This is a genomic window from Kribbella steppae (assembly GCF_004342025.1).
In the GTDB taxonomy this organism is placed as follows: Bacteria; Actinomycetota; Actinomycetes; order Propionibacteriales; family Kribbellaceae; genus Kribbella; species Kribbella steppae.
Genome location: NZ_SLWN01000016.1, coordinates 165,390 through 216,157, shown reverse-complemented (window position 1 = coordinate 216,157; position 50,768 = coordinate 165,390). Strand labels below are relative to the sequence as shown.

Annotated in this window: 46 protein-coding genes (1 of these 46 only partly in view); 22 read left to right on the top strand and 24 right to left on the bottom strand. The window is 68.9% G+C overall.

Translation table 11 applies throughout. The annotated features are described in order from the left end of the window. Nucleotides 1-91 precede the first annotated feature (91 nt). Both EV652_RS36805 and EV652_RS36800 read right to left on the bottom strand, forming a co-directional pair. Nucleotides 92-508 (bottom strand): HIT family protein, encoded by a 417-nt coding sequence (locus EV652_RS36805; RefSeq protein WP_132214232.1) that lies wholly within the window; start codon nucleotides 506-508, stop codon nucleotides 92-94. Then, entirely contained in the window at nucleotides 508-2,415 is a 1,908-nt protein-coding gene (locus tag EV652_RS36800) for a Na+/H+ antiporter (protein WP_132214230.1), read from the bottom strand. Before EV652_RS36800 ends, EV652_RS36805 begins: the two co-directional genes overlap by 1 nt. Nucleotides 2,416-2,547: 132 nt before the next feature. Between EV652_RS36800 and EV652_RS36795 the strand changes: the two genes are divergently transcribed. Continuing rightward, complete coding sequence (locus EV652_RS36795; RefSeq protein WP_132214228.1) at nucleotides 2,548-4,062, top strand: CocE/NonD family hydrolase; 1,515 nt, start codon at nucleotides 2,548-2,550, stop codon at nucleotides 4,060-4,062. Here EV652_RS36795 and EV652_RS36790 read toward each other — a convergent pair. Together EV652_RS36790 and EV652_RS36785 are read right to left on the bottom strand one after the other, a co-directional pair. Then, nucleotides 4,041-4,535, bottom strand: a complete 495-nt coding sequence (locus tag EV652_RS36790; protein WP_132214226.1) for a ribonuclease FAU-1 family protein — start codon at nucleotides 4,533-4,535, stop codon at nucleotides 4,041-4,043. The two genes, EV652_RS36795 and EV652_RS36790, sit on opposite strands and share 22 nt — an antisense overlap. Before the next feature lie 40 nt (nucleotides 4,536-4,575). Then, entirely contained in the window at nucleotides 4,576-5,082 is a 507-nt protein-coding gene (locus EV652_RS36785) for a DUF402 domain-containing protein (RefSeq protein WP_132214224.1), read from the bottom strand. Between the two features lie 147 nt (nucleotides 5,083-5,229). Between EV652_RS36785 and dxs the strand changes: the two genes are divergently transcribed. The 5 genes from dxs to EV652_RS36760 all read left to right on the top strand — a co-directional run bounded on the left by dxs (nucleotide 5,230) and on the right by EV652_RS36760 (nucleotide 12,846). Next, a complete protein-coding gene (gene dxs, locus EV652_RS36780) occupies nucleotides 5,230-7,122 on the top strand; it encodes a 1-deoxy-D-xylulose-5-phosphate synthase (RefSeq protein ID WP_132214222.1) in 1,893 nt (630 codons plus the stop codon). Nucleotides 7,123-7,131: 9 nt separating this feature from the next. Beyond that, nucleotides 7,132-8,475, top strand: a complete 1,344-nt coding sequence (locus EV652_RS36775) for a gluzincin family metallopeptidase (RefSeq protein WP_242002219.1) — start codon at nucleotides 7,132-7,134, stop codon at nucleotides 8,473-8,475. 150 nt (nucleotides 8,476-8,625) lie between these two features. Continuing rightward, a complete protein-coding gene (locus EV652_RS36770) occupies nucleotides 8,626-9,927 on the top strand; it encodes a gluzincin family metallopeptidase (RefSeq protein ID WP_242002218.1) in 1,302 nt (433 codons plus the stop codon). A 69-nt stretch (nucleotides 9,928-9,996) separates the two neighbouring features. After that, nucleotides 9,997-11,478: an amino acid permease gene (locus tag EV652_RS36765; protein WP_132214218.1), complete on the top strand. Its 1,482-nt coding sequence runs from the start codon at nucleotides 9,997-9,999 to the stop codon at nucleotides 11,476-11,478. Nucleotides 11,479-11,535: 57 nt separating this feature from the next. Further along, nucleotides 11,536-12,846 (top strand): peptidase MA family metallohydrolase, encoded by a 1,311-nt coding sequence (locus EV652_RS36760; RefSeq protein WP_132214216.1) that lies wholly within the window; start codon nucleotides 11,536-11,538, stop codon nucleotides 12,844-12,846. A gap of 41 nt (nucleotides 12,847-12,887) precedes the next feature. On the opposite strand, the gene EV652_RS36755 is transcribed toward EV652_RS36760, so the two are convergent. After that, nucleotides 12,888-13,745, bottom strand: coding sequence for a class I SAM-dependent methyltransferase (locus EV652_RS36755; protein ID WP_132214214.1), 858 nt, complete (start codon nucleotides 13,743-13,745; stop codon nucleotides 12,888-12,890). Between the two features lie 111 nt (nucleotides 13,746-13,856). Here EV652_RS36755 and EV652_RS36750 point away from each other — a divergent pair, with 111 nt between their 5' ends. Continuing rightward, nucleotides 13,857-14,534, top strand: coding sequence for a winged helix-turn-helix transcriptional regulator (locus tag EV652_RS36750; RefSeq protein WP_132214212.1), 678 nt, complete (start codon nucleotides 13,857-13,859; stop codon nucleotides 14,532-14,534). Nucleotides 14,535-14,614: 80 nt separating this feature from the next. Here the strand turns inward: EV652_RS36750 and EV652_RS36745 are convergent, their stop codons facing one another. Continuing rightward, nucleotides 14,615-16,726: a 3-hydroxyacyl-CoA dehydrogenase NAD-binding domain-containing protein gene (locus tag EV652_RS36745; protein ID WP_132214210.1), complete on the bottom strand. Its 2,112-nt coding sequence runs from the start codon at nucleotides 16,724-16,726 to the stop codon at nucleotides 14,615-14,617. Next, nucleotides 16,723-17,922, bottom strand: a complete 1,200-nt coding sequence (locus tag EV652_RS36740; RefSeq protein ID WP_132214208.1) for a thiolase family protein — start codon at nucleotides 17,920-17,922, stop codon at nucleotides 16,723-16,725. The genes EV652_RS36745 and EV652_RS36740 overlap by 4 nt, the downstream gene beginning before the upstream one ends. Nucleotides 17,923-18,110: 188 nt before the next feature. Here EV652_RS36740 and EV652_RS36735 point away from each other — a divergent pair, with 188 nt between their 5' ends. From EV652_RS36735 to EV652_RS36725, 3 genes are read left to right on the top strand one after another with little or no spacing between them, the layout of a single operon-like run. Continuing rightward, nucleotides 18,111-18,818 carry a hypothetical protein gene (locus tag EV652_RS36735; RefSeq protein WP_242002217.1) on the top strand — a complete coding sequence of 236 codons (708 nt, stop codon included), beginning with the start codon at nucleotides 18,111-18,113 and terminating at the stop codon, nucleotides 18,816-18,818. A 21-nt stretch (nucleotides 18,819-18,839) separates the two neighbouring features. Next, nucleotides 18,840-19,514, top strand: a complete 675-nt coding sequence (locus tag EV652_RS36730; protein ID WP_132214206.1) for a dienelactone hydrolase family protein — start codon at nucleotides 18,840-18,842, stop codon at nucleotides 19,512-19,514. Next, on the top strand, nucleotides 19,511-19,999 hold the full coding sequence (locus EV652_RS36725; protein WP_132214204.1) for a glutathione peroxidase: 489 nt from the start codon (nucleotides 19,511-19,513) through the stop codon (nucleotides 19,997-19,999). The genes EV652_RS36730 and EV652_RS36725 overlap by 4 nt, the downstream gene beginning before the upstream one ends. Here EV652_RS36725 and EV652_RS36720 read toward each other — a convergent pair. After that, complete coding sequence (locus tag EV652_RS36720) at nucleotides 19,996-21,258, bottom strand: ribonuclease D (RefSeq protein ID WP_132214202.1); 1,263 nt, start codon at nucleotides 21,256-21,258, stop codon at nucleotides 19,996-19,998. The genes EV652_RS36725 and EV652_RS36720 overlap by 4 nt on opposite strands. Beyond that, nucleotides 21,255-21,866: a DUF3000 domain-containing protein gene (locus tag EV652_RS36715; RefSeq protein ID WP_132214200.1), complete on the bottom strand. Its 612-nt coding sequence runs from the start codon at nucleotides 21,864-21,866 to the stop codon at nucleotides 21,255-21,257. Before EV652_RS36715 ends, EV652_RS36720 begins: the two co-directional genes overlap by 4 nt. A 133-nt stretch (nucleotides 21,867-21,999) precedes the next feature. Here EV652_RS36715 and hemE point away from each other — a divergent pair, with 133 nt between their 5' ends. From hemE to EV652_RS36690, 5 genes are read left to right on the top strand one after another with little or no spacing between them, the layout of a single operon-like run. Beyond that, a complete protein-coding gene (gene hemE, locus EV652_RS36710; RefSeq protein WP_132214198.1) occupies nucleotides 22,000-23,079 on the top strand; it encodes a uroporphyrinogen decarboxylase in 1,080 nt (359 codons plus the stop codon). Further along, a complete protein-coding gene (locus EV652_RS36705; protein WP_242002216.1) occupies nucleotides 23,066-23,560 on the top strand; it encodes a GNAT family N-acetyltransferase in 495 nt (164 codons plus the stop codon). Before hemE ends, EV652_RS36705 begins: the two co-directional genes overlap by 14 nt. After that, entirely contained in the window at nucleotides 23,557-24,966 is a 1,410-nt protein-coding gene (gene hemG / locus EV652_RS36700; RefSeq protein WP_132214196.1) for a protoporphyrinogen oxidase, read from the top strand. The genes EV652_RS36705 and hemG overlap by 4 nt, the downstream gene beginning before the upstream one ends. After that, nucleotides 24,963-25,658, top strand: a complete 696-nt coding sequence (gene hemQ / locus EV652_RS36695) for a hydrogen peroxide-dependent heme synthase (RefSeq protein WP_132214194.1) — start codon at nucleotides 24,963-24,965, stop codon at nucleotides 25,656-25,658. The genes hemG and hemQ overlap by 4 nt, the downstream gene beginning before the upstream one ends. A 5-nt stretch (nucleotides 25,659-25,663) precedes the next feature. Further along, nucleotides 25,664-26,041, top strand: coding sequence for a VOC family protein (locus EV652_RS36690; protein WP_132214192.1), 378 nt, complete (start codon nucleotides 25,664-25,666; stop codon nucleotides 26,039-26,041). Between the two features lie 31 nt (nucleotides 26,042-26,072). Here EV652_RS36690 and EV652_RS36685 read toward each other — a convergent pair whose 3' ends face one another. The 7 genes from EV652_RS36685 to EV652_RS36655 form a co-directional block, all read right to left on the bottom strand. Beyond that, complete coding sequence (locus tag EV652_RS36685) at nucleotides 26,073-28,169, bottom strand: AAA family ATPase (RefSeq protein WP_132214190.1); 2,097 nt, start codon at nucleotides 28,167-28,169, stop codon at nucleotides 26,073-26,075. 88 nt (nucleotides 28,170-28,257) lie between these two features. Continuing rightward, nucleotides 28,258-28,674, bottom strand: a complete 417-nt coding sequence (gene msrB / locus EV652_RS36680) for a peptide-methionine (R)-S-oxide reductase MsrB (protein WP_132214188.1) — start codon at nucleotides 28,672-28,674, stop codon at nucleotides 28,258-28,260. Nucleotides 28,675-28,741: 67 nt separating this feature from the next. Further along, nucleotides 28,742-29,563, bottom strand: coding sequence for a DUF427 domain-containing protein (locus EV652_RS36675; protein ID WP_132214186.1), 822 nt, complete (start codon nucleotides 29,561-29,563; stop codon nucleotides 28,742-28,744). Between the two features lie 4 nt (nucleotides 29,564-29,567). Continuing rightward, nucleotides 29,568-31,955, bottom strand: a complete 2,388-nt coding sequence (locus EV652_RS36670) for a DUF8508 domain-containing protein (RefSeq protein ID WP_132214184.1) — start codon at nucleotides 31,953-31,955, stop codon at nucleotides 29,568-29,570. An 81-nt stretch (nucleotides 31,956-32,036) separates the two neighbouring features. Continuing rightward, complete coding sequence (locus tag EV652_RS36665; protein ID WP_132214182.1) at nucleotides 32,037-33,416, bottom strand: adenylate/guanylate cyclase domain-containing protein; 1,380 nt, start codon at nucleotides 33,414-33,416, stop codon at nucleotides 32,037-32,039. Continuing rightward, the gene (locus EV652_RS36660; RefSeq protein WP_132214180.1) at nucleotides 33,409-35,133 is read right to left on the bottom strand and encodes an NAD(P)/FAD-dependent oxidoreductase; all 1,725 of its coding nucleotides are present in this window, start codon (nucleotides 35,131-35,133) and stop codon (nucleotides 33,409-33,411) included. The genes EV652_RS36665 and EV652_RS36660 overlap by 8 nt, the downstream gene beginning before the upstream one ends. 148 nt (nucleotides 35,134-35,281) lie before the next feature. Beyond that, nucleotides 35,282-36,877, bottom strand: a complete 1,596-nt coding sequence (locus tag EV652_RS36655; RefSeq protein ID WP_132214178.1) for a M4 family metallopeptidase — start codon at nucleotides 36,875-36,877, stop codon at nucleotides 35,282-35,284. Between the two features lie 160 nt (nucleotides 36,878-37,037). Here EV652_RS36655 and EV652_RS36650 point away from each other — a divergent pair, with 160 nt between their 5' ends. Then, nucleotides 37,038-38,126, top strand: coding sequence for a DNA polymerase domain-containing protein (locus EV652_RS36650; protein ID WP_132214176.1), 1,089 nt, complete (start codon nucleotides 37,038-37,040; stop codon nucleotides 38,124-38,126). 252 nt (nucleotides 38,127-38,378) lie between these two features. Here the strand turns inward: EV652_RS36650 and EV652_RS36645 are convergent, their stop codons facing one another. The 3 genes from EV652_RS36645 to EV652_RS36635 form a co-directional block, all read right to left on the bottom strand. Then, a complete protein-coding gene (locus tag EV652_RS36645; protein WP_242002215.1) occupies nucleotides 38,379-39,143 on the bottom strand; it encodes an SDR family oxidoreductase in 765 nt (254 codons plus the stop codon). Between the two features lie 61 nt (nucleotides 39,144-39,204). Next, the gene (locus tag EV652_RS36640) at nucleotides 39,205-41,049 is read right to left on the bottom strand and encodes a glycoside hydrolase family 15 protein (protein WP_242002214.1); all 1,845 of its coding nucleotides are present in this window, start codon (nucleotides 41,047-41,049) and stop codon (nucleotides 39,205-39,207) included. Next, nucleotides 40,976-41,767: an SURF1 family cytochrome oxidase biogenesis protein gene (locus tag EV652_RS36635; RefSeq protein WP_242002213.1), complete on the bottom strand. Its 792-nt coding sequence runs from the start codon at nucleotides 41,765-41,767 to the stop codon at nucleotides 40,976-40,978. The genes EV652_RS36640 and EV652_RS36635 overlap by 74 nt, the downstream gene beginning before the upstream one ends. Before the next feature lie 57 nt (nucleotides 41,768-41,824). On the opposite strand from EV652_RS36635, the gene moaA reads away from it, so the two are divergent. Further along, entirely contained in the window at nucleotides 41,825-42,844 is a 1,020-nt protein-coding gene (gene moaA / locus EV652_RS36630) for a GTP 3',8-cyclase MoaA (RefSeq protein WP_242002212.1), read from the top strand. A 52-nt stretch (nucleotides 42,845-42,896) separates the two neighbouring features. On the opposite strand, the gene EV652_RS36625 is transcribed toward moaA, so the two are convergent. Both EV652_RS36625 and EV652_RS36620 read right to left on the bottom strand, forming a co-directional pair. Further along, nucleotides 42,897-43,100 (bottom strand): hypothetical protein, encoded by a 204-nt coding sequence (locus tag EV652_RS36625; RefSeq protein WP_132214174.1) that lies wholly within the window; start codon nucleotides 43,098-43,100, stop codon nucleotides 42,897-42,899. A gap of 199 nt (nucleotides 43,101-43,299) precedes the next feature. Further along, on the bottom strand, nucleotides 43,300-43,659 hold the full coding sequence (locus EV652_RS36620; protein WP_132214172.1) for a DUF3099 domain-containing protein: 360 nt from the start codon (nucleotides 43,657-43,659) through the stop codon (nucleotides 43,300-43,302). 74 nt (nucleotides 43,660-43,733) lie between these two features. On the opposite strand from EV652_RS36620, the gene EV652_RS36615 reads away from it, so the two are divergent. From EV652_RS36615 to EV652_RS36595, 5 genes are all read left to right on the top strand, one after another. After that, nucleotides 43,734-43,946 carry a dodecin gene (locus EV652_RS36615; protein ID WP_132214170.1) on the top strand — a complete coding sequence of 71 codons (213 nt, stop codon included), beginning with the start codon at nucleotides 43,734-43,736 and terminating at the stop codon, nucleotides 43,944-43,946. 86 nt (nucleotides 43,947-44,032) lie between these two features. Then, nucleotides 44,033-44,737: a 3-oxoacyl-[acyl-carrier-protein] reductase gene (fabG, locus tag EV652_RS36610; protein WP_132214168.1), complete on the top strand. Its 705-nt coding sequence runs from the start codon at nucleotides 44,033-44,035 to the stop codon at nucleotides 44,735-44,737. 37 nt (nucleotides 44,738-44,774) lie between these two features. After that, on the top strand, nucleotides 44,775-45,545 hold the full coding sequence (gene fabI / locus EV652_RS36605) for an enoyl-ACP reductase FabI (RefSeq protein ID WP_132214166.1): 771 nt from the start codon (nucleotides 44,775-44,777) through the stop codon (nucleotides 45,543-45,545). Between the two features lie 3 nt (nucleotides 45,546-45,548). Next, on the top strand, nucleotides 45,549-47,234 hold the full coding sequence (locus tag EV652_RS36600; protein ID WP_132214164.1) for a Mur ligase family protein: 1,686 nt from the start codon (nucleotides 45,549-45,551) through the stop codon (nucleotides 47,232-47,234). A gap of 36 nt (nucleotides 47,235-47,270) precedes the next feature. Then, nucleotides 47,271-48,128 (top strand): hypothetical protein, encoded by an 858-nt coding sequence (locus tag EV652_RS36595; protein WP_132214162.1) that lies wholly within the window; start codon nucleotides 47,271-47,273, stop codon nucleotides 48,126-48,128. 44 nt (nucleotides 48,129-48,172) lie between these two features. On the opposite strand, the gene EV652_RS36590 is transcribed toward EV652_RS36595, so the two are convergent. The 3 genes in view from EV652_RS36590 to EV652_RS36580 are tightly spaced (at most 56 nt apart) and all read right to left on the bottom strand, a layout consistent with a single transcriptional unit that may run on beyond the window. After that, nucleotides 48,173-49,027, bottom strand: coding sequence for a hypothetical protein (locus tag EV652_RS36590; protein ID WP_132214160.1), 855 nt, complete (start codon nucleotides 49,025-49,027; stop codon nucleotides 48,173-48,175). Further along, nucleotides 49,024-49,554, bottom strand: coding sequence for a SigE family RNA polymerase sigma factor (locus EV652_RS36585; protein WP_132214158.1), 531 nt, complete (start codon nucleotides 49,552-49,554; stop codon nucleotides 49,024-49,026). The genes EV652_RS36590 and EV652_RS36585 overlap by 4 nt, the downstream gene beginning before the upstream one ends. A gap of 56 nt (nucleotides 49,555-49,610) precedes the next feature. Next, nucleotides 49,611-50,768, bottom strand: partial view of a Dyp-type peroxidase gene (locus EV652_RS36580; RefSeq protein WP_132214156.1) — the 3' portion only. Its footprint extends 15 nt past the window's final position; 1,158 of the gene's 1,173 nt are visible here — the last part of the coding sequence; its start codon lies beyond the right edge, outside the window — the gene reads right to left on this strand; its stop codon occupies nucleotides 49,611-49,613.

The window sequence follows — 50,768 nt, the reverse complement described above, 5'->3', positions numbered from 1 at the left end:
TCCTTCGTCGCGAGCCACGCCGAACGTTCACAACAAACGCCCGGCGTCACTCACACCTGCCCAAACTCAACCTTGACTCGCGGCGCGAAAGCTAGTCGGCCAGGGCCGCGCGCAGTTTGCCGGCGTACTCCGCTGCTTCGGCATCGTCGGCGTACTTGGTCCGGGGCCAGAAGAAGCCGCGCAGTCCGTCCCCCTTTGTCCGTGGCACCACGTGCACATGGAGATGGGGGACGGACTGCGACACCACGTTGTTGACGGCAACAAATGATCCCTGGGCGTCGAACGCCGTACGCACCGCCGCCGCGAGCGACCGGGCCGCACCGAACAGCGGCACGGACAACTCGTCCGGCAGTTCCACCAGCGTCGGCACATGCTCACGCGGCACCAGCAAGGTGTGCCCCTTGAACACCGGCCGTACGTCGAGGAATCCGACCACGTCAGGGGTCTCGAGGACGATCTGCGCCGGCGTCGTCCCGGCGATGATCGAGCAGAACAGACAGTCGGCCATCAGCCCAGCCTCTCGTCCACGAAACACCAGCGCCACGTCTCACCCGGCTCGAAACTCCGCATCACCGGGTGGTGGTCCGTGGCGAAGTGCTTGCTGGCGTGTTTCATCGGCGACGAATCACAGCAGCCGACGTGCCCGCAGCCGAGACAGAGCCGCAGGTGGACCCAGTTCCAGCCCCCCGCCAGGCACTCCTCGCAACCGTCCGGTGTGTTCGGGGTCAGCACCATCGGCGCGCTCTCGAGGTGCTCGCACGCACCACCCGCCTGAGGCGGGACGCGCAGATCCTCCGACTGCCCACCGACGTCGTCGGCCTCCTCGCGATCCAGCATCGACTCCTCGACGTCGAGCGCGATCTGGGCCCGCTGCAGCACCTCGTCGGCGACCAGGCCCGCGTCCCGGACCTTCAGGATGTGCGCACGCTCGGCCTCCAGCATGGCCATCCGCAACCGGCGGTAGGCCTCGCTCGGTGTCTCGTACTCGGTCTCCGGCCGGCCGAGTCGCTCCCAGGCGGCCTCGGCCCGCGCCTCACCACGCTGCCGGAGCACCCTGATCACATCCGGCGGATCATCCGGAGTCGAGATCTCTTCCAGTTTCTCCATCGCCGCCCGATGCGCACCTTGCAGTACGGCGGCCTCCTGCAGCGCATCCTCCGCCGGGTCCGGGCCGGGCAGCCGCAACCGTCGTACCAGCCAGGGAAGGGTCGATCCCTGCAGCAGCAGCGTGCCCGCGGTGACGGCCAGGGCGATGAAGACCAGTACCTCGCGATCCGGGGTGTCCTCGGGCAGGGTGAACACCGCCGCCAGCGTGACCACACCGCGCATTCCCGCCCACGACACGACGACCAGGCTCTGCCAGGACACCGGGCCCGGCCGCGACGGCCCGAGGATCCGCCGGGACAGGAACGTGGTCGGGATGAGCCAGATCGGCCGGAGCAGTACGACGGTCGCGAACACCGCCAGCGTCGCCGCAGCGATCAGCCAGCCGGGTAGCGGGCTCTCGGACAGGTCGTCGAGGATCCACCGGGTCTGCAGTCCGATCAGCAGGAAGACCGTGTTCTCCAGCAGGAACTGGAAGGTCCGCCAGTTGGTCCGCTCCGACAGCCGCGACTTGGCCGACTGGATGATCGGCGACTTGTGGCCGAGCAGCAGGCCGGTGACGACGACGGCCAGAACGCCGGACGCGTGCACGTAGTGGTTCTCCGCCGCGATGTAGGCGATGAACGGCGCGGCCAGGCTGAGAGTGGTGTCGAGCACCGGATCAGTGAACCGCCGGCGGATCTTGGCCAGCACGAAGGCGACGATCAGGCCGACCAGGACACCGCCGCCGGCCGCCCGGAGGAAGTCGAGGCCGACGTCGAGGACTGTCGGGGTGACGGCCGCGGCGGCGATCGCCGTCCGCAGACAGACCAGGGCGGTCGCGTCGTTGACCAGACTCTCGCCCTCGAGGATGGTGACCACCCGGCGGGGGAGACCGACCCGCTTGGCGATAGCGGTCGCGGCGACGGCGTCCGGGGGCGCGACCACGGCACCGATCGCGAAGGCGGCCCACAACGGCAGCGGCTCATAGCCCAGACCTTCGGCCACCGCACCGAGCAGCCACCAGGCGACCAGACCGACGCCGACCGTCGTGAACGCGACCAGGCCGACCGAGAGGAAGCCGATCGAGCGCCGGTGTTTGGTGAAGTCGACCAGGCTGGTCCTGATCGCGGCGGCGTACAGAAGTGGCGGCAGGAAGCCGACCAGGACGACCTCGGGCTCGAGTTCGACCCGGGGGACGAACGGGAGGTACGACGCGGCGATCCCGATGATGACGAGGAGCAGGGGAGCCGAGATCCCGAGCCGCCGGGCCAGTGCGGCCCCGGCCGCGACCACGGCGACGAGGGCCACGACCTCGATCGCGATATGCACGGAGCACAGTCTCGCAGCGTCGAGGCGGTTTGCGCGGCTCGGTTCGCCCTGAGCGGAGCCGGGATCTGGTCAGCGTGGTCGGTGTCGTCTAGCGTGTGCGCAGCGGAATCCCTCGATCACGGGGAGTGGCTGATGCATCGTCGTTTGGCTGCACTCGTTGGTGCCCTTGGTGTGCTCGGCTCCTCGTTGGTGGCGCTACCTGCTGCCGCCGCGGTCACGGACGGCTGTGTGGCCTCGGTGCCGGAACCTGGGACGACGACTCCCGTCCGGATCTGTTACTCCCTCTTCGAACCCGCGGGCGCCTCCGCGACGCACACCGTCCCGCTGATCCTGCACAGTCACGGCTGGGCCGGCAGCCGGACCAAGGATCCGGCCGCCTTCAAGTCCTGGCTCGACGCGGGCTTCGGCGTGCTGAGCTTCGACCAGCGCAGTTTCGGCGAGAGCACCGGCGTCGCACACGTGATGAACCCCGACTTCGAGGGCCGCGACGTGATCAAGCTCGTCGACCTCGTCGCCGGTCTGGACTGGGTGACTCGCCAAGGGCCCGGTGATCCGCTGATCGGCGCGATCGGCGGGTCGTACGGCGGTGGGTTCCAGTTCGCCGGCGCGTTCACCGAGTTGCGAGACAGCGGTCGGACCCGGTTCGACGCGCTCGCGCCTGAGGTCACCTGGTGGGACCTGAAGGGCAGCCTCGCTCCGGACGAGGCGGCCCGGACGATGTGGCTGTCCTTGCTGTACGCCGGCGGCGGTACGCACCTTCCACCGGCGGTCTCGGCGGCGTTCGTCGTACTGATTGCGACTGGAGCTTGGCCGCCAGGGAAGGCCGGGCGGGACCTGGACGCGTTCTTCGCGCGCAATGGGCCCGCTTGGCACGTGGCACAGGGGCGGAAGCTCGACATCCCGGTGTTGTTCGGTCAGGGCATCTCGGACAACCTGTTCAACCTCAACCAGGGTCTGGCGAACTTCGAGCGGGCGCTGACTCCGCGGGCGCGTGCTCGCTCGATCCTCGTCGGTTACAACGGCGGTCACACCTTGCCGAGTGTGCTGCCGCCCGGCTTTGCGACCCCGGGTGACCCGTGCTCGATCGCATTGGGTTCGTCCAGCTTCTCCGGTCTCGCCTTGCGGTTCATGTCGACCAAGCTGTTGGGCAAGGCAACGGGCTTGACCGGGTACGGCGACTATCACCTGGCGACCGCGGATGGTCGTTGCCTCACGCAACAGAGCCTGACTGCCAATGCTCGCTACAAGCTCGGCAAGATCCTCACCCCGACCGGGGCTGGATTGCCGCTGAGCGTGAAGGTCGCCGCCGGGCCGGTGACGGTGGCGGGCGTGCCGCGCGTCGACGCTCGCGTGTACACGTTGCTGCCGGACGCGGGTGCCTTCTTCGCTTTGAGCGTCGGGACGAATCCCTTGACTGCGAAGGTCGTGCAGAACAACACGATGCCGTTGCGTGAGGAGCGGGTGGTGAAGGGGGAGCGGCGTTCGATCGAGCTGCCTGCGATCGCGGTCGACGTACCGGCTGGGAAGAACCTCTACCTCACCGTCACCCCGGTCGCCGACATGTTCGCCGGCCAACGCGGACCGCTGCCGGGCGCGCTACTGCTGAAGGACTCGACGCTGACCGTTCACCGGACCCTGTCGAGGTAGGTCTTGTAGACGGTCAGGAACGGTTCCTCGGTCGCGACCGCGTCGGCCAACCAGTCGCAGGTGGTCCGGGCGGTCTCGATCACGTCGGCCGGGTAGCCGTACTTCACCTGGTGCTCGGCGAACTCGTCCTCGTCGTCGATGTAGATCGACCCGTCCCGCTTCTTCACCACGTCCAGGTCGAGATCCACCATCGTGAACACGTCCTCGCCGAACTCCACCGGCGTGGTGATGTCGCAGTAGATCTCCGTCGACCGCGGCTCGTCGTTGAAGATCGCGGTGAACCACTTGTCCCGCGGAAACAACTGCACATGCGCCTGCGAGTGCACCACTTCCGGCTCACTCCCACGCTGCGACACCGAATCCGCCGGCGCCCCCAACCAAACCCCGAACTCATCCTCCCCAAGCCACCGCATCCACTGATGCCAATGCAACTTCTCGTCGTACTTCCGATAAACCACCCGCACATCCCGCATAGCCTTCAACCTATCCCCGCCCAGGTGCACTCCAGCCGCTTCAGGAAGTCAGTGCGCGGGTGCGGTCCAGGTAGGGCTTGTAGGCGGTGGTGAAGGGTTCTGTGGTGGTTATGTGGGTGGCCAGCCAGGTGCAGGTGGCTTGGGCGGTGGCTACTACCTGGGGTGGGTAGTTGTACTTCACCTGGTGGGCGTGGAACTCGTCTTCGTCCATGACGCGGACGGTGCCGTCGCGCATCAGGCGGATGTCGAGGTCGAGGTCGACGGTGGTGACGGTGTCGACGCCGAACTCCGCGGGCATGGTGACGTCGCAGTAGATGCGGGTCTGGTGCGGGTCGTCGTTGAACAGGGCGCTCCACCACTGGCCGTGCGGGAAGAGGCGGACGCGGTGGTGGTCGATGGTGACCCAGCTGCCGTCGGCGCGCTGGCCCTGGGTGCCGGGGACCGAGCCGACCCACAGGCCGTGCTCGTCTTCGCCGAGCCGGACGGCTTCCACCAGGCGATGTGGCTGTCCGTCGTACTTCCGGAACAGCGTGGTCACCATTTCCATGCCGATTACTGTAGGTGAAGACCGAACTAACCAGTCCGAGTGGACGTCTTGGAGTGTGAGATTCCCCCGAGAGCCCTTGTGAGTTCGGAAACCGGGCACGGGGTGCATAGACTCAAGCATTCGAGGACGACCGGCGGGAGGAGCTCGATGCGCGTGCTGGAGACGGTCGGAGGGCCGGCGGACCTCAAGAAGCTGACCGGTCAGCAGCTCACCGATCTCGCGGCCGAGATCCGGGATGTGCTGGTCGAAACCGTGTCGCGGACCGGCGGCCACCTGGGTCCGAACCTGGGCATGGTCGAGATCACCATGGCGATGCACCGGGTGTTCGACTCGCCGACGGACCGCCTCGTCTACGACACCGGTCACCAGACCTACGTCCACAAGCTGCTCACCGGCAGGGCGCCCAAGTTCGACACGCTCCGTCAGCAGGGCGGCCTGAGCGGCTACCCGGACCGGGCAGAGTCCGAGCACGACATCGTCGAGAACAGTCACGCCTCGACCGCACTGTCGTACGCCGACGGCCTGGCCAAGGCGTACCGGCTGCGCAAAGAGGACCGGCACGTCGTCGCGCTGATCGGTGACGGCGGCCTCACTGGCGGAATGGCCTGGGAGGCGCTGAACAACATCGCCGCCGCCAAGGACCTCAAGCTCGTCATCATCGTCAACGACAACGGCCGCTCCTACAGCCCGACCGTCGGCGGCCTGGCCACGCACCTGACCAGCCTGCGCACCAACCCGCGGTACGAGAAGATCCTCGAACTGATCAAGAAGAACCTCGGGCGTACGCCGCTCGTCGGCCCGCCGATGTACGAGGTGCTGCACGGGGTGAAGAAGGGGCTGAAGGACATGCTCGCCCCGCAGGGCATGTTCGAGGATCTCGGCCTCAAGTACGTCGGTCCCATCAACGGGCATGACCGTCAGGCGATGGAGGACGCGCTCCGCAACGCGAAGGCGTTCGGCGGTCCGGTGATCGTGCACGCAGTGACCCAGAAGGGCTTCGGGTACGCCGCCGCCGAGCAGGACGAGGAGGACAACTTCCACCAGATCCGGCCGGCGAACAAGCCGCGCGGCTGGACCGACGTGTTGTCCGACGAGATGGTCCGGATCGGCCACCGCCGCCCGGACGTGGTCGCGATCACCGCGGCGATGCTGCACCCGACCGGCCTGGCGGCGTTCGCGAAGGAGTTCCCGGACCGGATCTTCGACGTCGGCATCGCCGAGCAGCACGCGGTGACGAGCGCGGCCGGTCTGGCGATGGGCGGTCTGCACCCGGTCGTCGGCCTCTACGCGACGTTCCTCAACCGGGCGTTCGACCAGCTGCTGCTCGACGTCGCGTTGCACAAGTGCGGCGTCACCTTCGTGCTCGACCGCGCGGGTGTCACCGGTGACGACGGCCCGAGCCACAACGGCATGTGGGACATGTCGATCCTGCAGCTCGTCCCAGGGCTCCGGCTCGCCGCGCCGCGCGACGGCAAGCGGCTCGAGGAGTTGCTCAACGAGGCGGTCGACGTGTCCGACGCCCCGACCGTACTGCGGTATGCCAAGGGCGAGGTGTTCCCGGACATCGAGGCGATCGAGCGGATCGGCGAGCTCGACGTCCTCGAGCGCGCCGGCACCGACGTCTTGCTCGTCGGCATCGGCGCGATGGCTGCCACGGCGATGGACGTGGCACACCGGCTGGAGGCGCAGGGCTTCGGCGTGACCGTCGTCGACCCGCGGTGGGTCAAGCCGGTCGACCCGAAGCTGGTCGAGCTGGCGGCGAAGTTCAAGTTCGTCGTCACCATCGAGGACAACGGCCGGGCCGGTGGCTGTGGGTCGATGATCGCGCAGGCGCTCCGCGACGCAGGGGTGACGACGCCGGTCCGCGACTTCGGCATCCCGCAGCGGTTCCTCGATCACGCCAAGCGTCCCGCTGTACTGCAGGAGATCGGGCTGACCGGCCAGGAGCTGGCCCGGGACATCACCGAGCTGATCGCACAGCACTCCGGTGATGCGATGCACGAGCCCGACCCGGCAAGCGGCCGGCCGGGCGGCGCCTGAGCCGGCCCCGTGACCGGGTCGGGGCGGCACTCGTCGCCCCCGAGAAGAAGGCACGCGGCGGCCAAAGGCACCCGGATCTGGCCGCTGCTGATCTCCCTGGTTCTCGTGGTCGTCGCGGTCGCCGGCGGTCTCGCTCTGCACCAGTCGAGCGACCGTGCCGCCGGCTCCGACAAGACAGCACCTAGTACGCCGGACATCGATCTGGCCGCTCGTGCCGCGGCCGTGAACCAGGTGCTCAGCAAGCGCGCCCAGGCTGTGCTCCAGGACAACCAGGCCGCGTTCCTCGCCGACGTGGACGCCGGGAACAAGAGCCTCGTCACCCGGCAGCGAAACCTGTTCGCGAACCTGCGCCAGTTCGGGTTCGCCCGGCTCGTCTACCAGCAGTTGGGCCAGCAGTACGACGAAGCCGTCACGCAGAAGTACGGCCCGTCGACGTACCTGGTCGCGATCGCGATGACGTATCAGATCCGCGGCATCGACGCCGTACCCGTCCGGGCGATGCTCGGCTACACCTTCACCGAGCGCCCGGACGGCGGCTGGATGCTGGTGTCGGACACCGACCTCGACAAGCGGCTGCCGCGCGGCTCGCACCAGGAGGCCTGGGACACCGGCGCGGTGCTGGTCAAACGCGCACCTCGGGTCCTCGTGGTCGTCGAGAACGGTCAGGACGCTCTCGCGAACAGCCTCCTCGGCAAGGCGAGCAGCGCGGTGAAGGCGGTGACGAGGAGTTGGCCGGGCGGCTGGAACGGCGCCGGCGTGGTGATCGCACTCGACGACAAGATCGTCCGCGGCGCCGACTACACCGCGCCGAAGAACGCCGAGGACGCGATCGCGATGGCGACCTGGGTGTACCGCACGCTGCCCGGTGAGGTCAACGGCGAGGGGCAGCGGGCGGACTCGTACGTCGTCATCAACCCGCGCAACCGCGCGAAGGTGGACGCCCGCACGCTCGCGCACGAGTTCACCCATGTCGCGACCGCCCCGTACGGCGCCCATGCCCCGCGCTGGCTGGTCGAGGGCGCGGCGACGTACGTCGAGTTCCTGCCGATGGATGGTGCGGACAACCTCGCGCTCGACAAGTACCGGCAGGAAGTCAGGACGAAGTACCTGGTCAAGGCGAAGAATCTGCCCGCCGACGCAGTGTTCTTCCAGCAGTCCGACAGCTCGTATCCGCTGTCCTGGCTGGCCGTCGACTATCTCTTCGAGCGCTTCGGCGGGACCGAGGTCGGCACGCTCTACCAGGAGATGGCGGCCCTCGGCTCGACCCAGCCCGAGCGGGACCGGATCATGCTCGAGCACGTCGGCATGACCGAAGCCGATCTCTTCAAGGTCCTCAAGGCGGCCGACGCTTAACGGCGTGTCGGTGGTGGAATCCGGGGAACCGAGTAGGGTAGCCGGGCTGTGACAGACGGGTACTCGGAGGAATGACCCGACGTGAGTGTGACCACCCCTAGCGCCGAACCGCCAGGCGCTCAGGATTCGCCCCATGGGCCTCGCCGGTGGGTGGGGCTGCTGGTGGCGGTCGCGCTCGTCTCGGGTGGCGTGGTCTACACCGTTGAAGACCGGGAACGGGATGCCCGGGCCAGGTCCACCGCGACGCAGACCGCGCCTGGCCCGACCCAGGCCACCAAACCGTCGAAGACTGCCGCCGCGATCGCCGCCCGCCGGGTCGCCATCGACACGATCCTGCTCCGCCGGGCCCAGGCCGTGCAGACCGTCAACGAGGCGTTGTTCCTGCAGGACATCGACCCGGCCGACCGGTCGCTCCGGGCCGAGCAGAAGGTGCTGTTCGCGAACCTGGTCGAGATCGGCTTCACCGAACTCGGCTACAGCCAGGCCGAGGAGCGATTCGACCCGGCCGTGGCCAAGTCTCACGGGCGGACGACGTACCTGGTCCGGATCCTGATGCGCTACCAGATCCCCAAGGTCGACCTGACGCCCGTCACCTCCGAGCTCGGCTACACCTTCATCAACGTGCGCGGCCGCTGGGTGCTCACGGATGACGACGACCTCGACAAGGACCTCGGGCCAGGTGCGCACCAGGAGGCCTGGGACCTCGGCCGGATCGAGGTACACCGGGCTCCGCGGGTGCTGGCGGTGGTGGAGCAGGGCGACACCAAGCGCGGCCGGTCGATCGTTGCCGAGGCGACCGAGGCGCTGAGCCAGGTGACTGCATACTGGCCGCGGAAGTGGCGTGGGTCGGTCTTCCTGATCGCGCTGGACGAGACCGACGTGCGCGATGCCCGGTTCGCCGACGAGGACATCGAGTCGGCCGCGAGCGCGGGATCGACGTTCTCCTCGCTGCCAGGTCAGGACACCGCCGACGGCACCGTGGCCGGCGCGTACATCGTGGTCAATCCGAACGAGCGCGACCGGGTCGACGAGATTCTGCTGTCGCACGAGATCACCCACGTGGCCACGGCCGACCTGGGCGGCTACGAGCCGCTGTGGCTGGCCGAGGGTGCGGCGGAGTACGTGTCGTGGCGGGGGATCGAGGCGATCAGCGGTCCGGGCGAGGTCGGCAAGTGGGAGCAGGAGGTCATCGACGACGCCTTACCGGCGCTGTCCTCGCTGCCGAGTGATGCGGGCTTCTACCAGAACAGCGCGGACGTGTACGGCGTCAGTTGGCTCGCCGTACGGTTCCTGGTCCGGCGGCTCGGACTCGAGAAGGTCGAGGAGCTGTACGAGGACATGGCGATGCACGGCATCGACCAGGCGTCCCGGGATCGGATCCTGTTCAGCCGCACCGGCCTCAACGAAGTGACGTTGTGGACATCACTCAAGACCTACCAGCCGCAACGCTGAGTGGCGGTTTGACCTCGCGGTGTCAGAGGGGCAATCTCGAATGATTCCGTCCATTGCGAGGAGGCGCAGATGAGTCTGTTGCGGAAGAAGACGATCGAGCAGTCGATCGCGGACACCGATGAGCCGGAGTACCAGCTCAAGAAACGCCTCACCGCCCTTGATCTGACGGTCTTCGGTATCGGCGTCATCATCGGTGCCGGCATCTTCACCCTCACCGGCCGGGCGGCGAAGACGTACGCCGGGCCGGGGATCGCGATCTCGTTCGTCCTCGCCGCCATCTGTTGTGCCCTGGCCGCGCTGTGCTACGCCGAGTTCTCCTCCACGGTGCCGGTGTCGGGATCGGCGTACACGTTCTCGTACTTCTCCCTCGGTGAGATCTTCGCCTGGATCATCGGCTGGGACCTGCTGCTCGAGTTGATGCTCGGCGCAAGCGTGGTGGCCCAGGGCTGGTCGACGTACGCCGCCTTGTTCCTCGAACAGATCGGATTGGGCTGGCCCGAGTCGATCGGGCCGGATAGCAGCGTGAACGTGCTGGCGATGCTGCTGGTCGTCGTCCTGGCGACGCTGGCGACGATCGGGATCAAGGAGTCGCTGCGGGTCAACCTGGTACTGGTCGCGATCAAGCTGTTCGTGGTGCTGTTCGTGATCATCGCCGGCCTGTTCTACGTCAAGGGCTCGAACCTGACGCCGTTCATCCCGCCGAGCGTGCCGACCGAGAGCGGTGAGGTCACGATCACCACACCGCTGTTCCAGGCGCTGTTCGGCATCGCGCCGTCGACGTTCGGTGTGATGGGCATCGTGTCCGGCGCTTCGCTGGTGTTCTTCGCGTTCATCGGGTTCGACGTGGTCGCGACCACCGCCGAGGAGGCGAAGAACCCGCAGCGCGATCTGCCCCGCGGCATCATCGGCTCGCTGGCGATCTGCACTGTGCTGTACGTGCTGGTCTGCATCGTGATCACCGGCATGATCCACTACTCCGACATCAACAGCGAGGCGGCGCTGGCCGAGGCGTTCCGGTCGGTCGGTCGGCCGGGCTTCGCGACGCTGATCTCCGCCGGTGCGGTGGCCGGTCTGACCACGGTGGTGCTGACGCTGATGATCGGCGCCGCCCGGGTCGTGTTCGCGATGAGCCGCGACCACCTGATGCCGCGTGAGCTCGGCAAGACGCATCGCAAGTGGGGTACGCCGTACCGCCTCACCATCGGGATCGGCATCCTGGTCGCGCTCGTGGCCGGGCTCACCCCGATCGGCAAACTCGAGGAGATGGTGAACATCGGCACGCTGGCCGCGTTCACCCTGGTCTCGATCGCCGTTCCGCTGCTGCGCAGGAGCCGGCCGGACATCAAGCGCTCGTTCCGGGTGCCGGGCAACCCGGTGATCCCGATCCTGGCCGCGCTGATCTGCGTCTACCTGATGCTGAACCTGTCGCTGGAGACCTGGCTGCGGTTCGCGATCTGGATGGCGCTCGGCTTCGTGGTCTACTTCGTCTACGGCTACCGCAGGAGCCGCGTCGGCGTGGAAGAACGCACCGGCGAAAGCACGCGGGCCTAGTCCACTCTGGGGTCGGCTGGCGGTACTATCCGTCAGCCGACCACTGGAGGGGATCTGATGAAGCACCCGCGACGTCTTTTCGCGGGTGCCGCCGCGTTGGTGCTGGCGGGCACGGCCGGAGTGGTCGCCGTACGCCTGCAGCAGGGTGGCTCGGCGGTCGGCAGCAGTGCGGCGGCGATCAAGGCCACTGCGACGCCGGGACAGCTGACCGACACGCAGCGGGCGGCCCGGAAGACCGCGGTCGACGCGGCGCTCGCGAAGCGCTCCACCGCGGTGCTGAAGGGTGATCTGAAGGGCTTCCTCGCGGTCGTCGACCCGAAGCAGCCGCGGCTGGTCGCGCGGCAGCGGATGCTGTTCACCAACCTGCGCAAGTTCGAGTTCACCGCGCTGAAGTACTTCGTCGCGGACGAGCGGCCGTCGAAGGTGCTGATCGCCAAGTACGGCGCGGAGACCTTCTCGACCCGGGTGATGATGCGGTACCAGCTCGCCGGCCTGGACCGGAAGCCGGTGCAGACCGATCTGGGCTACGCCTTCGTCCAGCGCGGCGGCGCGTGGGTCCTGGTCGACGACAGCGCGATCGAGGAGACGCTGAGTCCGGACGGACATCGGCAGCCGTGGGATTTCCAGGAGATCTCGGTGATCCGGAAGGGCAAGGTGCTCGTGGTCGTCGACAAGGGCGAGCCGGCTCTCGGCCAGAAGATCGCCAAGGTGTCCCAGGGCGCGGTCGACGGTGTGCAGCGGCACTGGCGGCGACCGTGGAGCGGCGCGGTGATGGTGGTCGCGATGTCCGAGCCGCGGGTGATGGCGACGGTCTGGACCGCGGGCAGCGGCTACGGCTGGACGATCGCGGCCAAGGCGGTCTCGCTGTACGACGGTGATCCGTGGGCGGAGAAGTCGGTACCACCGGTGAGCAGCCGGATCGTCGTCAACCCGGCCGTGCGGTCGAAGCTGGACCAGGATCTGCTGGTGCACGAGATGACGCATGTCGCGACGCTCCAGCTGGGGATCAAGACCCCGATCTGGTTGGTCGAGGGGATTGCGGAGTACGTCCGTTGTGCGTCGATCGAGGACGATCCGCACTGGACTGTCGACCCCTATCGCAAGACGGTCCGGACCAAGTACCTGTCGTCGATGAAGGTGCTCCCGACGCAGGCCGAGTTCGACGCCGCGGGGGATCGGTCGTACGGGCAGAGCTGGTGGGTCACGGCGTACCTGGTCGACGAACTGGGGGAGAAGGGGGTGGCGGCGCTCTACACGGACCTGGCCAGACACAGTACGAGCCAGAAGGCGTACGCCGCCATCCTCAAGAAGCACACCGGGAAGACGGCTCCCCAGTTGGTCGCTGCGGTCAAGAAGTTCAAGGGATAAAGGGATCCCCGCCCCCTCGCTTGGCTCGGGGGCGGGGATGCTCAGCGGGTGCCGGTGACTACGAGCATCTCGCAGGGGCCGGCGAAGCCGGTTGGGGCTTCGAACTGGGTCAGTTGGTCGGTGATCTCCTGCCAGGCTGCGGCCCGGCCGGCCTCGTCGAGGCTCGACAGCATCTGATGGAGGGCGCCGAAGGATTCGCGTTCGAAGCGGACGCAGTCGGCGGCGGTGGGCAGCCGGACCGGCGACGGCACGACGTCCACGGTGATGTCGTGGAACCCGGCCGTGGTGAAGGCCTGCTCGGCGACGCCCGGGCCCCCTAGGCTGAACGGACCAGGCTGGCCGGGTGCCGGCGGCGGGAGCTCGGCTCGGCGGCGGATGATGCCGACCGGGATCGAGAAGAAGCCGTTGCGGTCCGGGGTCGAGTAGACGACCGCGGAGAATCTCCCACCCGGTCGGAGCGCTCGGTGGATGCCGCCCAGAGCAGCCTGCTGGTCCGGGAAGTAGATCAGGCCGACGCGGGAGATGGCGGCGTCGAAGCTGCCCTCGTCGAGCCCGGACAGGTCCTCGCCGTCGGCCTCCAGCGTGTCCACCGTCGACACTCCGGCCTCGGCGGCGAGCCGGGCGGCGTACCCGAGGATGGCGGGCGAGATGTCGGTCGCGAGCACGTGCCCGCTGGGTCCGGCCAATCGTGCCGCGGCGACGGTCTGGCCGCCTGCGCCGGCGGCCACATCGAGGACGCGGTCCCCGGCGCCGATGCCGGCCGCGTCGAGCATGGCCGCAGTGGCGTCGCCGAGCCAGTCCTCGATGGTCGGGCCCCAGCGGTGCCAGGCCTCCGCGGCGTCCTCCCACTGCGCTCGCGTGGTCTGCTTGTAGACCTTCGGGTCGAAAGTGACGGTCATGGTTCCCCTCCTGTGGTGAGGGGTCCAGCGCACCAGCCGAGCCATGAAACCCACTAGTACTGGTTCTGGACTTAGCTGGTACACATCCTGGACCGCGGCGCACAATGAGCCATGCGAGACTACGGCCAGTACTGTCCCGTGGCCCTGGCCAGCGAGGTGCTGGCGGACCGCTGGACGCCCCTGATCGTGCGCGAACTCGTGCTCGGGAGCCGGCGGTTCAACGACATCGATCGCGGTTTGCCCGGCATCTCCCGCACACTGCTGAAGCAACGCCTGAACCACCTGGAACGCAAGGGCGTGCTGGAGCTGGTTCCGGTCGCCCGCGGCCACGAGTACCAGCTCACCCCGGCCGGTCGTGACCTCGAGGGCGTCATCATGGCGATCGGGGAATGGGCGGTGCGCTGGATGTTCAGCGAACCTCAGCCCCGCGAGGTCGATCCGGTCACGTTGACCTGGTGGATGTCGCGGCGGGTCGACTTCGAGAAGCTGCCCGGGCAGCGGGTCACCGTCGAGTTCGAGTACCGCGGCGACGACCCGACCCGGATCTGGCTGATCCTCGACCGGATGGAAGCCTCGGTGTGCACAGACCACCCCGGGTTCGACTCCGACGTCGTCCTCACCACCGCGCCGGTGGAACTGATGCGGGTCTTCTCGGGCATCCTCAGCCTGGCTCAAGCCACCGCGGACGGCACTGTCGCCCTAGCCGGCCCACCACGGCTCCTGAGGGCCCTGCCGACCTGGTTCCTCTGGAGCCCTTTCGCCCCCGCGGTCCGGGAACGTATCGGCTAGCCGACAGCGCGGTTTACTGGGACATGCTGCTGGGGGCCGGAGCGGGCTTCCGGCTCCGCACCGACCCCCAGCGGTCCTGGTCAGCTCAGGCTTGCGAGGCCTTTCGGCAGGAAGCGTGAGCCGTTGACCTTCTCCGAGAGACCCGACCGGTCCAGGTACGGCGTGATGCCGCCGAGGTGGAACGGCCAGCCGGCGCCGAGCAGCAGGCACAGGTCGATGTCCTGCGCCTCCGCGACGACGCCCTCGTCGAGCATGATTCGGATCTCCTCGGCCAGCGCGGTCAGCACACGGGTCCGCAGCTCCTCGGCCGTCGACGGCTTGTCGCCGACGCTCACCAGCGCCTCGACCTCCGGGTCGACGACCGGCTTGCCCTCCGGCCAGAGGTAGAACGAGCTCTTGCCCGCGGCAACCACCTTCGCCAGGTTCTCCGACACCGCGAACCGGTCCGGGTAGGCCCGGTTCATCGTCTCCGCCACGTGCAGCGCGACCGGCAGGCCGACCAGCTGCAGCAGCACGAACGGCGGCATCGGAAGGCCGAGGGCGGACAGCGCCTTGTCCGCCGCGGGGACCGGAGTGCCCTCGTCGACCGCCGCGCTGACCTCACCCAGGAAGCGGGTCAGCAGCCGGTTCACCACGAACGCCGGCGCGTCCTTGACCAGTACGCAGGACTTCTTCAGCGTCTTGCCGACCGCGAACGCGGTGGCCAGCGTCGCGTCGTTGGTCTGGTCCGCGCGGATGATCTCCAGCAGCGGCAGCACCGCGACCGGGTTGAAGAAGTGGAACCCGACCACCCGCTCCGGGTGCTCCAGGTCCGCGGCCATCTCGGTCACGGACAGGGACGAGGTGTTCGTCGCCAGCACCGCGTCCGGCCGGATGATCTTCTCCAGGTCGGCGAAGATCGTCTTCTTCAGCCGCAGCTCCTCGAACACGGCCTCGATCACGAAGTCCGCGTCCGCGAAGACTGCCCGGTCGACCGATCCGGTGACCAGCGCCTTGAGCTGGTTCGCCTTGTCCGGCCGGATCCGGCCCTTGCCGAGCAGCTTGTCGATCTCACCGTGCACGTACCCGACACCACGGTCCACCCGCTCCTGGTCCAGGTCCGTGAGTACGACGGGCACCTCGAGGCGCCGTACGAACAGCAGTGCCAGCTGACCCGCCATCAGACCGGCGCCGACGACACCGACCTTGCCGACCGGGCGGGCGAGCGACTTGTCCGGCGCGCCGGCCGGACGCTTGGCTCGCTTGTTCACCAGGTCGAACGCGTAGAGGCCGCTGCGCAGCTCCTCGCTCATGATCAGGTCGGCGAGCGCCTCGTCCTCGGCCGCGAAGCCGCGGTCGCGATCGTTGTCCTTCGCCGCCGCGATCAGTTCCAGGGCCCGGTACGGCGCCGGGGCCGCACCGCTCACCTTGACGTCGGCAAACCCCTTGCCACGGGCAACAGCCGCGTCCCAGGCGTCACCACGGTCGATCTCCGCCCGCAGAGGCGTGATGTCACCCTTGAGCACCTTGCTCGCCCACAGCAGCGACTGCTCGAGGAAGTCGGCCGAGTCGAGCAGGACGTCGCCGATGCCGAGCTTCACCGCCTCGGGGCCGCTGAGCATCTTGTTCTGGTTCAGGGCGTTCTCGACGACGACCTTGACCGCGTGGTCGGCGCCGATCAGGTTCGGCAGCAGGAAGTTGCCGCCCCAGCCAGGGATCAGGCCGAGGAACACCTCGGGGGTCGACAGCATCCCGGCCGCGACCGAGACCGTGCGGTAAGTGGCGTGCAGCGCGACCTCGAGGCCGCCGCCGAGCGCGACCCCGTTCACGAACGCGAAGGACGGCTTGCCGCCGTCGACCAGCTTGCGCATCACGCCATGCCCGATCCGGCCCAGGTTGAGCGCCTGCTCGCGGTCGGTCAGCTTCGGTACGCCGGTCAGGTCGGCGCCGGCGGCCAGGATGAACGGCTTGCCGGTCACGCCGATCGCGACGACCTCGTCGCGGGCCAGCGCGGCGTCGATCGCGGTGTTGAGCGACGCCAGCCCCTTCGGGCCGAACGTGTTCGGCTTGGTGTGGTCGTGCCCGTTGTCGAGCGTGATGAGGGCCATCGTGCCGGCCTTGCCCGGCAGGACGACGTCCCGCGAGTGTGCGAGCGTGACGACCTCGTCGGTCTCGATCGCGACCGCCTGGTCAATCAAGTCTTGGAGGCTCACGCGGCCGCCCCTTCCCAGTTGGGGTTCTCCCAGATCACGGTGCCGCCCATGCCGAGGCCGACGCACATGGTGGTCAGGCCGTAGCGGACCTCCGGGCGCTGCTCGAACTGCTTGGCCAGTTGGTTCATCAGCCGCACGCCGCTGGACGCCAGCGGGTGGCCGTAGGCGATCGCACCGCCGTACGGGTTGACCCGCGGGTCGTCGTCGGCGATGCCGTAGTGCTCCAGGAACGCCAGCACCTGGACGGCGAACGCCTCGTTCACCTCGAACGCGCCGATGTCCTCGATGGTCAGGCCGGCCAGCTTGAGCGCCTTCTCGGTTGCCGGGACTGGGCCGACCCCCATCACCTCGGGCTCGACGCCGGCGAAGCCGTACGAGACCAGCGTCATCTTCGGGGTCAGGCCGAGCTCCGCGGCCGCCTCGGCGGAGGCGAGCACGCAGGCGGTCGCGCCGTCGTTGATACCGGCCGAGTTGCCGGCCGTCACCCGGCCGTGCGGGCGGAACGGCGTCTTCAGGGCGGCCAGGTCCTCGACCGTCGTCCCCGGGCGCATCGGCTCGTCGATGCTTGCGTAGCCCCAGCCCTGCTCGGCCGACCGGGTCGCGATCGGCACGAGGTCGGGCTGGATCAGGTCGTTCGCGTAGGCCTTGGCCGCACGCTCCTGGGACGCAGCGGCGAACGCGTCGGCGCGCTGCTTGGTGATGGTCGGGAACCGGTCGTGCAGGTTCTCCGCGGTCGACCCCATCACCAGGGCAGAGGTGTCGACCAGCTTCTCGGAGATGATCCGCGGGTTCGGGTCGACACCCTCGCCCATCGGGTGGCGGCCCATGTGCTCGACACCGCCGGCCACGACCACGTCGTACGCACCGAAGGCGATCCCCGCGGCGGTGGTGGTGACGGCGGTCATCGCGCCGGCGCACATCCGGTCGATGGCGTAGCCGGGCGTGGTGTTCGGCAGGCCGGCCAGCAGGGCCGCGGTCCGGCCGATGGTCAGGCCCTGGTCGCCGATCTGGGTGGTGGCCGCGATCGCGACCTCGTCCACCCGCTCCGGCGGGAGCTCCGGGTTCCGCCGGAGCAGCTCCCGGATGCACTTGATGACCAGGTCGTCGGCGCGCGTCTCGGCGTACTGGCCCTTGGCCTTGCCGAACGGGGTGCGAACGCCGTCGACGAACACGACATCGCGGATCTCACGGGGCACGAGGGCCCTCCTCTGGGGGTCGGGAAAGCTAGTCAGATGCTACCCGTGGGTAACAGAACTCCCAAAGCACCCGGGCCTGTGCGGCTGCTCACAAACCACACCCATGTGGTCACGCAGGCCGCAACCCGTGGCGAACGCGGCCGAATCGGCGCATGCTGGTGGCAGGTAGCTATGGGGAGAGCCGTTCTATGAACAACTTTGATCTCGCCGTACCGGTGCTGAGCCGGGGCAAACACCGCAATCCGCGCAAGGGCGCCTGCTTCATGGAGTTCGCCTCCTACCTGGCCGGCGAGCCGTGGTCGGACCACCCGGGCTGCACGCACCCGTTGCTGGCCGGCGTTGCGCGAGACGTCAACGACTGCACGACGGACGCCGGCCGCGCGCGGCTGGCTCCACTGATCCCCTCGGTGATCGGGCTGACTCCGGACGACCCACACGTCGTACCGCGAGTGACGGCGCGCTGCATCCAGCACGCGCTGCCGATCGTGTCGCAAGAGCGGCAGTACATCCTCGCGGTGGCTCTGCTGGTGGGGGAGAAGCACCTCGCAGCGCTGGACGGGCGTCCGCTGGACGACCTCGAGCCGGCCTCGCGGGAGGCGCTCGAGTCGGTCCCGTCCGCGACCAAGTGGGCGCGATCCTTCACCTCCAGGACTCACCGGGGTACGCCGGACTTCGCGAAACGGACCGCACCACGGGCCGTGTCCTGTGCGGTGGAAGGCATCTCGCAGGCCTGCGTGCCGGACCCGGACGACCGGCTGTTCAACCTGCTGACCGCAGCGATCGAGGAGTGCACGGCCTGGATGCCGCGCCCGCCAAAGCCTGCGCCGACGACGCCGGTACGGGAAGAGGTTCTTCGCACGCCCGCCGACGGAGGCGGCGTGCTGGAAGCTCGTTAGGCGACCAGTAGGCTTCACTGTGTGACTTTGGAGATCGATACCGGATCAGGGTTGATGCCAGTCCACGAGTGGAACCCTGGGGGCGACGGGCCCGGCGTGCTGCTCCTGCAGGAGATCTTCGGGGTCTCCGACTACATCAAGCAGCGTGCCGCGGATCTTGCTGCCCTCGGGTACTACGTGATCGCGCCGGAGATCTACTGGCGGCTGGACGACACCGAACTGGACGAGTCCGCGCCGGATCTGCTGGAGAAGGCGATGGCGATCGTGGGCCGGCTGGACTGGGACCAGGCCGTCGTGGACTCGGTCGCCGCGCTGGAGTACCTGCGCAGTCGTGACGCGGGCACCGCTGTGGTCGGGTTCTGCTTCGGCGGCGGGCTCGGGTTCAACGTGGCCGCGATGTCCCCGGCCGATGTGCTGGTGAGCTACTACGGCTCGGCCCTACCGCAGTTGCTGGACCTCGCGCCGAAGGTGACCGCGAGGAGCCTGCATCACTTCGGCGACGCGGATGCGTACCTGCCGGTCGACGACATCGTCGCCGTCCTGGATGGTGCCGAGGTCCATCGATATCCCGGTGCGGGTCACGCGTTCGACAATCCCTTGCCCGCCTTCCACCACGCCGAGGCCTCCGAGTTGGCGTGGCGGCGTACGGTCGAGTTTCTCTCCCGTCAACTTCCTACCTCCCAAGGATCCGAATGAGCCTGTACGACATCCCGCTGACGACCCTCTCCGGCGCTGCCACCTCGCTCGGCGAGTACAAGGGCAAGGCCGTTCTCATCGTGAATGTCGCCTCGAAGTGCGGTCTGACCCCGCAGTACGAGGGTCTGGAGAACCTGCAGAAGCAGTACGCCTCCCGCGGCTTCACCGTGCTCGGCGTCCCCTGCAACCAGTTCGGCGGCCAGGAGCCGGGCACGTCCGAGGAGATCTCCGCCTTCTGCTCGACGTCGTACGGCGTGACGTTCCCGATGCTCGACAAGATCGAGGTCAACGGTGAGCGGCGGCACCCGCTGTACGGCGAGCTCACCCAGACACCGGACGCTGCAGGCGAGGCCGGCGACATCCAGTGGAACTTCGAGAAGTTCCTGATCAGCCCCGTGGGCGCGGTGGCGGCACGCTTCCGCCCCCGCACCGAGCCGGAGTCGCCCGAGATCGTCGAGGCGATCGAGGCCCAGCTACCCGCTTAGTCGAGCGGTTTCGCCGGCGCTTCTGCCGCCATGGCGTCCGTGAGGACCTCGGCCGTGAGGCCGATCTGCCACTCGCGGGCGCCGTGGTCACGCAGGAACATGCTGACCACCTCGAGGCTCGGATCACTCGGCGGCGACCAGGCCAACCGGCGGATCGTGTCCGGCGCCATCAGATTTTCGGTCGGCAGGCGATGCGCCTCGGCGATCTCACCGACGGCGGATCGAGCAGCCGACAGGCGAGCGGCCGCATCGGGGTCCCGGTCGGCCCAGGCGCGGGCCGGCGGCGGGCCGTCGTACCGCGGTCCCTGCTTCGGGAGCTCGGAGTCGGGCAGGCGACGGGCGTGGTCGATGGCCTCCCACCACGTGCGCATGTGCCGGTGCGCGCCGCGGCCTTTGAACGCGGTCAGCCGCTGCAACGTGTCCCGGTCGGCCGGCATCGCCGACGCGGCCTCCACGATCGCGGCATCCGGCAGGATCCGGCCGGGGGAGATGTCGGCGGCCTCCGCGATCTGGTCGCGGGCCTCCCACAGCGCCCGTACGACGGCCAGACTGCGGCGATTGCGGACGCGATGCATCCCCGACGTACGGCGCCACGGGTCGGGCTTCGGCTCACGCGGAGGAGCGGACAGGATCGCGGCGAACTCCTGCTCGGCCCACTCCCATTTGCCCTCACGGCGTAGCTCGGCCTCGATCGCGTTGCGCAGCTCGATCAGCATCTCCACGTCGAGCGCGGCGTAGATCAGCCAGGGCCCGGGCAGCGGGCGGGTCGACCAGTCCGCCGCGGAGTGCTCCTTGCGCATCCGGTAGCCCAGGACTTCGCTGACCAGCGAGGCGAGGCCGACCTTCGGGTACCCGAGCAGGCGGCCGGCCAGCTCGGTGTCGAACACCTTCCGCGGCACCATCCCGACCTCGGCCAGGCAGGCCAGGTCCTGGTTGGCGGCGTGGATGATCCACTCGGCGTCGACGATCGCATCGCCGAGCGCGGACAGGTCGCCGAACGGGATCGGGTCGACCAGGGCCGAGCCGGCGCCTTCGCGGCGGAGCTGGACGAGGTACGCACGGTGCGAGTACCGGTAGCCGGAGGCGCGTTCGGCGTCGACGGCCACCGGGCCGGAGCCGGACTGGAACGCCTCGACCACATCGGTCAACGCGATGCCGGTATCGACGACCTCGGAGAGGCCGTCACGGAGTTCGAGCAGTGGCAGGTGCGCGGTCGGGTCGTCCGGGACTGGCGGCTGCTGGGTCTCGGCCGGGCTCATCGGCCCCGCTGTCCGCGCCGGGTCGGCATCGCCACCACCCCCGGCGGCACCGGCGGCAGGCCGGCCGCCGTGCAGAGCACCTCGCCCCACGCCTCCGCGTGCCGGGTCACGTCCACGGTGCCACCACTGTCACCTGGTCCCGGCACCGGACTCCAGGACGCGCGGATCTCGATCTCCGCCGTCGCGTCGTCGTCGGCCATTCCGCCGAAGCTTTCGGAAACCACTCTGGTGACGGTACCGCTCGGGGCCAGGAAGTCGGCACCCCGGTCGGTCAACGCCTCCATCAGCCAGGTCCAGCCCACGCCGCCGAGCAGCGCGTCGGTCACCATTTCCGGCTCGACGGCCGCACGCACGTACGCGACACAGCGGAAGGTCGACTGCCAGGCGTCGTTCCCGTCCGGGTCGTAGAGGATGACCAGGCGGCCGGTGGCGATATCGTCACCGTCGACCGTCACGTCAGCGCTGACCGCCGCCGCATGCGGTGCGATCCGCTGCGGCGCGGGCATCTCCTCGACGAATACCTCGGGCCGGAACCGGGCACCGCGCAATTGCGACACTGCCTCGGCGAACTCCGCGGGTGGCGCGTCGACCTGCTTGCGGGCACCCATGCTTCGCAGCCTACGACTGATTACTCACAGACGCCTGTGACGACGCGCCGGTAGCAGCGCTGTGCCATTGGCCGGGCCTTCGGCGCCGGCAGGGTCATGTGAGGGCGTCGGGACAGCGTGGGATCATCGCTGTGTGTCTTCGATCCTGCCGCCGTCACCCAGCGCGACCGAACGATCTCCCTTCCTGCTTGCGGCTCGGGGTGAGTCGGGTCCGCATACGCCGGTATGGTTCATGCGCCAGGCCGGGCGCTCGCTGCCGGAGTACCGGAAGGTCCGCGAGGGCACCACGATGCTGGAGTCCTGCATGCGTCCCGACCTCGTTGTCGAGATAACGCTGCAGCCGGTACGCCGTTACGGCGTCGACGCGGCCATCTTCTACTCCGACATCGTCCTGCCGCTGAAGGCGACCGGCTTCGACATCGAGATCAAGCCGGGTGTCGGTCCGGTGGTCGCGGCGCCGATCCGCGACGCGGCCGGCCTCGACGCGGTCCGCCCGGTCACTCCCGCGGACGTGCCGTACACCTCGGACTCGGTCAAGCAGTTGGTCGCCGAACTCGACGGCACCCCGCTCATCGGCTTCGCCGGTGCGCCCTTCACGGTGGCGTCGTACCTGGTCGAAGGCGGCCCGAGCAAGGACCACGCGAAGACTAAGGCGCTGATGCACGGCGACCCGAAGCTGTGGCACGCGCTGGCGGACCGGCTGGCCGATGTGGCGATCGCGTACCTGTCGGTGCAGATCGAGGCGGGCGCGTCCGCGATCCAGTTGTTCGACTCGTGGGCGGGCGGGCTCTCGGCGCGCGACTATGCCCAGTTCGTCCAACCGCACTCGGCCAAGGTGTTCGAGGCGTTGGCGTCGTACGGCGTACCGAGGCTGCACTTCGGCGTGAACACGGGCGAGCTGCTCGGGCTGATGAGCGAGGCCGGCGCGGATGTCGTCGGGGTCGACTGGCGGGTGCCGCTGGATGAGGCGGTACGGCGGATCGCCGCGGCCGGATCGGGTCCGAAGCCGGTCCAGGGCAACCTGGATCCGGCGCTGCTCTTCGCCGGCTGGGACGCGTTGGAGCCGGAGATCGACCGCATCCTCGCGGAGGGGAAGGCAGCTCCCGGCCACATCTTCAACCTCGGCCACGGGGTGCCGCCGGACACCGATCCCGAGGTGCTGCACCGCATCGTCCGGCACGTCCAGACGAGGTCGGCCCGTGTACCTGCCTGACCACAAGGTGAACCTGGAGCGCCTGACCGCGGCGCACGCGGACGCCGTGCTGGCCTTCGAGGTGGAGAACAGGAAGTACTTCGCGGCCTCGATCCAGGATCGTGGCGACGCGTACTTCACCGAGTTCGGCGCGCGGCTCGCGGGCCTGCTGGCCGAGCAGGAGGCAGGGATCTGCCGGTTCCACGTGCTGGTGGACGACTCCGGTGCCGTGGTCGGACGGGTGAATCTCGTCGACTTCGAGAACGGCTCGGCGGAGCTCGGCTACCGGATCGCGGAGAGCGCGACGGGTAAGGGACTCGCTTCGGCGGCGGTGCGGGCGCTCATCGGAATCGCCGCGCCCGAGTACGGGCTGACCGCGCTGCGAGCAGGCACGTCGGTCAAGAACCTGGCCTCGCAGGTGGTGCTGGAACGGGCCGGATTCCGCCTGGTCGGCGACGACGGGGCGGAGCGGGTGTACGAGTTGAAGCTGGAGGCCGCGTGAGCTCGGTGGTCGTGGTCGGTGGCGGCATCAGTGGGCTGGCGGCTGCGTACGCGCTGGCGACCGGTCCGAATCCGCCGCGGATTACCGTGCTGGAAGGGTCGCCTCGGCTCGGCGGCAAGCTGGCCGGCGCCGAGCTCGAAGGCATTCCGGTCGACCTCGGTGCGGAGTCGGTGCTCGCCCGGCGGCCGGAGGCGGTCGACCTGATCAAGGCGATCGGGCTCGGTGACGACCTGGTCCACCCGGCGACCACCTCGGCCGGATTGTGGATCGGCGACCGGATCCGGGCGATCCCGCCGACGGTAATGGGTGTCCCCGTCGACCCTGCCGCGACGACCGACGTACTGGGTGAAGCGGCCGCTGAGGAGGTCGCGCACGAGGCTGAGCTGCCGTCGCCTGCGCTGCAGGAGGACGTCGCGATCGGCCGGTTTGTGGCTGAGCGCATGGGCAAGGCGGTCACGGACAAGCTGATCGACCCGCTGCTGGGCGGGGTGTACGCCGGGCGTGCCGAGGAGATCTCGCTGGCAGCCGCCGTACCCGACCTGTACGCCAAGCTGCGCACTGCACCGAGCCTGCTCGTGGCGACCGCTGAGCTTCGAGAAGCGGGCCAGCGGCGTGCGGGTCAGCCGGTGTTCGCGGGCATCGTGGGCGGAGTCAACCGGCTGATCTCCGGACTCGAGAAGGACCTGACAGCTCGGGGTGTCCAGATCAGGCGCCAGCTGGCGGTACGACGGATCACGCGGACAGCTGATGGTTACGAGCTGGAGGCCGGTCCGGTGCCGGCTCCGACGCTGCTGTCGGCGGACGGGGTGATTGTCGCCGTACCGGCAGCTCCTGCGGCCCGGATGCTGGCCGAGCTGGTGCCTGCGGCGTCTGCCGAGCTGGCGACGATCGAGTACGCGAGCATGGCGATAGTGACGCTGGCTGTGCGCAAGCAGGACTGGCCGGAGGGCGCGACGGGCTCTGGGTTCCTGGTGCCGTCGGTCGAGGGGCGGACGATCAAGGCGTCGACGTACTCGCACGCTAAGTGGCAGTGGTCGAGTGACGCCGGGGGAGAGCTCGCTGTGCTCCGTGCCTCGGTTGGGCGGCTGGGGGAGGAGTACGTGCTGCAGCGGTCCGACGAGGAGCTGGTGGCACTGGCGACTGCGGATCTACAGCGCGCAGTGGGGCTCCAGGCGCCCGTGGTGGGCTCTCTGGTGAGCAGGTGGGGTGGTGGCCTCCCGCAGTACGCAGTGGGGCATCTGGACCGCGTGGACCGCCTTGAGGCGGCTGTAGCGGCAGAGCCTGGTCTGGCCGTGTGTGGAGCGGCGTACCGGGGTGTGGGGATCGCTGCGTGCGTCGCGTCCAGTGGCAAGGCGGCAACCCGGGTGCAGGCTCACCTGGACGCATTAGCGACAATGGCTCCGTGACAGAGAAGCCGAAGGCGCGTGAGCTCAACAATGTGATCCGCTACACCATGTGGTCGGTCTTCAAGGTGGAGACCCCGCTGGGTGACACGGACCGGGACGAGCTGACCGCCGAGCTGTCCGAGTTGGTCTCCAAGCTGTCGACCGACGATGTGGTGATCCGCGGGATCTACGACGTCGAAGGATTCCGGGCGGACGCGGACTTCATGATCTGGTGGCATGCTCCGACGTCGGACGCACTGCAGAAGGCGTACCACGCGCTTCGCCGGTCGCGCCTCGGACGGCACCTGGCGCCGGTGTGGTCGCAGCTCGCGCTGCACCGGCCGGCCGAGTTCAACAAGAGCCACATCCCGGCGTTCCTGGCCGACGAGGAGGCGCGGGCGTACGTGTGCGTGTACCCGTTCGTGCGGTCCTACGAGTGGTACCTGCTGCCGGACGAGGAGCGCCGGTTCATGCTGGCCGAGCACGGCAAGATGGCCCGCGGGTACCCCGACGTGCGGGCGAACACGGTGGCGTCGTTCGCGCTCGGCGACTACGAGTGGATGCTGGCGTTCGAGGCGGACGAGCTGCACCGGATGGTCGACCTGATGCGCGACCTGCGGGCGTCCACGGCGCGGCGGCACGTGCGTGAGGAAGTGCCGTTCTACACCGGCAAGCGAACCGAGCTCGGCGAGCTGGTCGCCAACCTGGCCTGAGCCTCGTGCACCGCAAAGCCTTTCCGGTGCTGTACGTCACCAACGTGCGCCGGTCCGTCGACTTCTACGCCCTGCTCGGCTACCAACCGACGTACCAGTTCCCGCTGGAGGGCGACCCGCACTACGTCGGCCTGGAGCGCGGCGATTCCTCCCTGGGCATCGCTCACTTCAACTGGCCCGAGGCCCAACTCGGCATCACCGTCGGCACCGCGCCCCGCTTCGAGCTCTTCGTGTACGTCGGCGACGTCGACGCGGACGTCGAGACCTTCCGAGCCGCCGGCCACCCGATCCTCCAGGAGCCGGCCACCATGCCCTGGGGCGAACGCCAGGCCTACATCTCCGACCCGGACCAGAACCCCGTCGCCCTCGCCACCCCGATCTGAACCGGGGTGACGGCACCGCCAGTCGGTTGCGTCAGGTGCCTGGCTTCTGGAAGAGGTAGTCCTCGGCGCGCATCGAGGTGGGTGGCTTGACGTCCTCGGGCAGGAGCTCCCGCAGCGTGCGCTCGGTGAGGCTTTCCGGGTCATGGTCGGAGAGCCGGGTCGCCTGGTTGGCGATGGCCTCCTCGAGCACATTCCGGATGAACCGGCCGTTGCCGAAGTTGTGGCCACGGGGAGCAGGCGGGACGACGCTGCGGACGACGTCCAGCACGTCGTCGGTGTAGACCATGCCCTTCTGCCGGGCCTGGAGCTCGAAGATGGCGATGAGCTGGTCGGTGTCGTACTCGCTGAACGACAGCAACTTCGGGAAGCGTGACGCGAGCCCGGTGTTGGACTCCATGAACCGCTGCATCTCGCGGTGGTAGCCGGCGACGATCACGATGCAGTCGTTGCGATGGTCCTCCATCATCTTCAGGATGGTGGCGACGGCTTCGAGGCCGAAGTCGCCCGGGGTGTTCTCCGGCACCAGGGTGTAGGCCTCGTCGACGAACAGCACCCCGCCGAGCGCCTCCCGGAACTTGCCCGCGGTCATCGGCGCGGTGGTGCCGACGCTGGGACCGACCAGATCGGACCGGTCGACCTCGACCACGTGGCCCTTCTCGAGCACGCCCAACTGCTTGTAGATCCGGGCGAGCAACCGGGCGATCGTGGTCTTGGCGGTACCCGGCTTGCCGACGAACACCATGTGCCGGGCCCGCTCGTGACTCGGCAGGCCGAGCTCCTGGCGGCGCAGATTGGTCTTGATCTCGGCCACCATCCGGCGGACCGATTCCTTGACCGAGTCCAACCCGATCAGCGCGTCCAGCTCGGCGAGCGGGTCGTCGCCGTAGTCCACCGGCACCGGCACAGCCGGCTGGTCGGCCACCGGCCGGACCTCGGCGGCTGGCGCGGCGTCGGGGACGGCCTTGACCGCGGGTTCGGGGAGAACATCGGCCTCGGGGGACGCACCGGTCGGATCATCCCGGACGGCGTCCCAGGCAAGCGAAAGAGCCGGAGCGGTTGGTGCCCCGGCGCGGGCGTCGGCCGTCGGCCGGCGCTCACGGTCGAGCAGCCGGAAGAACGCGCCCAGATCCGGGACCTGCGGCTCCGGCCACGGCGCGTCCGCGAGCACGCCGGACAGGTGGACCGACACCCGGGTGGCCGCGGCGGCCCAGGACCGCGCGAGAGCCTCCTGGTCCCGGCGCGCCGCGCGGGCCAGCCACTCGGTGTTGCCGGCCCGCCAGGCGTGCGGGTCGAAGCCGTTCCTGATGTCGGCGAGGGCATTCTCGACGTCCCAGCCGACGCTACCCAGGCGCTGTGCCACGGCCGGGGGTAGGCCACCGAGCCCGGTGGCCAGGATCAGCCCGGCCAGCAGCCGCGCAAAGTCGTCGGCGTCATCCTCGGAAAGTGCCATCAACAGCTTGGCGTGCGCGTCCCGCAGTGTGTTGAGCGAGTACTGCAAGGCCGATGCGGAGCCGGCCAGCTCCGGGAGCACCGCGCGCTCGGCGTCGGTGAGCGCGGACGTCCGCCAGAACTGAGTGATCGTCTCGTAGTCGGCGGTGGCGTGCATCCGGGTCGCCTCGCGGTCCGCCAGCACCCGGTCGAACGCGGCGGTCAGGGCCCGAGCCCGGGTCGCCATCGGCGGCGCGTCGACGAACAGGCTCACCACGTCCCGGGAGAGCTGGAGCGCCTGCTTGCGGCCCTGTTCGCGGAAGCCGCGCGCGCCGGACATCGCCTGCAGCGGCCAGTCGGTGGCCGCGACCCGGATCACGTGTCCGGCGCCGCCGTACCGGACTGACGGCCGGTAGAAGTCCCGGGTCAGTTCGGCAGAGATGTCGGCGTACTCGCCGTGCAGCACCGGGATCCAGCCGGTCAGTAGTGGGGCGACCTGATGGGTGAACCAGACCGCGGCCGGCGTTCCCTTGACGAAGTCCGGGAAGGCGTCCGGCCGCAGCGGCCGCAGTGTGTTCGCGTCCTCGGCCCAAGCGCGCAACTGGCCGCGGATACCGGCCAGCCAGGCGTCCGGCACCTCCCACGGCTGGTCTGCAGCGAGAACGTCGAGAACGCGCCGTCTGCGGGTGTCGTCAGCCACATGGATCCTTTCCGCCCGTCGGGCATCGCGCTGGCTCACTTTAGTGCGTCAGCGGCCGACGGACGGACCTCCGTGCCGCCCCGGTAGGTCAGGCGGGAGCGAGGGTGAGGCTGATGCTGTTGATGCAGTAGCGGAGGTCGGTTGGGGTTCCGTAGCCCTCGCCTTCGAAGACGTGGCCCAGGTGGGAGCCGCAGTTGGCGCAGCGGACCTCGACGCGCTTCATGCCGAGGGCGGTGTCCTCGATGTACTGCACCCGGTCCTCGGCCAGTGGCGCGAAGAAGGACGGCCAGCCGCAGTGGGAGTCGAACTTCGTCTCGCTGCGGAACAGCTCCGCGTCGCAGGCCCGGCACTTGTACACGCCGACCGTCTTGGTGTCGGTGTACTCGCCGGTGAACGGCCGCTCGGTGCCAGCCTTGCGCAGTACCTGGAACTCGGCAGGGGAGAGCTGTGCCTTCCACTCCGCATCTGACTTCTGTACGGCGTACTGCTTGATGTCATCAGTCACAGGTCCAGTATCGGCGCCGGGGCAAGGAAAACCCCGCCCGTCTCGGGGCCGTAAGCGCGCCGCAACCTCAGTCGGGGGCGAACTCCTGCCGGACCGCCTCGGCGACGGCGGTGCGCGGGTGCTCGCGGCGGTCGCCGTCGATGAAGACGTCGAGCCGGTCGTCGAAGAAGGCGATCAGACCGGCGAGCTGAGTCACTCCGTCGGCCGGCTCGAGATAGGTCCAGGCCACATTGTTCTGGCCCGGAATCGAGAAGTAGGACGCATGCCCCTTGTACGCGCAGGTGGTCCGCCGATCGGTCGGCGTCAGCTCGGCCCGCACATCCTCGCGGGGCAGATAGAAGCGAATCGGCAACCCGGTCTCGAACACGAAGACCGGTCGGGAACTCTCGGCCACCACGGCCCCGTCCAGCTCGAGCCGCACGGTCCGTGAGCTCTGGCGGGCGTCCACCCGGTGGTAGGGGTCCCGTGGGTGCGACACCAGCCGCTCGTCCTCCCCGAACCACCCGTCGAACGCCCGGAAGTCCAGTACGACGTACTCCGCCAGGTCGGCGTCGTCCAGCCGGAACCCCGCACCCGCGAACCGGGTGTCGCCGGCCACCACGTCCACCACCTCGCCGTCGGCGGAGTGCGCCGCGAACGGGATCCCGGGATACAGGACCCCGTCCGGTGTAGGCATCCCCTCGCCGGTCGACGGAGCCAGGTCCGCCCGGAGATCAGCCACGGGTACGGCGTACGTGGGCACGATCCGGCGTGGTTCCCAGACCAGCATCGCCCGGATGGTGTCGGCGATCACGATGTTGCCGTGCCGGACCAGGACCCGCATCTCGCTCGGTTCGTACCGCAGCAGCCCGAACCCTTCGAACAGCAGGTCCTGCATCCGTCGGCTCATGGGATCAGCGCACCCAGGACGGGAGCGGGGTCACCCGCGCCACCTGCGGGTCGTGGTCACTGATCTGGTCCGGGAACTCGGCGTTCATGTGGACGATGTCGTACGACGAGGCCGGCTTCAGGTTCTGCGAGATCAGGATCTGGTCCAGGATCTGGCTGTTGCCCTCGAACACGTAGCTGTAGCGCTCCGGCAGCGGCAGGGTCCGGGGCAGGTCGATCAGCGCGGTCTTCCCGGAGCCGACCAGGATGTCGGTCGTCTGGGAGAAGTCGAAGTCGTTGATGTCGCCCAGCACGATGACGTTGGCGCCCTTGTCCTTGGCCAGGATCTGGTCGACGAACCCGCGCACCGACTGGGCCTGCTGGTGCCGCTTGGCCGCGGTCACCTGCACCGGCGGCTGGGTCCGGCCCCACAGCGGGTCGTCGCCGCCCTTGGAGCTGAAGTGGTTGACCACCACGAACAGGCTCTGGCCGTGCCAGGTGAACTCGCCGGCGAGCGGGACCCGGGTGGCTGCCCACGCCGGGTTGGCCGGATCGACCCGGCCGGGCGAGGAGCTCAGGTGCGGCCGGCCGAACCGGTCGGTGACGATCGTGGTCGCGACCGTCGAGCCGCCGCCGGGACGGTCGACGAACTTCACCGGCTTGTCGGTGCGGTACATGAACGCGACCCGGATGTTGCCGCCCGGCTCGCCGCCCTCGGCGTTGTTCACCGGGTCGATCTGCCGCCAGGCGTACTCCGGGCCGCCGGCCTTCACGATCGCGGCCGCGAGCATGTTCAGGGTGACGTCCGCCTGCGGGTTCCCGGAGTTCGTGGCGCCGTCGTTGTCCTGCACTTCCTCGAGACCGAGGATGTCCGGCGAGGCGAGGTTCTTCACCACTGCCTGGGCCAGCCCGTCGAACTTGGCGTCGCCGTCGGACGGGTCCAGGTTCTCCACGTTGAACGTCGCCACCGAGACCTGCAGCGGCGAGGAGCGCGTGGTCGCCTCACGCTTCACGCCACCGTCGACAACCGTCGGGGTCTGCGTCGGGAGGAACTTGAAGTTGCCGAACGCGTAGTCCAGGACACCGGTCACGACACCGGCGAGCGTGTCCCCGGTCTTCGCGTCGGGGATCGTCGCCAGCACGTCGTCGAGTAGCACCCGCTCAGGGTTGCTGTCAGCCTTCTGCAGCAGGATGCCGCCGCGGACGGTCCGGACGCTGGAGCCTGCCGGTACGACGGACAGCTCACGGAACGAGCTGGTCGGGCCGGTGACCTCGGGCTGGTTGATGCCCAGCCACATGCCTTCCAGCGACTCCCAGAAGTCGAGGCCGTCGTTGGCAGGGTCGAACGTGCTGGTCGTTTCGACATCACCGGTGGAGTCGTCGTCGATCACGGTCGACGGCGGCACCCGGCCACCCGGGCCGACGATCGTCGGAGCCGGTACGGAGGCGGTGCCGGTCACAGTGATCGTCGGGTTGGTGATCTCCGTGGTGGTCAGGTTGTCGGTGCCGCCCGAACCGCCGGGGCGGAACTCGGCGACCGTGCCCTTGACCGTCACGGCGTCACCGACGGCCACCGTCGGCGCCGAGCTGGTGAAGACGAACAGACCTTCGCTGGTCGTCGGGTCCGCATCCGGCTGCGGGTCCTGGAACCAGAAGCCGTTGGCGCCCTTCACGGTGACGACACCGGTCACGTTGGCGACCAGCTTGCCGTTGAGCGGGGACAGGTGCGCGGAGCCCTGGATGTCGTGGATCTTGGCGTCGATCGGGTCCGGGTCCGGCGGCGTCGAGGTCAGCGTCTTCGGCGACGGGTTGACCGCGGCGAACTCGGTGCTGTTGTTGTCCGCGTCCACGGTCGGGACCTTGCGGGTGGCCGAGGTGGTGTTCGACAGGCCCGGCGCCGCGGCGGTCTCGAAGTCGGTGGCTGCCCCGTATCCGACGTAGTCGACCACGGCGGCGTTGGTGGCGCAGGTCGTCCCACAGGTCAGCGCGGTCTGCTGGTTGACGAGGGCGACCTTGCCGGACGCCGAGGACATGGAGATGGTGCCGGTGGCATCTGGGGCCGGCATCGGTTGGCCGTTCCCGGCGCCTGCCGCTTCCTGGACGAGGTAGGCGGCGCCCGGAGCGAGGCTGCCGCTGAGGTTGGTGACTGCCCAGGTGCTACCGGTCGCGGACGCGTACTGGACCGACCAGCCGCTCAGGTCGACGGGCGAGCTGCTGTTGTTGGTCAGCTCGATGAAGTCGTGCGTGTACGGCGCGCCGCTGTTGCCGCCACCGCCGTACACCTCGGTGATGACCACGGTGGATGAGGCGGCGTCCGCCGGTGCGGCGACGTACGCGACCACACCGGTGAAGGCGAGACTTGAGGTGACCACGAGGGCGCCCAGGCGGCGCCGTGATCGGATCTGGGCAGACATGGCCGGATTCTCACACCCGGACTGGTCCCGGCCAAGGTCCAACACGTGAACACCAGGTACCTCCCGAAAAGGCACGGGTGATCATTCGCGAGGCAAGGAGACCAGCCGGTACACCTCGAGCGGTTCCGCCTTGCCCTTGAGCTCCAGCAGGCCCAATGACTCGGTGACGGCGTCGGGGAGAAGCGCCTTGGTGGCGGGGCCGATGGCCACGCCACCACCGGGGGCCTTGCCCTCGATCCGGGAGGCGACGTTGACTGTGTCGCCGATGACGGTGTGAGTGCGGCCGCCTTCGGTGCCGAGCAGGCTGACCGAAGCGACGCCGCTGTTGATGCCGACCCGGAATCGCGGCCATTGAGGGTGCGCCATCTGAACGGCCGTCGCCGCCTCCTGCAACGCCAGCCCGGCCGCGGCGGCCCGCGCCGCGTGGTCCGGCTGGTTGCCACGCTTGTTGAAGGTGACCATCAACGCGTCGCCGATGATCCGGTCGACGTCGCCGCCGTGACGTCGTACCACCGGCGGTACGACGACCTGGAAGTACGTGTTCAGCATCGTCGTGACCTCGGCCGAATCGTGGCGCTCGGAGAACGTGGTGAAACCTTGCAGATCGGCGAACAGCACGCTCAGGTCACGCCGCCCGGACACCGTGTCCTCGAGGTAGAGGTCAGCGAACCGCTCCTCGTACCACTGGATCCGTACGCCGACCACGACCAGGACGAAGGCGGCGAGCATCAGTACGTGCCACTCCCACCACGACAGCGCCCAGTTCCGGGCGAACACCAGCGCCACCATCGCCTCGGCCAGCAGGACGAACGCGGCGATCATCGACAACAGCATCAACGACGGGCGTTCCCACCAGGTCCGCAGATAGCGCCCGGCCGCGACGGCGTACAGCACGATGGCGGGTACGGCGAGTGCACTGAGGATGCCGTCGGCAACCTCCGGTACGGCGGTGTCGTGCAGCGGAGGTAGTCGCAGTACCGAGGCCGCCGCCCACAACGCCATCAGAACCAGCAGCCCCGCGCGCAGCCACCGTCCCCACCGGACTGCGGAGACCGCCCGCGCGCCGGACAGGTTCAGGCTCGACAAGACCGCGAACACCGAGGCCAGCGCGACGCCGACGGGCGTCGCGAGGATGAAGCCTGCATTCGGTGTGTCGAGCAGCACCTTCGGCGTAGCCAACGCGTGCAACGCGAGAAACCCGGCCGCCGACAGAAACGCCAACGACACGAACAGCACCCGCGGATCACCACGCCGCAGCGCCGCTGCACCCGTCATGTAGGCCAGTACGGCGCTCAGTAGCGCCGTCACCAGCACCAGCCAGAAGTGCGAAGGGTGGTGCTCCCAATGCACATCGAACTGCGGTTTCTGCAGCAGCAACACCAACCCCGCCAGCGGCACGAGCAGAACCAGCGCCGTCAGTCCGACCATCGCCGGCGTGTAGACGAATCGCCGTTCAGGCATCCGCGGAAGCCTTCAGATGCGTGTGGATCTGGGACACCACCACGGAACCCTCGCCGACCGCCGAGGCGACCCGCTTGACCGACCCACAGCGAACATCGCCGATGGCGAAGAGCCCAGGCACTGTCGTCTCGTAAGGCTGCGGCGGCCGCGACTCGTTCCACTGCGGATCAGCCGCGGCGTCCGAACCGCTCAGGACGAAGCCATGACCATCCCGGCCGACCTTGTCCGGCAACCAGTCGGTGCCAGGCACCGCGCCGATCATCACGAACAGCCCGTTGGACGGGAGCGACTCCTCGGCACCGGTCTGCCGGTCGCGCAACGTCACGTGCTCGAGCCGCCCGTCACCGCCGCCACCGACGACCTCGCTGTTGGCGCGCACCGTCACGTTGGCCGCGGCATCGATCGTGTCGATCAGGTACTGCGACATGCTCGCGGTCAGGTCGTTGCCCCGGATCACCAAGGTCACCTGCCGGCAGTAGCGAGCCAGATGCAGCACCGCCTGCCCGGCCGAGTTGCCACCACCGACCACGCACGCATCAAGGCCTTGCAAACCATGGGCTTCCGACACGCTCGCGCCGTAGTACACCCCGTTCCCCATCAACGGCTCCAGTGACGGGACGTCCAACCGCCGGTACGACACCCCGGTCGCCAGCACGACCGCCCGAGCCGTCACCTCGCCCACATCACCGATCACGGCACGGAAGTGGTCGTCCTGCTTCTCCAGCGAAACGATCGACCGCATCAGCACGAAGTGCGCCCCGAAGACCCACGCCTGCTGGTAGCCGCGCTGTGCCAGTTCGGAGCCCCGGATCCCACGCGAGAACCCGAGATAGTTCCGGATCAGCGAACTCGTCCCCGCCTGCCCTCCGATGGACTCCCGCTCGACCACCAGCGTCCGCAACCCCTCGGACGATGCGTACACAGCCGCGGCCAGCCCACCCGGACCGGCCCCGATCACCAGGACGTCGAAGGAGTCCTCGCCGTCGGCCAGCGTCGTCGGCACACCCCACGCTTCAGCGATCTCCGCATCGGTCGGATCATGCAGTATGGCGCCGCCGACCGCAGGCATCCACACCAGTACGCCCTCACCGGGATCCGGCTCGTCGATCCAGCGCAGTACGGCGTCCGCCAATGGCGAACCACTGACCCGGAACGCGCTCGGGATCCCGTTGCGCGCCAGCAGACTGCGGATCGCCTGACCGCGGACCGAGTGGTCGGAGGCGATCACCACCACCTCGCGCAGGTTGGCGACCTCGAACCGGGACCACTCCTGGATGAACTCCGCGACCGTCCGGTGGAACAGTTCGTCGCGCTCGATCCACGGCTTCAGCACGTAGTAGTTGATGTCGCCGACCGCCATCGCGGACAGGATCGCCGCCGCCGTCGAGCGCTTCGCCCACGAACCCCACTCGATCAGCAGCGCCCGTCGCGCATCCGGATGCAGCGTCCGCGACAGGTCGAAGATGGCGGTCCGTTCGTCGTCGGCGAGGGCGTGATCGACCAGGACGACGGCCACTCGCTGTTCCAGCTCGTGCGCGAGTTGTAGGCATTCCGTGGCGGCGGCCGCGGTCAGTTCGCCGCGGACCCGGAAATCGACTCCGAACGCGCGCTCGAGCTCTGTCTCACTGCGTTCCAGCCGCATCGGATCGGCGTCGACGACCAGCAACAGCGGCCGCGCCTCGCGCAGACTGGACCTTCCCCCGGGTTCCCCTCCCATGCTTGTGACGGTAGGTCCGCCATAACCGATGGGCAATGGACAAAACGCTTGTTCGCCGGTCCTGTCCGCCCCAGTGGGACAGGACCGGCGAAACTGTGCAATGTGCCGCGCCTCCGGCACGGCGTGTCACGAGGCCTTGGCTAAACCATCAGTTGACGCTCACCGCGGACCACGCGGCGGCAACCACGGCGCGCTCGTTGCTGCTCGCGCCGTACAGGTCGGTGGCCGCGTTCAGCGTCGCGGTCCGGGCCTGGGCGTACGTCGTACCCGTGGTCATGTAGGTGGTCAGCGCGCGGTACCAGATCTTGCCGACCTTGGCGTTGCCGATCCCGGTGATGGTCGAGCCGTTGCAGGTCGGCGAGTTGTGCTGCAGACCGCCGATCACCTTGGCGCCGCTGCCCTCGGAGGCGAGGTAGACGAAGTGGTTCGCCACACCGGAGGAGTAGTGCACGTCCAGGTTGCCGATACCGGCGGAGTAGCAGTCGGGGGAGTTGCCGTCCTTGTTCGGCTTGTCCATGTACCGCAGCGCCGGCCGGTCCTTCATGATCTCCTCGCCGATGTAGTAGTCACCCGGGTCGGAGGCCTTGTTCGAGTAGAACTCGACCATGGTGCCGAAGATGTCGCTGGTCGCCTCGTTCAGGCCGCCGGACTCACCGGAGTAGGTCAGGTTCGCGGTCGCCGAGGTGACGCCGTGGGACATCTCGTGGCCGGCCACGTCGATCGACACCAGCGGACCGGCCACCACACCGTCGCCGTCGCCGTACGTCATCTGCTTGCCGTCCCAGAACGCGTTCACGTAGTTCGTGCCGTAGTGCACCCGGCTCGGGACGCCCTTGCCGTCGTTGAAGATTCCGTTCCGGCCGTGCTGGGTCTTGTAGTAGTCCCACGTCGTCGCAGCACCGTAGTGCGCGTCGACCGCGGCGGTCTGCCGGTTGGTGGTCAGCCCGTTGCCCCAGTGGTTGTCGGCGTCGGTGAACCGGGTCGGCACCGGGCAGCCGAGGCCGAAGAGCTGGCACAGGATGGAGTCGGTCTTGTTGTTCGCGTCGGCCGTAAAGCCGTTGCCGCGGGTCGGGTCGGTCAGCGTGAACCCGCCGGTGGCCGGAGTGCTCTCGATCGGCACGGTCCCGCTGTACAGGCTCTGGCCGTCGCCGCTCGCCGTCTGGACATGCTGCTCGGAGACGAGCTTCGCCCCGGTCAGAGCGTCGATCGTGGTGGTGATGTGGCTCGGCGTACCGTCTGCCTGGGTCCCGGCGGTGGTGACCAGGTAGGCCAGCCGCGGTGCACCCTTGCGCGCCTCGATCACCAGCGACGGCTTGCCCTCGACCTTCTGACCGCGGGCCAACGCCTTCGAGGTGGCGGTGGCGACGCCGACCTTCGGGGTCCGGCTGACGTCGGCGGTGCGGCTCAGGCTGAGGCTGGCGCCCTTCCAGCTGCCGTCCTTGGCCTGGTGGACGACGACGTCGCCGCCGAGCACCTTGAGCCCGCCGATAGTCCGGTCCATCCGGACGTGGCTGCTCCCGTCGGCGTCGACGATGACATCCCGGACGACGAACGCGTCGGTCCCGGTGGCCCGCAGCGCAGCGAGGTTGTCGCTGATGGCGGCCTTGGCACGGGCTACCGCCGCGCTGGGGGTGGGGACTGGGTCGACCGTCGGCGCACCGGTGGCGGTGGTGGCGCTGGTCAGACCGAGGGCGGTTGTGGTCGCCACTGCGGTAGCAGCGGCGAACAGGGCGGATCTGTTCATCCTCGCGCTCCTTCAGAGGTGTCCCGGGGGCCTCACGCCCCAGGAACGAGGTGCAGTTACGTTACCGCTCGGTCACCTACCGTGGCCAGAGGTCGGGAAAGTTGCCTTTTCCGTCGCGCTGCCACCGGATTTGGTCGGTCCCGGGCGGTACCGTCACGCCATGGCGAAGACCACAGCGGTGATGCTCCCCGCAGGGGACCGGGAAGTCCGCGTCTCCAGCCCGGAGCGGGTCGTCTACGAAGCGACCGAGTGGGCCCCGGAGGTCACCAAGCTCCAGGTCTGTGAGTACTTCGCCGGTGTCGGTGCCGCGTTCATGCACGCGTCGGGCGACCGTCCGGTCGCGCTGGAGCGCTGGCCGGGCGGCTGGCGCGAGGGGATGACGCTGTCCGTCGACGCGACCGGTCGGCAGACCGGCGACGGCTTCTACTCGAAGCGCCTGCCGAAGGGCGCCCCGGACTGGCTCGAGACCTGCAGGGTGCTGACGCCGAACGACCGCCCGATCGATGAGCTGTGCCTGACCGAGATCGGGGCCGCGGTGTGGGCGGCCCAGATGGGCACCCTGACCTTCCACCCGTGGGCGGTGCGCAAGAGCGATCTCGACCATCCGGACGAGCTGCGGATCGACCTCGACCCGCAGCCGGGGGCGACCTTCGCCGACGCCCGGCGGGTAGCCGGCGTCGCCCGTGAGTTGCTCGAGGAGCTGGGTCTTCGCGGGTATCCGAAGACCAGCGGTAACCGGGGGATCCACATCTACGTGCGGATCCGGCCGGAGTGGTCGTTCGACGAGACCCGGCACGCGGCGATCGGCCTCGGGCGGGAGCTGGAGCGCCGCGACGACGCTGTCACCACCGCCTGGTGGAAGGAGGAGCGCGGCGATGCTGCGGTCTTCCTCGACTTCAACCAGAACCTGCGCGACCGCACGGTCGCCGGTGCGTGGTCGCTCCGGCCGCGGCCCGGTGCGCCGGTCAGTACGCCGATGACGTGGGAGCGGCTGGCCGAGGTCGACGATCCGCGGGCGTTCAACCTGCACACCGTCCCGGAGTACCTCACTGATGGTGACCCGTGGGCGGACATGGACGAGACGGCGTACTCGCTCGACCCGCTGCTGCGGCTGTGGGAGGAGCTGCCGGGCGGGGAGCTGAACTTCCCGCCGGATTACCCGAAGATGCCGGGTGAGCCGCCGCGTGTGCAGCCGAGCAAGAAGGTCGCCGATCACTGGGACGACAAAGGCAACCGGATCGCGCCATAGGGCCGACAGCCCTCGGTGGCGCTGCGCCCACTCCTCCTTGTTGCCCGGGATGCTGAGACAGGAAGTGGTGGGCTTGGACACGGTATTTCCTGTCTCAGCCCGCCGGTAGGTGTCTCAGCATCCCGTAGGCCCGGCACTGACCACCATGCGGACCGAACCGACCATCCACCAGAACACCACCCGAATCCGTCTCCGAGCCCACGCATCACCCCGGCGCACCGCATCCACGTCTGGTACCCCGGCGTGTGGGGGTTAGAAGGTGCGGAGGGCGCCGCCGTCGATGGGGAGGATGGCGCCGGTGATGTACGACGCGGCGGGGGAGAGGACGAAGGCGGCGACGCGGCCGAACTCGTCCGGAGTGCCGTAGCGGCGCAGCGGGATGGTCTTCTCGGACGCCCGACGGGAGGCCTCCGGGTCGCCGCCCTTGGCGTCGAGTTCCTTGAGCCGGTCGGTGGAGATCCGGCCGGGCATCAGGCCGTTCACCCGGGTCCCGTTCGGGCCGAGCTCGTCGGCCAGCGTCTTCGCGACCATCGCCAGGCCCGGACGCAGCCCGTTCGAGATGGCCAGGCCGGGGATCGGGGACTTCACCGACGACGACAGCACGAAGGCGATCGACGTACCGTCAGAACCGGCCCGGGCGACCGAGCGGGCGATCCGCAGGCCACCGAGGAAGACGCTGTCGAAGGCGTTCCGCCAGTCCTCCTCGGCGGTGTCCAGCGCCGTCCCGGGACGGGGGCCGCCGACGCTGATCAGGGCGCCGTGCAGCGCGCCCCACTTGGCGATCGCGGTCGCGGCCAGGCGCTCCGCGCTCTCCGGGTCCGCGTTGTCGACCGAGATACCGACCACGTTCTCGCCGAGCTCGGCCGCGGCCCGCGTGATCGACTCCTCGTTCCGGCTGGAGATGACGAGCCGGGCACCTTCCGCGGCCAGGGCTTTCGCAGTGGCGAAGCCGAGGCCGGCGCTGGCGCCGGTGACGATATAGGTGCGATCGCGCAGTCCGAGGTCCACGAGCACCATCCTGCCTCACCACACCGGATCTCGCACGCCGACGGCCAGTTGGTGGCCGACGGCAAGTTCTCTAGTACGCCGACCGGCGCAGCGGAGTCTCGGTGCTGTTCAGATGCCAGGCCGTGTTCACCAGGCCCAGGTGCGAGAACGCCTGCGGGAAATTGCCCAGCATCCGGCCGGTCATCGGGTCGTACTCCTCCGCGAGCAGTCCCACATCGTTGCGCAGGGCAACGAGTCGGTCGTACATCGCGCGGGCCTCGCCGACCCGGCCGATCAGCGCCAGCGAGTCGGCCAGCCAGAACGAGCAGATCAGGAACGCGCCCTCGTCGCCGGGCAGCCCGTCGTCGACGTGATCGGTGATGTACCGGCGGACGAACCCGTCGTACCCGAGCTCCTTATGGACCGTCTCGACGGTGCCGATCACGCGCGCGTCCTCCGGCGGCAGGAACCCGACCTGTGGGATGAGCAGCACCGACGCGTCCAGCGCCTTGCTGCCGTAGGACTGGGTGAAGGTGCCACGCTTGGTGTCGAACGCCTTCTCGCAGACCTCCCGGTGGATCTGGTCGGCGGTCGCACGCCACTGCTTGGCCGGTCCGCTCAGACCGAACCGCTCGACCGCTCGCGCAGCCCGGTCGAACGCGACCCATGCCATCACCTTCGAGTAGGTGAAGTGCTGCCGGCCGCCGCGGACCTCCCAGATTCCTTCGTCCGGCTGGTCCCAGACGTCGGTCAGATGCCGCATCAGGCCGCGCTGCATCGCCCACGCGTCCTCGCTCGGCCCAGTCTGTGTCTCCCGGGCGAGTGCGAGGACGTCCATCACCTCGCCGAACACGTCGATCTGCAGCTGTTCCGCGGCCGCGTTGCCGAGCCGCACCGGCTGCGATCCGCCGAACCCGGGCAGCCAGTCGGCCTCGAACTCGGTCAACCGCCGTTCGCCGGTGACGCCGTACATGATCTGCAGATCGGTCGGCGCGCCCGCGATAGTCCGGAGCAGCCAGTCCCGCCAGGCGTGCGCCTCCTCGGTGAACCCGGACCGCAGCATCGCGGTCAGCGTCATCGTCGCGTCCCGCAGCCAGCAGAACCGGTAGTCCCAGTTGCGCTGGCCGCCGAGCTCCTCAGGCAACGAGGTGGTCGGCGCCGCGACCAGGCCGCCGGACGGCGAATAGGTCAACGCCTTCAGCGTGAGCAGCGACCGGGTGACCTCCTCCTCGAACCCGTCCACGTCGGTGCTGCGAGCGATCCAATCGGTCCAGTACGTCGCGGTCGGCTCGAGCGCGGCGAGCGCGTCGGTCGGCTCCGGCACCGGCTCGTGCGACGGATGCCAGGTGAGGACGAACCAGGCCCGCTCACCCGCGGAGATCTCGAAATCCGCGTACGTCGCGAAGTCCCGCCCGTACTGATGGACGTCGGACCGCAACGACACCGCATCCGGACCGGCGATCGCCACGACCTGGCCGTCGACCCTGCGGACCCACGGGACCACCTGGCCGTAGTCGAACCGCAGCCGCAGCTCGGACCGCATCGCGACCCGCCCGCTGATGCCTTCCACGATGCGTACGACGTCCGGCGCCTTGTCGCGCGGTGGCATGAAGTCGATCACCCGGACCGAGCCGGTCGACGTGGACCACTCGGTCTCCAGGACGAGCGTGTCCCCGCGGTAGTGGCGGTTGCTCCGCGCGTCGGCGTCCCGCGGGCTGAGCCGCCAGTGGCCGTTGTCGTCGGTGCCGAGGAGGGCGGCGAAGCACGCCGGCGAGTCGAACCGCGGGAAGCACAGCCAGTCGATCGAGCCCTGTTTCGACACCAGGGCCGCGGTCTGGGTGTCGCCGATCAGCGCATAGTCCTCAATCCGCCGCTCCGGCAGGGACTTCGGGCCGCGCCGGGCCGGACGATTCGCCTTCGGAGGAGGAGTCACCACCGCGTACTTCCTGTCGGGAGAAATAGACCAGCCCGCCGAGGGCGAGCAGGGCGAAGAAGAACCATTGCAGCCCGTAGAAGAAGTGTGGCCCGTCGTCGATCTCCGGACCCGGGAACCCGCCGAGCGCCGGGTCGTTGGCCGGCTCCTGCTTGTCGATGGTCAGGTAGCCGTCGTACAGGGGCAGGCCGAGGGCTTTGGCGAAGTCCGGTCCGTTGATGAGTCGCGCAGTACCGTCGTCCGGCGTGCCGCCGCTCGTGTGCCCGCCGCGTTCGCTGCGCTGCAGGCGGCCGGTGATGGTCACCTCGCCGGTCGGTACGGCGGGGATGTGGCCCGGCGCGAGCTCGGCGCCCTGGCGGGCCAGGAATCCGCGGTCTACCAGCACGGCCTTGCCGTCGGGGAGCGTCAGCGGGGTGACGATCTCGAACCCGGGCCGGTCGTTCACGTTCCGGTACCGCAGCACGATCTGCTTCGAGGCGTCGTACCGGCCGGTGACGACCGCCGTACGCCAGGCGTGCTGGTCGCCGACGACTCCGTCCTGGCCGACGATCTGGTCGATCGGCGCCGGCGGAGCGGCCAGGTTGGTGCGGGTGACATCGTTGCGCGCCTTGCGCTCGTCGAGGCGGTGGAACTGCCAGCGACCGAGCTGGACGCACACTCCGGCGAGCACCAGGACCGCCAGTGCGGTGGCGATCCAGCGCACATTCATCAGACGACGCACATCTCGAACTTAAGCCATCCCCTGAAACCGTCGGTGCCCGGCACGTAGGCTGGAGCCGTGACAGCGACAGAAGAGGTGACTCAGCTGGGCCTCGCGGACCGGTTCGGCCGCGTTGCCACGGATCTGCGGGTGTCCCTGACCGACCGCTGCAACCTGCGCTGCGCCTATTGCATGCCCGAGGAGGGCCTGGACTGGCTCCCCAAGCCGGAGCTGCTCACCGACGACGAGGTGGTCCGGCTCGTCTCCGTTGCCGTCCGGCTACTCGGCGTACACGAAATCCGCTTCACCGGCGGCGAACCGCTGCTGCGCCGCGGCCTGGTTGGCATCGTCGCCCGTACGACGGAGCTGCTGCCGCGACCCCAGGTCTCGCTGACCACCAACGGCATCGGCCTGGCCCGGCAAGCCCAAGCACTCAAGGACGCCGGTCTGGACCGGGTGAATGTGAGCCTGGACACAATCCGGTCGGAGACCTTCCAGCAGCTCGCCCGGCGCGACCGGGTGAAGGACGTGCTGGCCGGCCTCGAAGCGGCCCAGGTGGCCGGGCTGACGCCGGTGAAGGTCAATGCGGTGCTGATGCGCGGTGTGAACGACCGGGAGGCGCCGGAGCTGCTCGAGTTCTGTCTTGAGCACGGGTACGAGCTGCGGTTCATCGAGCAGATGCCGCTGGACGCCCAGCACGGCTGGAACCGGGCCACCATGATCACCGCCGACGAGATCCTCGCCCAGCTGGCCGAGCCGTTCGGACTCGAGCCGACCGACGCGGCCACCCGGGGGAGTGCGCCGGCCGAATCCTTCACGGTCCACGGCGGGCCGCAGACGGTCGGCATCATCGCCTCCGTCACCCGGCCGTTCTGCGGTGACTGCGACCGGGTCCGGCTGACTGCCGACGGCCAGGTTCGCGACTGCCTCTTCGCCCGGACCGAATCAGATCTGCGCACCGCGTTGCGGGCCGGGGCCGATGACGAGGAACTGGCCGACCGATGGCGGCGGGCGATGCGGAACAAACTGCCCGGCCATGGCATCAACGACCCGAGCTTCCTGCAGCCGACCCGGCCGATGTCCGCGATCGGCGGTTGAACGCCGGACAAACCGGCCCAATCCGGAAATGTGATTTTTCGGTGTCCGGCCTTTACCCGGAGAAAGGCTCGACCTCGCGCAGGAATGACCGGCGGCCGAGGAAGTCGGACAAGCTGTCCTTGTGCTCGTCACAGGCCAGCCAGGTCTTGCGCCGGTCCGGCGTGTGGATCTTCGGGTTGTTCCACAGCAGCGCCCACTGAGCCGGCGCGCCGCATCCCCTGGCAGAGCAGACGGACGACAGGCCTTCTTCGGTCATCAGAGCCATTCCTGAGTGTGCAGGCGAATTGTTCCTGACCACTCAATAATCAAAACGGTGGGGAAAATGAAGCGACGTCGGACAGCCACGGGGGGAGCCGTCCGACGCCGCATCAAGTCCCTGAATTTCAGCCATGAACTTCAGAGCACGCGGGAGATTCTGACACGGATGGCGTCGAAGTTTCCAGTCCCGGCACAGATCACTTTTCGGTGTCGATCTTGTGGGCCGGATCGGCGTCCGGTTCGGGCCCGCTGATGATCGTCGGATGCGATCCGATCGCAGGGCGATCCGGCGCGACGAAGGGGTCGGCACTGGACACTTGTCTGCTCCGCTGCGTGTTCGCCAGTACCACCGCGATGTACGGCAGGAACACGGCCGCGACGATGAACATCCACCGCCACGGCGACGGGGTGATGACGGCGAGCACGAAGCAGACAATCCGGATCGACATCATCCACGCATAGCGGACGATCCGGCTGTCCAGATCCTCGGACCGGCCCGGCTGTGCACTCGTCACCGAAATGACGGCTTCATCGGACCGCTCACGGCGTCTCGACATCTATCCTCCTCACCAACACCAACGGTACGCCGCGTCGTACGCCCGGGCGCAGCCAGGATGGGAAGGAAAGTCAGATGACTGATCGCACCTACCGCGTCACCGAGATCGTCGGCACGTCCAAGGAGGGCGTGAAGGAGGCGATCACCAACGGCATCACCCGGGCCGGCGACACGCTGCGGCACCTCGACTGGTTCGAGGTCACCGAGATCCGCGGCCACATCGTCGACAACCAGATCGACCACTACCAGGTGGGTATGAAGGTCGGCTTCCGCCTCGAAGACTCCTGATCGCTACCACCGACACCACCCGCCATCCGGGGATCCGGGTGGCGGGCGATAGCGTTCGTCCGACTGGCGACGTGTGAGGAGGGCTTGTGAGCAGGTCTGTGTTGGTGACTGGTGGCAGCCGGGGCATCGGGCTGGCGATCGCGACCGCGTTCCGGGAGGCCGGTGACCAGGTCGCCGTCACCTACAACACCAGCCCGCCGCCGGAGGGCTTCCTCGGGGTCAAGTGCGACATCACCGACCAGGAGCAGGTCGACGCGGCGTTCGACACGATCCAGGAGGCGCACGGCCCGGTCGAGGTGCTGGTGGCGAACGCCGGCATCACCCGGGACACGCTGCTGCTGCGGATGTCCGACGACGACTGGGACGCCGTCCTCGAGACCAACCTGACCGGCTCGTTCCGGGTCGCCCGGCGGGCGGCCAAGGGCATGCTGCGGCTGCGCCGGGGGCGGATCGTCTTCATCTCCTCGGTCGTCGGCATGCTCGGCTCGCCCGGCCAGGTGAACTACGCGGCCAGCAAGTCCGGCCTGATCGGCATGTCCCGCTCGATCGCCCGCGAGCTCGGCAGCCGCGGTATCACCGCGAACGTGGTCGCGCCCGGTTTCGTCGAGACCGACATGACGGCCGTGCTGCCGGAAGAGACCCAGAAGCAGTACCTGAGCCAGATCCCGCTCGGCCGGTTCGGCCTGACCGAGGAGATCGCCAACGCGGTCCGCTGGCTCGCCTCCGACGAGGCCGGTTACATCACCGGTGCGGTGATCCCGGTCGACGGCGGTATCGGCATGGGCAACTAGAACACCCACACACACTTCTTCGCAGAAAGGGACGCCGGTGGGCATCCTCGACGGCAAGCGGATCCTGGTCGCCGGAGTCACGCTGGACTCCTCGATCGGCTTCGCCACGGCCAAGGTGGCGCAGGAACAAGGCGCCACCGTGCTGATCTCGAACTTCGGCCGCGCGCTGAGCATCACCAAACGGATCGCCAAACGCCTGCCGGTCGAGCCTCCCGTCCTGGAGCTGGACGTCACGAAACCCGACCACCTCGCGGCGCTGCCGGACGCCGTCCGCGAGCATGTCGACGGCCTGGACGGCGTCGTGCACTCGATCGCCTACGGCAACCCGGAGACGATCCTCGGCGGCAAGTTCCTGGACGGGCCGTGGGAGGACGTGTCGCAGGCCGTGCACGTCTCGGCGTACTCGCTGAAGGCGCTTGCGGTCACCTGCGCGCCGTTGATGAGCCGGGGCGGCAGCGTGGTCGGGCTGACCTTCGACGCCACCGTGGCCTGGCCCGGGTACGACTGGATGGGTGTGGCCAAGGCTGCCCTGGAGTCGACGAGCCGGTACCTGGCGCGTGACCTCGGTGCACAGGGCATCCGCTGCAACCTGGTCTCGGCCGGCCCGCTGAAGACCCTGGCTGCCAAGGCGATTCCGGGCTTCGAGAAGTTCGAGGAGCCGTGGCTGGACCGCGCCCCGCTGGGCTGGGATCCGTCCGATCTCGAGCCGACCGGCCGGACCATCGTGGCCCTGCTCAGTGACTTCTTCCCCGCGACCACCGGCGAGATCGTGCACGTCGATGGCGGCTACCACGCGATGGGAGCGTAGAGGTTGGCCACATCGCTGGTTGAGCTCCGCGTCCTGGACGGCGCCAACCTCTACTTCAGTCGTGCCGCCATCAAGCTCACGCTTGACGTGTCCGCACTCGTCGATGCTCCGGCACCCGCCGCGAAGGCGTACGGCCAGGCGATCGGTCTCGGCACCACGCGGCCCGGACGGATCGGCTCCGGCTTCCGGCAGCGGTTCGCGATCCGGGTCGCGGGTCACGTCGTACGACGGATCGCGCGCGAGGCCGGGATCGGACGGATCGGTGTCCGGGTCCGCCCGGAGTCCGACGTACGACGTCTTGTCGTGGCCTTCCCGTGGGCCCATGAGGACCGGGCCCGAGCGCTCGGTGCGGCGATCGTGGAGGTGCTGGACGCGTTTGGCGCCGACGACCTCACCGAGCTGATCGAGACCGTCGGGGACCGGGTCCGGAACGAGCCGCCGGGCAACCCGCCGCCGACCCTGCGGCCGAAGGTACCGGTGGTCGCGGTGACCGGGACGAACGGCAAGACCACCACCTCGCGGATGATCGCGCACATCGGGCGTGCGGCCGGGCTGCACGTCGGCTGGTCCAGCACCGATGGCGTGTACTTCGACGGCGAGCTGGTCAAGTACGGCGACTACTCCGGCCCGAGCGGTGCCGGTCAGGTGCTGTCCCAGCCGGGGATCCAGCTCGCGGTGACCGAGACCGCCCGCGGCGGCATCCTCCGGCGCGGCGTCGGCGTGACCTCGAACGACGTGTCAGTGGTCACCAACGTCAGCGCGGACCATCTCGGTCTGGGCGGTATCGACACCGTCGACCAACTGGCCGAGGTGAAGGCGGTGATCACGCAGATCACCCGGCCGCGGGGCTGGTGTGTGGTGAACGGCGACGACCCGCGGACGTTCGCGATGCGACTCGGCTCACCGGCCAAGTGCTGGGTGTTCTCCCGCGAAGCCGACTCGCCGTCGATCCGGACCGTGCTGGACGAGGGTGGCCGGGCGACGACCGTGTTGGACGGGTTCATCACGGTGCTCGACCAGGCCAGCGACCCGGAGCCGCTGCTGAAGGTCGTCGACGTACCGATGACGCTGTCCGGGCTGTCGCACTACAACGTGGAGAACGCGCTGGCCGCGGCGTCGGCGGCGCTCGGGCTCGGGCTGCCGCGGGCCGCGGTGATCGAGGGGCTGAGCTCGTTCGCGCCGAACGAGAACAACCCCGGCCGGATGAACATGTACTCGCTGCGCGACTTCACCGTGGTGATCGACCTCGCCCACAACGAGGCCGGTCTGGAGGCGCTACTCGAGATCATGAACGGCGTCCGGGAGCCGGACGGACGGTTGCTGCTGGCCCTCGGTTCGCCGGGGGACCGGGCCGACGACATGGTCTCCGCGCTGGGTGCGATCGGTGCCCGGGGCGCCGACCGGGTGATGATCGGCCACAAGAGCGAGTACCTGCGTGGCCGGCCGCCGTCGGAGCTCGAGGAGGTGTTCCGCGAGGGTGCCGCCTCGGTCGGCGTGGACGACGTACCGGCGTACCCGACCGAGCTGGAGGCGGCGCAGGCGCTGGTCGCCGAGGCGAAGCCCGGGGACGTGGTCGCGGTGATGTCTCTGCAGGATCGGGCGAGTCTTGACGCCTGGTTGCGGGCCGAGGGAGCTACCGTCGACACACCGGAGACCTTGAAGGCCAAGGTCGACAGAGCCCAGCACTAGCCCCTCCGCCTGCGGTTGGGGCGGGAACGGGGTGAGATGCGCTACTTGTGGACGGTGCCGTCCGCGGTTGTCGCCTGGTTCGTGGCGGGTTTCGCCGCCACGTATCTGAAGGGACTCCCGGACGGTACGACGCTGTTCGTGCCGGCGCGGCTGGACCTGCTCGTGCTGGGCGGGTTCGCCGGTGGAGTGGCGGCCGGGCTGTTCGTCGGCCGGATCCGGTTCACCCTGCCGCTCGTCCTGGTTGTTGCCACCGGCATGTGGTGGTTGACCGGGAACTCCTTCACCGACAAGGGGTTCCTGATCACGTTGCTGGTGGCAAGCGCTGTCGGCGCCCTGTTCGGAGCCCTGGGCGCCAGAAGCTCCGTGGTGGCCGCGTTCGCCGTCGCGATCCCGATCGCCTGGGTTGCACTCCGCCCGGCGAACCAACTGCAGGACTGGCGTTGGCTGTGGCAGCTGAACGGTCTGCTGGTCGCGGCCGGGCTGGCCATCCTGCTGTACGTCGCCTGCTGGCGGCGTGGCTGGAGATCGGCGTACTCCTGGTTGCCGTTGGCAGGCTTCTACCTGGCCGCGTTCGGGATCGTCGCGGCGATCCGGACCATCAGCCGGGCGCCCGCGGGGCAGTCGACCGACCTGATCGCGGATGCGGCGACGGACGCGTTCTTCCAGTCGTTCGAACCGATGTTGCGTGAGTACTGGCCCTGGCTGGTGCTGGCCGTGCTGCTCGCGATCCCGATGGTGGCGCTCAAGCTCCGCGCCCTGCCGCCACCCCCGTCGCCGCCCGACCCGTACGCCGATCGCACCAACGACGCCGTACTCTCGGACGACCTCGACTGGATCGACCACGAGGAACCGAAACGCCGCCTCCTGGCCCGCCGGGCCCCCGATTGGTCCTGAGGCGTAGCCCGGGGAGGATGTCGATCCTCCCCGGACGACCCTCGCTATTTGGCGGGTGTCGCAGCCCCGCAGTCGGCGTCCGGGTCCGTGTCGCACGGCAGACCGGTCGGGACGCCCTTGGGTGCGCCGGCGAGTTTCCCGGCCGCGTCAAGTGGGGTTACCGCGGTCACCTTGAGGTCCTTGCGCGGGATCACCAGGGCGAAGAAGCGCAGCTTGTCCGTTGCCGGCGTGCCGACCGCGTCGGCCGTGTAGGTCTTTCCGCCGGCCGTGATCACGACCTTGCGCGCGTCGGCGGAGGCGGCGCCGAACACCAGCGTCTGGTCGCTCTTCGCGGCGCCCTTCTCCTTCTGATACCCCTGAACCACGTGATGGCCGGCTCGCCGGCCGGGCTTCCATTCGTTGAAGCAGACGTACGGCCGGCCGAAGCTGGTCGCCGGGCCCTCGTCGCTGACCATGCAGCCGTACTGCGAGAAGGCGAGCATCGCCCAGCTCTCGGTCGGAATCGTCCCCTTCGCGACGTAGTAGGCCTTGGGCAGGTAAGCGTTGGCGTCCGGCATCTTGGTGAAGACCTCGGCCGACCACGGCGGCGGCATCACGGTCTTGTGATCGCCGGTGATCGAGGTGCTCGGGAGCGTCGGCATCGTCTGGGAGGTCAGCACCGTGATCGAGGGCGCGAAGCCCGCGACACCGGGTTCGTCGCTCGCCGAGCGGATCGATCCGAGCAGCGGGCCGGTGGCGAGGACGGCGGCGGTGGCGGCGGCTGTCGCCACGACGACCGCGGTCGCACGGCGGCGGCGCTGCCGGCGCTTGATGCGGAGGCGGATCGGACCAGCCGGGTCGGCCGGCTCGGGACGGCTTTCGGTCAGTACGGCGAGCTTCGCGCTCAGGTCGTCGGTCATGCGATGCCCCTCCCGGCCAGGTCGGCCAGTTCGTCGGGTGTGCTGAAGTGCTGGTCTGTGCGGAGCGCTTCCAGGCCGCGCCGGGTGTGCTGCTTCACGGCGCCGACCGAGCAGCCGAGCAGCTCTGCGACGGATCGTTCGGACAGATCCTCGGCGTACCGCAGATAGACCGCGGCGCGCTGCCGTGGACTCAGCCGCGCCATCGCGGCGCGCAGGGCGAGCCGCTCGTCCACCTGTCCGGTGGCCGGGCCGACCGCGATATCCGGTGGTGTCTCCGTCGGGCGTTCGCCGATCCAGCGGCGTCGGCGAGCGGACAGGAACGTGGTGGTGACGATCTTGCGCAGATACCCCTCGGGGTTCCCACCGCTCACCTTGCGCCAGTGGAACCAGAGCTTGGTGAACGCCTCCTGCGCGAGATCCTCCGCCTTCTGGTGGTCCAGGGTGAGCGCGTACGCAAGTCGCGCGGTCGCGGTCCAGCGAGCCCGCACGAAGGCGTCGAAATCCTCGCTGATCGGGTCTGATCTCATCGGCATCCCTTCCTCACCCCCTCGAACGCCGTCCTCAGCGTCGCAGGGTGACAAGGTCAGCCGAGAAGTTTCTGCGCCAGCCAGCCGCCGGGCTGGAAACCGGGTGGGAGGGCGAAGACGGCGGACCCGATCGTGGTGGTCCATTCGTTCAGGGCGTCGGCCGCGTCGAGGCGGGCGAGCAGGGGGAGGAACTGGCCGGCGACGTCGGCCTGGTGGCTGAGGAAGATCAGCCCGGATTCGCGATTGGGGCCGTTGTCCTGAACGTAGTTGAGGCCCTTCCGGAAGATCCGGCGGCCGTCGTTCTCCGAGTGGTGCGAGAGCCGGGCATGCGAGTTCTCGGCGATTACGAGTCGGCCGTCGGTGTCCCGGGCCTCGAGGTCCAGCTCGTCGTGCTCGGCCGTGCCGGTCAGCGGTGCACCGTTCGACAGTTTGCGGCCGACCGCACGCTCCTGCTCCGATCGCGTCAGCTTGTCCCAGGTGTCCAGGTTCATCCGGATCCGCCGTACGACGAGCGTCGTACCGCCGCGGAACCAGTCGGGGCCGTCGGACGACCACACCGTGCTGTCGAAGTCCGGCGTACCGACGGCCGGGTTGCCGGTGCCGTCGACCTGGCCGAACAGGTTCCGGCCGGTCACGGGCTGACCCTCGGAGCCGGTCCCGTTCCAGAAACCGGATTGCCGCCACAGCGGGGTGGCAGACGGCTTCGCATCAGCAACAAGCCGCCGTACGGCGTCTACGACGCTCACGGCGTCGTCCGCGCCGACCATCACCAGCAGATCCCCACCCGACCACGCCGGATCGAGCCGGTCATGTTTCATCACCGGCAGATCGTCAAGCCCGGCCGGCTTGTTCCCGGTCAGCTCGAAGACCCGCGGACCGAAGCCCACGGTCGTCGTCAGCGCGACGTTCGCCACCGCAAGCTCCGGTGCCGTGTCTCCAGGCGCCGGCCGTCCGTTGGCCAGAGCAACAATGTCGTTGCTCCACAACCGCATTAGCCGCCCGAGCGCGGCCTTGTCCGTCCCCGGCAGCAGCTTCAACCCCACCAGCTCAGCGTGTCTGGGAGACGGAGCCGCGATGCCGGGCTGGTGCTCGCCGTACGGGCTGATCAGCCGCGCCACGGCCTGTTGCTGAGGCTTGTCGTTGTCGAGGGCAACCACAGCGCCGCCGGAGACGGCCGCACCAGCGGCGGCCGCTCCGGCGTACCCGAAGAATTG

What these genes read in the sequence shown, in the direction of transcription:
- EV652_RS36805 (WP_132214232.1), bottom strand. Translation starts at nt 508, where the DNA reads ATGGCCGACTGTCTGTTCTGCTCGATCATCGCCGGGACGACGCCGGCG.
- EV652_RS36795 (WP_132214228.1), top strand. Translation starts at nt 2,548, where the DNA reads ATGCATCGTCGTTTGGCTGCACTCGTTGGTGCCCTTGGTGTGCTCGGC.
- EV652_RS36790 (WP_132214226.1), bottom strand. Translation starts at nt 4,535, where the DNA reads ATGCGGGATGTGCGGGTGGTTTATCGGAAGTACGACGAGAAGTTGCAT.
- EV652_RS36785 (WP_132214224.1), bottom strand. Translation starts at nt 5,082, where the DNA reads ATGGAAATGGTGACCACGCTGTTCCGGAAGTACGACGGACAGCCACAT.
- dxs (WP_132214222.1), top strand. Translation starts at nt 5,230, where the DNA reads ATGCGCGTGCTGGAGACGGTCGGAGGGCCGGCGGACCTCAAGAAGCTG.
- EV652_RS36765 (WP_132214218.1), top strand. Translation starts at nt 9,997, where the DNA reads ATGAGTCTGTTGCGGAAGAAGACGATCGAGCAGTCGATCGCGGACACC.
- EV652_RS36760 (WP_132214216.1), top strand. Translation starts at nt 11,536, where the DNA reads ATGAAGCACCCGCGACGTCTTTTCGCGGGTGCCGCCGCGTTGGTGCTG.
- EV652_RS36755 (WP_132214214.1), bottom strand. Translation starts at nt 13,745, where the DNA reads ATGACCGTCACTTTCGACCCGAAGGTCTACAAGCAGACCACGCGAGCG.
- EV652_RS36750 (WP_132214212.1), top strand. Translation starts at nt 13,857, where the DNA reads ATGCGAGACTACGGCCAGTACTGTCCCGTGGCCCTGGCCAGCGAGGTG.
- EV652_RS36735 (WP_242002217.1), top strand. Translation starts at nt 18,111, where the DNA reads ATGAACAACTTTGATCTCGCCGTACCGGTGCTGAGCCGGGGCAAACAC.
- EV652_RS36725 (WP_132214204.1), top strand. Translation starts at nt 19,511, where the DNA reads ATGAGCCTGTACGACATCCCGCTGACGACCCTCTCCGGCGCTGCCACC.
- EV652_RS36720 (WP_132214202.1), bottom strand. Translation starts at nt 21,258, where the DNA reads ATGAGCCCGGCCGAGACCCAGCAGCCGCCAGTCCCGGACGACCCGACC.
- EV652_RS36715 (WP_132214200.1), bottom strand. Translation starts at nt 21,866, where the DNA reads ATGGGTGCCCGCAAGCAGGTCGACGCGCCACCCGCGGAGTTCGCCGAG.
- EV652_RS36675 (WP_132214186.1), bottom strand. Translation starts at nt 29,563, where the DNA reads ATGAGCCGACGGATGCAGGACCTGCTGTTCGAAGGGTTCGGGCTGCTG.
- EV652_RS36670 (WP_132214184.1), bottom strand. Translation starts at nt 31,955, where the DNA reads ATGTCTGCCCAGATCCGATCACGGCGCCGCCTGGGCGCCCTCGTGGTC.
- EV652_RS36665 (WP_132214182.1), bottom strand. Translation starts at nt 33,416, where the DNA reads ATGCCTGAACGGCGATTCGTCTACACGCCGGCGATGGTCGGACTGACG.
- EV652_RS36660 (WP_132214180.1), bottom strand. Translation starts at nt 35,133, where the DNA reads ATGGGAGGGGAACCCGGGGGAAGGTCCAGTCTGCGCGAGGCGCGGCCG.
- EV652_RS36655 (WP_132214178.1), bottom strand. Translation starts at nt 36,877, where the DNA reads ATGAACAGATCCGCCCTGTTCGCCGCTGCTACCGCAGTGGCGACCACA.
- EV652_RS36650 (WP_132214176.1), top strand. Translation starts at nt 37,038, where the DNA reads ATGGCGAAGACCACAGCGGTGATGCTCCCCGCAGGGGACCGGGAAGTC.
- EV652_RS36645 (WP_242002215.1), bottom strand. Translation starts at nt 39,143, where the DNA reads ATGGTGCTCGTGGACCTCGGACTGCGCGATCGCACCTATATCGTCACC.
- EV652_RS36625 (WP_132214174.1), bottom strand. Translation starts at nt 43,100, where the DNA reads ATGACCGAAGAAGGCCTGTCGTCCGTCTGCTCTGCCAGGGGATGCGGC.
- EV652_RS36620 (WP_132214172.1), bottom strand. Translation starts at nt 43,659, where the DNA reads ATGTCGAGACGCCGTGAGCGGTCCGATGAAGCCGTCATTTCGGTGACG.
- EV652_RS36615 (WP_132214170.1), top strand. Translation starts at nt 43,734, where the DNA reads ATGACTGATCGCACCTACCGCGTCACCGAGATCGTCGGCACGTCCAAG.
- EV652_RS36595 (WP_132214162.1), top strand. Translation starts at nt 47,271, where the DNA reads ATGCGCTACTTGTGGACGGTGCCGTCCGCGGTTGTCGCCTGGTTCGTG.
- EV652_RS36590 (WP_132214160.1), bottom strand. Translation starts at nt 49,027, where the DNA reads ATGACCGACGACCTGAGCGCGAAGCTCGCCGTACTGACCGAAAGCCGT.
- EV652_RS36585 (WP_132214158.1), bottom strand. Translation starts at nt 49,554, where the DNA reads ATGAGATCAGACCCGATCAGCGAGGATTTCGACGCCTTCGTGCGGGCT.